General features: G+C 44.4%; 40 protein-coding genes, 3 tRNA genes and 1 CRISPR repeat array (1 of these 44 running past the window's edge). Of the genes, 21 read left to right on the top strand and 22 right to left on the bottom strand.

Going from position 1 to position 57,671, the window contains the following annotated elements:
• Positions 1-441 carry the final stretch of a metallophosphoesterase gene (locus DXC10_RS12675; RefSeq protein WP_233519952.1) on the top strand. Its footprint begins 546 nt before the window's first position, so only the last 441 of its 987 coding nucleotides appear in the window; its start codon lies off the left edge, out of view; its stop codon occupies positions 439-441.
• 145 nt (positions 442-586) lie between these two features.
• Here DXC10_RS12675 and DXC10_RS12670 read toward each other — a convergent pair whose 3' ends face one another.
• The gene (locus tag DXC10_RS12670) at positions 587-2,788 is read right to left on the bottom strand and encodes an alpha-galactosidase (RefSeq protein ID WP_101542472.1); all 2,202 of its coding nucleotides are present in this window, start codon (positions 2,786-2,788) and stop codon (positions 587-589) included.
• Positions 2,789-2,879: 91 nt separating this feature from the next.
• Positions 2,880-3,641: an SDR family oxidoreductase gene (locus DXC10_RS12665; protein ID WP_101542471.1), complete on the bottom strand. Its 762-nt coding sequence runs from the start codon at positions 3,639-3,641 to the stop codon at positions 2,880-2,882.
• Positions 3,642-3,819: 178 nt separating this feature from the next.
• On the opposite strand from DXC10_RS12665, the gene gmd reads away from it, so the two are divergent.
• From gmd to DXC10_RS12635, 6 genes are all read left to right on the top strand, one after another.
• Complete coding sequence (gene gmd / locus DXC10_RS12660; RefSeq protein ID WP_101542470.1) at positions 3,820-4,896, top strand: GDP-mannose 4,6-dehydratase; 1,077 nt, start codon at positions 3,820-3,822, stop codon at positions 4,894-4,896.
• A 21-nt stretch (positions 4,897-4,917) separates the two neighbouring features.
• Positions 4,918-5,994, top strand: coding sequence for a GDP-L-fucose synthase (locus tag DXC10_RS12655; RefSeq protein WP_101542469.1), 1,077 nt, complete (start codon positions 4,918-4,920; stop codon positions 5,992-5,994).
• Entirely contained in the window at positions 5,987-8,389 is a 2,403-nt protein-coding gene (locus DXC10_RS12650; RefSeq protein ID WP_117737971.1) for a TonB-dependent receptor domain-containing protein, read from the top strand. Before DXC10_RS12655 ends, DXC10_RS12650 begins: the two co-directional genes overlap by 8 nt.
• A gap of 91 nt (positions 8,390-8,480) precedes the next feature.
• Positions 8,481-10,139, top strand: coding sequence for a long-chain fatty acid--CoA ligase (locus DXC10_RS12645; RefSeq protein ID WP_117737970.1), 1,659 nt, complete (start codon positions 8,481-8,483; stop codon positions 10,137-10,139).
• Positions 10,136-11,692, top strand: a complete 1,557-nt coding sequence (locus DXC10_RS12640) for a sulfatase (protein ID WP_117737969.1) — start codon at positions 10,136-10,138, stop codon at positions 11,690-11,692. Before DXC10_RS12645 ends, DXC10_RS12640 begins: the two co-directional genes overlap by 4 nt.
• 1 nt (position 11,693) lies before the next feature.
• Positions 11,694-12,914, top strand: coding sequence for an LA_2272 family surface repeat-containing protein (locus DXC10_RS12635; RefSeq protein ID WP_117738077.1), 1,221 nt, complete (start codon positions 11,694-11,696; stop codon positions 12,912-12,914).
• 13 nt (positions 12,915-12,927) lie between these two features.
• On the opposite strand, the gene DXC10_RS12630 is transcribed toward DXC10_RS12635, so the two are convergent.
• The 5 genes from DXC10_RS12630 to DXC10_RS12610 form a co-directional block, all read right to left on the bottom strand.
• Positions 12,928-14,916 (bottom strand): fructose-1,6-bisphosphatase, encoded by a 1,989-nt coding sequence (locus DXC10_RS12630; RefSeq protein ID WP_117737968.1) that lies wholly within the window; start codon positions 14,914-14,916, stop codon positions 12,928-12,930.
• A 112-nt stretch (positions 14,917-15,028) separates the two neighbouring features.
• The gene (locus DXC10_RS12625; protein WP_101542464.1) at positions 15,029-16,693 is read right to left on the bottom strand and encodes a putative transporter; all 1,665 of its coding nucleotides are present in this window, start codon (positions 16,691-16,693) and stop codon (positions 15,029-15,031) included.
• Positions 16,694-16,807: 114 nt separating this feature from the next.
• Positions 16,808-16,879: transfer RNA gene (locus tag DXC10_RS12620), tRNA-Glu, on the bottom strand.
• 15 nt (positions 16,880-16,894) lie between these two features.
• Positions 16,895-16,967, bottom strand: a tRNA-Lys gene (locus tag DXC10_RS12615).
• A 6-nt stretch (positions 16,968-16,973) separates the two neighbouring features.
• Positions 16,974-17,060, bottom strand: a tRNA-Ser gene (locus tag DXC10_RS12610).
• 260 nt (positions 17,061-17,320) lie between these two features.
• On the opposite strand from DXC10_RS12610, the gene DXC10_RS12605 reads away from it, so the two are divergent.
• Entirely contained in the window at positions 17,321-18,664 is a 1,344-nt protein-coding gene (locus DXC10_RS12605) for an MATE family efflux transporter (RefSeq protein ID WP_117737967.1), read from the top strand.
• Between the two features lie 164 nt (positions 18,665-18,828).
• Positions 18,829-19,413, top strand: a complete 585-nt coding sequence (locus DXC10_RS12600) for a Crp/Fnr family transcriptional regulator (RefSeq protein WP_101542462.1) — start codon at positions 18,829-18,831, stop codon at positions 19,411-19,413.
• A gap of 317 nt (positions 19,414-19,730) precedes the next feature.
• A CRISPR array of direct repeats spans positions 19,731-20,605; the repeat unit is 30 nt; unit sequence TTTTAGTATCTTTGAACCATTGGAAACAAC.
• Positions 20,606-20,712: 107 nt separating this feature from the next.
• On the opposite strand, the gene cas2 is transcribed toward DXC10_RS12600, so the two are convergent.
• Genes cas2 through cas9 form a run of 3 tightly spaced genes read right to left on the bottom strand, consistent with a single transcriptional unit; the run spans position 20,713 to position 26,359 of the window.
• The gene (gene cas2, locus DXC10_RS12595) at positions 20,713-21,045 is read right to left on the bottom strand and encodes a CRISPR-associated endonuclease Cas2 (RefSeq protein ID WP_101546180.1); all 333 of its coding nucleotides are present in this window, start codon (positions 21,043-21,045) and stop codon (positions 20,713-20,715) included.
• Positions 21,045-21,974 (bottom strand): type II CRISPR-associated endonuclease Cas1, encoded by a 930-nt coding sequence (gene cas1 / locus DXC10_RS12590; protein ID WP_101546182.1) that lies wholly within the window; start codon positions 21,972-21,974, stop codon positions 21,045-21,047. The genes cas2 and cas1 overlap by 1 nt, the downstream gene beginning before the upstream one ends.
• A 50-nt stretch (positions 21,975-22,024) precedes the next feature.
• On the bottom strand, positions 22,025-26,359 hold the full coding sequence (cas9, locus tag DXC10_RS12585) for a type II CRISPR RNA-guided endonuclease Cas9 (protein WP_117737966.1): 4,335 nt from the start codon (positions 26,357-26,359) through the stop codon (positions 22,025-22,027).
• Positions 26,360-26,847: 488 nt separating this feature from the next.
• On the opposite strand from cas9, the gene DXC10_RS12580 reads away from it, so the two are divergent.
• A complete protein-coding gene (locus DXC10_RS12580) occupies positions 26,848-27,477 on the top strand; it encodes an HU family DNA-binding protein (protein ID WP_101546102.1) in 630 nt (209 codons plus the stop codon).
• An 87-nt stretch (positions 27,478-27,564) separates the two neighbouring features.
• Positions 27,565-28,398, top strand: coding sequence for an NAD(+) diphosphatase (gene nudC, locus DXC10_RS12575; protein ID WP_117737965.1), 834 nt, complete (start codon positions 27,565-27,567; stop codon positions 28,396-28,398).
• 307 nt (positions 28,399-28,705) lie between these two features.
• Here the strand turns inward: nudC and DXC10_RS12570 are convergent, their stop codons facing one another.
• From DXC10_RS12570 to DXC10_RS12560, 3 genes are all read right to left on the bottom strand, one after another.
• Positions 28,706-30,448, bottom strand: coding sequence for a phospho-sugar mutase (locus tag DXC10_RS12570; RefSeq protein ID WP_117737964.1), 1,743 nt, complete (start codon positions 30,446-30,448; stop codon positions 28,706-28,708).
• Positions 30,449-30,606: 158 nt separating this feature from the next.
• On the bottom strand, positions 30,607-32,250 hold the full coding sequence (locus tag DXC10_RS12565; RefSeq protein ID WP_187120683.1) for a C69 family dipeptidase: 1,644 nt from the start codon (positions 32,248-32,250) through the stop codon (positions 30,607-30,609).
• Between the two features lie 61 nt (positions 32,251-32,311).
• Positions 32,312-33,967, bottom strand: coding sequence for a M23 family metallopeptidase (locus tag DXC10_RS12560; RefSeq protein WP_101546108.1), 1,656 nt, complete (start codon positions 33,965-33,967; stop codon positions 32,312-32,314).
• 77 nt (positions 33,968-34,044) lie between these two features.
• Between DXC10_RS12560 and DXC10_RS12555 the strand changes: the two genes are divergently transcribed.
• The 5 genes from DXC10_RS12555 to ald all read left to right on the top strand — a co-directional run bounded on the left by DXC10_RS12555 (position 34,045) and on the right by ald (position 43,459).
• On the top strand, positions 34,045-35,754 hold the full coding sequence (locus DXC10_RS12555; protein WP_117737963.1) for an AraC family transcriptional regulator: 1,710 nt from the start codon (positions 34,045-34,047) through the stop codon (positions 35,752-35,754).
• Positions 35,755-36,020: 266 nt separating this feature from the next.
• Complete coding sequence (locus DXC10_RS12550; RefSeq protein ID WP_147331308.1) at positions 36,021-39,230, top strand: leucine-rich repeat protein; 3,210 nt, start codon at positions 36,021-36,023, stop codon at positions 39,228-39,230.
• 19 nt (positions 39,231-39,249) lie between these two features.
• Complete coding sequence (locus DXC10_RS12545) at positions 39,250-41,055, top strand: fimbrillin family protein (RefSeq protein ID WP_147331307.1); 1,806 nt, start codon at positions 39,250-39,252, stop codon at positions 41,053-41,055.
• Positions 41,056-41,167: 112 nt separating this feature from the next.
• Entirely contained in the window at positions 41,168-42,244 is a 1,077-nt protein-coding gene (locus tag DXC10_RS12540; RefSeq protein ID WP_145998998.1) for a fimbrillin family protein, read from the top strand.
• A gap of 108 nt (positions 42,245-42,352) precedes the next feature.
• Positions 42,353-43,459, top strand: coding sequence for an alanine dehydrogenase (gene ald / locus DXC10_RS12535; protein WP_117737960.1), 1,107 nt, complete (start codon positions 42,353-42,355; stop codon positions 43,457-43,459).
• A 38-nt stretch (positions 43,460-43,497) separates the two neighbouring features.
• Here ald and DXC10_RS12530 read toward each other — a convergent pair whose 3' ends face one another.
• Positions 43,498-44,724 (bottom strand): MFS transporter, encoded by a 1,227-nt coding sequence (locus DXC10_RS12530; RefSeq protein WP_101546122.1) that lies wholly within the window; start codon positions 44,722-44,724, stop codon positions 43,498-43,500.
• Between the two features lie 212 nt (positions 44,725-44,936).
• On the opposite strand from DXC10_RS12530, the gene DXC10_RS12525 reads away from it, so the two are divergent.
• The 4 genes from DXC10_RS12525 to gadC all read left to right on the top strand — a co-directional run bounded on the left by DXC10_RS12525 (position 44,937) and on the right by gadC (position 49,866).
• Entirely contained in the window at positions 44,937-46,376 is a 1,440-nt protein-coding gene (locus tag DXC10_RS12525; RefSeq protein WP_117737959.1) for a glutamate decarboxylase, read from the top strand.
• A 12-nt stretch (positions 46,377-46,388) separates the two neighbouring features.
• Positions 46,389-47,354: a glutaminase A gene (gene glsA / locus DXC10_RS12520; RefSeq protein ID WP_101546126.1), complete on the top strand. Its 966-nt coding sequence runs from the start codon at positions 46,389-46,391 to the stop codon at positions 47,352-47,354.
• Positions 47,355-47,439: 85 nt separating this feature from the next.
• On the top strand, positions 47,440-48,189 hold the full coding sequence (locus tag DXC10_RS12515) for a potassium channel family protein (RefSeq protein WP_101546128.1): 750 nt from the start codon (positions 47,440-47,442) through the stop codon (positions 48,187-48,189).
• Between the two features lie 117 nt (positions 48,190-48,306).
• Positions 48,307-49,866 (top strand): putative glutamine/gamma-aminobutyrate antiporter GadC, encoded by a 1,560-nt coding sequence (gene gadC / locus DXC10_RS12510; protein WP_101546130.1) that lies wholly within the window; start codon positions 48,307-48,309, stop codon positions 49,864-49,866.
• An 87-nt stretch (positions 49,867-49,953) separates the two neighbouring features.
• Here the strand turns inward: gadC and DXC10_RS12505 are convergent, their stop codons facing one another.
• The 7 genes from DXC10_RS12505 to DXC10_RS12475 all read right to left on the bottom strand — a co-directional run bounded on the left by DXC10_RS12505 (position 49,954) and on the right by DXC10_RS12475 (position 55,375).
• Complete coding sequence (locus DXC10_RS12505) at positions 49,954-50,919, bottom strand: nitronate monooxygenase family protein (RefSeq protein WP_117737958.1); 966 nt, start codon at positions 50,917-50,919, stop codon at positions 49,954-49,956.
• 62 nt (positions 50,920-50,981) lie between these two features.
• Positions 50,982-51,659, bottom strand: coding sequence for a DUF4858 domain-containing protein (locus tag DXC10_RS12500; protein WP_117737957.1), 678 nt, complete (start codon positions 51,657-51,659; stop codon positions 50,982-50,984).
• A gap of 57 nt (positions 51,660-51,716) precedes the next feature.
• Positions 51,717-52,265: a DUF4943 family protein gene (locus DXC10_RS12495; RefSeq protein ID WP_101546138.1), complete on the bottom strand. Its 549-nt coding sequence runs from the start codon at positions 52,263-52,265 to the stop codon at positions 51,717-51,719.
• Positions 52,266-52,284: 19 nt separating this feature from the next.
• Positions 52,285-53,388: a porin family protein gene (locus DXC10_RS12490; RefSeq protein ID WP_117737956.1), complete on the bottom strand. Its 1,104-nt coding sequence runs from the start codon at positions 53,386-53,388 to the stop codon at positions 52,285-52,287.
• Complete coding sequence (locus tag DXC10_RS12485; RefSeq protein WP_101546142.1) at positions 53,378-53,926, bottom strand: RNA polymerase sigma factor; 549 nt, start codon at positions 53,924-53,926, stop codon at positions 53,378-53,380. The genes DXC10_RS12490 and DXC10_RS12485 overlap by 11 nt, the downstream gene beginning before the upstream one ends.
• Before the next feature lie 215 nt (positions 53,927-54,141).
• The gene (nadC, locus tag DXC10_RS12480) at positions 54,142-54,990 is read right to left on the bottom strand and encodes a carboxylating nicotinate-nucleotide diphosphorylase (protein ID WP_101546143.1); all 849 of its coding nucleotides are present in this window, start codon (positions 54,988-54,990) and stop codon (positions 54,142-54,144) included.
• Entirely contained in the window at positions 54,983-55,375 is a 393-nt protein-coding gene (locus tag DXC10_RS12475) for a DUF4783 domain-containing protein (protein WP_117738075.1), read from the bottom strand. Before DXC10_RS12475 ends, nadC begins: the two co-directional genes overlap by 8 nt.
• A gap of 156 nt (positions 55,376-55,531) precedes the next feature.
• Between DXC10_RS12475 and DXC10_RS12470 the strand changes: the two genes are divergently transcribed.
• Positions 55,532-56,740: a hexokinase gene (locus DXC10_RS12470; RefSeq protein ID WP_117737955.1), complete on the top strand. Its 1,209-nt coding sequence runs from the start codon at positions 55,532-55,534 to the stop codon at positions 56,738-56,740.
• A 154-nt stretch (positions 56,741-56,894) separates the two neighbouring features.
• Here DXC10_RS12470 and DXC10_RS12465 read toward each other — a convergent pair whose 3' ends face one another.
• Positions 56,895-57,398 (bottom strand): HU family DNA-binding protein, encoded by a 504-nt coding sequence (locus DXC10_RS12465; protein ID WP_117737954.1) that lies wholly within the window; start codon positions 57,396-57,398, stop codon positions 56,895-56,897.
• Positions 57,399-57,671 lie beyond the last annotated feature (273 nt).

The raw sequence follows: 57,671 nt of genomic DNA, 5'->3' as shown, positions 1-57,671 counted from the left end.
TTCTCTCATCAGAGTATTGATACTTTTCTGAAAAATGGAGCAGAAGTACGGACTGTCCTGGAAAATGAGAATCAACATGCGGGTTTTAAAAAAGTGGTTCTGGCATTCAGCGGGCATAATCATAGTAATTATACTAAAGAGATAAACGGAATAACATACATGCAAATAAACAGTGCATCGTATGTATGGATAAATCGCTTTTCACAAACAGAAAAACGTTATTCAGAAGAAGTCAATCGGAAATACCCGCTTTTGAAACATTCTATTACTTATGACCAACCATTATATGCTATCGTTACCCTAAACAATAAAAGAGCAAAAATAAAAGGAAGTGAGGCCCATTTCATACCTCCTACCCCAAAAGATTTGAACATGAAAGATTCTATAGGTGTTTTCCCTTTAGTTTCAGTGATAGAAAATAAGGTTATTGATATAGAATAATTAATACCACTTTGCCACAAAGTCCCTTCGTGGCAAAGTGGTATGTTTATATCCATTTCAACATCTATCCTACTTTTTCAAAAGCTGTTACGATTTTATTTCATGCTTTCCATAGTTTTTCACTCTTATTAAACGGAAGTAAAATTTACTCCACCTCCAAATACAACACCCTGCTTGAATAATCATTCTGTTTATGATAGTCCACCCTATGGCTATAAGGTATCTCCAGTCCGTTCGCCATAAGGTAGGCACCACTGAATGTTTTTCCCTCATAGCTCAGGGGAACATTATCAATGCGATTCAATTCATGTATCCGGTACTGCTTTTCAGGACTAAGCCCCGCCATCTTGACACGAGGTAAATGTTGGTTGACGAAATGCTCGGTTTTCCACCAATAAAACACCGCCTTGTCCTTTTCGGAGCTGACGTACATCAAAGATGCCACACCTTGCCGGTCATATGGAGACATCAACCTATAAATATCACCCAGTTGCACTACCGGACGAATTGTTTTATATTCAGCAATAGCTTTCTTACAAAGATCCTTTTCCTCGCCGGTCATGTTCTTGGGTTGAATTTCCATACCGAGACGGCCGCTCATTGCCACATCGATGCGGTATTTTAACGGAATGGTACGGAAAGTCTGGTGATTGGGAGCGGCACTGATATGCGACCCCATCGCAATGGCAGGAAAGAAATAAGATGTCCCCCACTGCATATACACACGTTGTAAGGCATCGGTATTGTCACTTACCCAAAACTCATCGAAATACGGCAAAATACCGTAATTAGCACGACCACCACCGCTGGCACATGCCTGAATGGTTATGTCGGGATATTTGGCACGAATACGTTGGCATACTTTCTCAAAACCACGATGAAACTCGATATACAGATGGCTTTGATTATCTTTCGTCAGATATTGGGAACCATGATTCAAGATGGACATATTGGCGTCCCACTTAATATAGTCTATTTCCGGATAGGAAGTCATCAGACCGTCTACCACACCGAAAATAAAATCCTGTACAGCAGGATTGGCAAGGTCGAGCACGACTTGTGTACCCCCACGTCCTAGTACAAGGTCACGTTCCGGCGCTTTAAGTACCCAGTCGGGATGTTGTTCGTACAATTCACTGGCAGTGTTCGCCATTTCGGGTTCAATCCAAATACCAAACTTGATACCATGTTTCTTCGCGTCACTCAATAACCCTTCAATACCCTCAGGAAGTTTGTTCTTATCCACTACCCAATCGCCCAAAGAAGAAGAATCATTCTTACGCGGATACTTATCGCCAAACCAACCATCATCCATCACGAAAAGCTCACCACCCATGGAAGCGATATCGTTCATCATCTGCCCCATCCCCTGCTGATTGATGTCGAAATAAACACCCTCCCAGCTGTTCAGAAGGATTTTCCGGGGTGTAGTACCATGCGCCAGTTTATGTAACCGTGCCCAACGGTGAAAATTACGGCTGCTTCCGCTCAAACCTTCGTCACTGTAAGTCAACGCAAGTTCAGGCGTACGGAACAACTCGTCCTTTTTCAATGTATAAGCAGAATTTTCCTCATTGATACCGGCAAAAAAATGATGGAATTCATCGTCGTGAGTATCGATACGGAGCTTATAGTTACCGCTATAGCAAAGAGCCGCACCAATAACGGTACCTTCGTTTTCCTGTGGCTTGCCGTCCAGTGAAAACATCACTTCGGCATGAGCAGTATGAGAGTTACGCACACCGTCTTTATTCTTAATCACTTTCATGCCGGGTTCCAAAGGTTCCTGAATCAACCTGCCTTCGTTTGCCCATGAACCATAAAGATGGGACATCCAAACGTCTCCCCGGCGTATCGGTAGGTAAGCGGATGCAAACTGACTGAGTACTACCGGCTTCTTCTCCTGATGAGAAATCTCCGTCCAAGTTTCAATGACATCGGCATCCTGCCAAGCTCTGTAGCATACATTGACGAAGAAAGAATAAACCTTGTCTTTCAGTTCAATGATGGTTTTTACGGCATTATTTTCATTTCCGGTAGTCACTTTCACTACTTCCAGTTGCAAAGTCATGTTACCATCCGGATGCTTCACGGCGAGCGCCACTTCCGTAGGACAATTCAGGCCATAAACCGGATAAGCCGTTTTCGTTGCTTCAACGGCTTCGATGTTCTGCAAATCAGTTTCAGAAAGTCTATTCCCATAATAAAGGTATTTCAGTTCGCCTCCGACAGGCGCCGATAATACCAGTGAGGTCTTGGGAGTAGATACACATACATTCTGAGCAGGCAAACTGCCCACGAGCAACAACGCTCCCAGAAGTAAATTCATTCTTTTCTTGAGGTTCATGTTTTTCTTGTTTTAGATTATTCATTACGATTGCCGCAAAGATAGGCGGTTCCCCCAAAAAATATTAGTATTGTTTTATCATATCCTTATATTATTTTCTACTGACTACCGTACCCGTAGCTTGATTAGTAGGCATCACCAGTACTTCAGCAATCTGTATATGTTCGGGCACAGCGGCAGCAAAATATACCACTTCTGCTATATCATCCCCGTCGAGAGGGCGTATTCCCTTGTATACATTGTCGGCAGTTTCCTTATCCCCACGGAAACGAACGACGGAAAAATTTGTCTCCACCAATCCAGGTTTGATGTTCGTGACACGTACAGGCGTATCTACCAAATCTATTCGAAGTCCATCGGATAATGCCTTGACGGCAGCCTTACAAGCGCAGTACACACTTCCACCCGGATAAGCATAATCTCCGGCGATAGACCCCATATTGATAACATGCCCACGACCACGTTCCACCATCCCGGGAACCACCAAGCGTGTCATGGCAAGCAGGGCTTTTACATCGGTATCAATCACGATATCCCATTCATCAAGATTGCCTTCGTACTCTTTATCTACCCCGATAACAAGACCGGCATTGTTTATCAGTATATCAATCTCCTTCCATCCGGCAGGCAGGGTATTCAAGGCAGTCTTGGCAGCTTGACGGTCGCGCACATCAAAAGGAAGCAGATAAACATCTGCATGATATTTTTCTTCCAAATCTTTCTTTACGGCATTCAGTTTCTCAACGTTCCGTGCGTTCAGGATCAACCGATAACCATTCATGGCAAACTTACGTGCACACCCCTCTCCTATTCCCGAGGAAGCACCCGTGATGAATACAATCTTCTTTTCCATTTTTATAGTGTTGTTTAATATCAATATTATCTACAAAAGTAAAAGTTTTGTAGTTCAAAACAAAAGAAATACAAAATCAAAATATTATCATTTTGATTTTTCCTATTTATTTTGCCGTCTCGTAAAAAATGTCGAATTTTGTAACATTAAAAATAACTATAACAAAAACTAATCATAAATGAAGAAAGCTCTTATCTCCGGCATTACCGGTCAGGACGGTTCGTTTCTGGCAGAATTCTTATTACAAAAAGGATACGAAGTACACGGTATCATGCGTCGTTCATCCTCTTTCAATACAGGACGTATAGAACATCTATACTTCGATGAGTGGGTGCGTGATATGAAGCAACAACGCACTGTAAACCTGCACTATGGTGACATGACAGACAGCAGTTCACTTATCCGTATCATCCAGCAAGTACAGCCGGACGAGATATATAACCTTGCGGCACAAAGCCACGTAAAGGTATCTTTCGATGTACCTGAATATACTGCTGAAACAGATGCGGTAGGAACACTGCGCATGCTCGAAGCAGTACGTATCCTCGGCATGGAGAAAAAGACAAAAATCTATCAAGCTTCCACCTCGGAACTGTTCGGAAAGGTGCAGGAAGTGCCGCAGAAGGAAACAACCCCATTCTATCCGCGTAGTCCGTACGGCGTGGCAAAACAATATGGTTTTTGGATCACCAAAAATTATCGCGAAAGTTATGGTATGTATGCCGTGAATGGTATTCTCTTTAACCATGAGAGTGAACGTCGGGGTGAAACTTTCGTGACCCGTAAGATTACGCTGGCTGCTGCACGTATCGCACAGGGAATGCAAGACAAGTTATATTTGGGTAATCTCGACGCCCGTCGCGACTGGGGATATGCCAAAGATTATGTAGAATGTATGTGGCTCATCCTACAACACGACACTCCGGAAGATTTTGTGATTGCCACGGGAGAAATGCATACCGTACGTGAATTTGCCACGCTGGCATTCCGTGAGGTAGGCATCGAACTTCGCTGGGAAGGTGAAGGAGTCAATGAAAAAGGTGTCGACGTAAAAACCGGCAATGTACTGATAGAGGTAGATCCGAAATATTTCCGCCCGTCGGAAGTGGAACAACTCTTGGGCGATCCGACCAAAGCAAAGACCCTGTTGGGTTGGAATCCTCGCCAAACAAGTTTCGAAGAATTAGTAAAAATCATGGCGCAGCATGACATGAAGTTCGTGAAGAAACTGTATCTGCGTTCAAAGGAAGAATGAATTTGACCGAATTAAACATCAATCATGGAAAAAAATGCCAAAATATATGTTGCAGGACATCGCGGATTGGTAGGTTCTGCCATCTGGAAAAACCTGCAAGAAAAAGGGTATACCAATCTTGTCGGCAAAACCCATAAAGAACTTGACTTGCTGGATGGCGTTGCTGTACGTCAATTCTTCGACAAAGAGCAACCGGAGTACGTTTTCCTAGCCGCCGCCTTTGTAGGAGGTATCATGGCTAATAGCATTTATCGTGCCGACTTCATCTATAAGAACTTGCAAATCCAACAGAATATCATCGGTGAAAGTTTTCGCCACAACGTGAAGAAATTGCTCTTCCTGGGTAGCACTTGTATCTATCCGCGTGATGCCGAACAACCAATGAAAGAGGACGTGCTCCTTACCTCTCCGCTGGAATATACCAACGAACCGTACGCCATCGCCAAGATTGCCGGACTGAAAATGTGCGAAAGCTTTAATCTGCAATATGGTACCAACTACATTGCCGTGATGCCCACCAATCTCTACGGTCCCAATGATAACTTTGACTTGGAACGTAGTCATGTGCTCCCTGCCATGATCCGCAAAGTGCATCTGGCACATTGCCTGAAGCAAGGCGACTGGGATGCCGTGCGCAAGGATATGAACAAGCGTCCGGTAGAAGGGGTAGACGGAAACAGCAATAAAGAAGAGATATTGAATATCCTTGGTAAATATGGCATCAACGAAGAAGAGGTAAAACTCTGGGGTACGGGAACTCCTCTCCGCGAATTCCTTTGGAGTGAAGAAATGGCGGATGCCAGCGTTTTCGTCATGGAGCACGTGGATTTCAAAGATACCTACAAACCGGGTGACAAAGATATCCGTAACTGCCATATCAATATCGGTACAGGCAAGGAAATCACTATCCGCCAACTGGCTGAACTAATCGTTGCCACTGTGCGTTATCAAGGCAAGCTCACCTTTGACAGCAGCAAACCTGACGGAACCATGCGTAAGCTGACCGACCCTGGAAAACTGCATGCACTGGGATGGCATCATAAAATTGATATTGAAGAAGGCGTACAACGCATGTACGACTGGTATATGAATGAATAAACTCAAGTATATTCCGGTATTACCGGTACTCATACTCCTATTGTGCGGCAGCCATGTAACTGCAACAGCTGCCGCCCCTGTTACCTATTCAGTCCACGGGAAAGTGATAGACAAACGCTCACGACAACCCGTCTCTTATGCAAACGTGGTTGTTGCGGGCATACCGGGAAAAGGTGCTTCCGCCGACTCGCTCGGCATATTCCGCATCGAACAAATACCACCGGGGATATACCGTTTCGAAGCTTCGAGTTTGGGTTACACCACGGTGCAGACTCCCGAATACATCGTTTCCGCTTCAACTCCATCTATCGAAATAGAAATGGAAGAGAACGAAAATCTGTTGTCAGCAGTTGTCGTCACGCCTTCTCCTTTCCGGCGGAGCATAGAAAGTCCGGTCAGCATGCAGGTCATCGGACTGCAAGAAATAGAGAAAAGCCCCGGAGCCAATCGTGACGTATCCCGTATTGTGCGCGCTTATCCGGGTGTATCCTTTTCCCCTATCGGTTATCGTAACGACTTGATTGTACGGGGTGGCTCTCCCTCCGAAAACCGTTTTTACATGGACGGGATAGAAATTCCCAATATCAACCACTTTACCACGCAAGGTGCTTCGGGTGGTCCAGTGAGTATCGTCAATTCCGACCTGATACGCGAAATTACATTCTACACCGGAGCATTCCCCGTCAACCGTTCCGGTGCGTTGAGTTCCGTTCTCGATTTCCGGCTGAGAGACGGCAATCCGGACAAACAGACGTTCAAGGCGACTATCGGTGCTTCCGAGGTTTCACTAAGCGGAGCGGGCCATCTGGGGAAACGTAGCACGTATCTATTCTCCGCACGCCAATCGTACCTTCAGCTCTTATTCAAGGTATTGGGACTTCCTTTCTTGCCCAACTTCATCGACGGGCAGTTCAAGCTGAAAACCAAGTTTTCCGAAAACAATGAACTTACCGTACTTGGTCTGGCAGGAATTGACAAGATGAAACTGAATACCGACGAGAAGGGTGAGGATGCGGAATATCTGCTCAGTTACCTCCCTACCATCTATCAAGAAACGTTCACTGTAGGAGCGGTATACAAGCATTATGCAGGGAAACATGTGCAAGCATTTACACTGAGCCATAATTATCTGAATAACCGTAACCTGAAGTATCGCAACAATGATAATTCTTCGGAAGACAACCTGACCTTACGCCTGCGTTCCATAGAACAGAAGACTACTTTACGTTTTGAAAACCAGACCCGCTTGGGACAGTGGACTTTAAAAGAAGGTGGTGAACTGACCAATTCCATTTATACCAACAACACCCGGCAACTGCTCTACAGAAATTCCGGCGAACTGTCGGTCTACCATACTTCACTCAATATCTTCGGATGGGGAGCATTCTTTGCTACGGACTATACTACAAAGGACAATCGCCTGTCTGCTTCCATCGGTATCCGTATGGATGGCAACACTTACAACCGGGAAATGCAGCAGTCGTGGAGACACCTCTCTCCCCGCCTGTCCGCTTCATATAAACTTTCGGAGCAGTGGACACTGAGCGGTAACGCAGGACTCTACCATCAACTGCCACCATACACAGCCCTGGGATTTAAGAACAATGAGGGTATCTATATAAATAAGGGCTTGAAATACATGCAGGTATTGGAAAGCAGTGTCGGACTGGACTGGCATCTGCATGACCGCATTATGGTTTCGGTAGAAGGTTTCGTCAAGCGATACAGCCGTATTCCGCTTGCGCTGAGAGACAATATTCCACTGACATGTCAAGGTAATGACTATGGCGTAGTGGGTAATGAAGCTCTTGCATCCACCGCCAACGGTAGAGCCTACGGTGTGGAAACCATGTTCCGGTGGCAAGTATCCGGTAAGTTTAATCTCGTTTCTTCTTTTACGTTCTACAAAAGTGAATATCGCAGCCACGCAGGAGCCGATTATATCCCATCGGCTTGGGATAACCGATTTATACTCAATATGAGCGGTACGTACAACCTGCCAAAGCGTTGGAGCATAGGCAGTAAATTGAGTTACATCGGCGGTGCTCCCTACACGCCTTACGATGAAGAGAAGTCATCGCTTGTAGAGGCATGGAATGTTCAAGGAAAACCTTATTACGACTACTCCCGCTACAATAAAGAACGGTTTCCCAACTTTACCCAGATAGATGTGCGGGTAGACAAATCTTTCTATTTCCGTCGTTATATGGTAGGCTTATATCTGGATTTACAGAACGTTACGGGCAATAGGCTAAAACAGCCAGATGTAATTATGAGTACGGAGATCATTGAAAATCCTTCGGCACCCATCAGTGAACAACGCTACAAAATGAAATATCTGAAACAGGAAAGTGGTACAATACTCCCCACGCTAGGAGTAACAGTAGAGTTTTAGCAAATTAAAGCTATTTTCCTTATAAAAGTTTGCATTCTATATATAAACCTTTATATTTGCACAAATTTCAACTAAATGTGCAATTAATATCATGAAACAAAGTTTTATTGCCTATATAGAAAACAGTATAAAAGAAAATTGGGACTTGGACGCTCTGACAGATTATAAAGGAGCTACCCTACAATATAAAGATGTAGCCCGCAAGATAGAAAAGTTACATATAATCTTTGAATCAAGCGGCATCAAGAAAGGTGACAAGATAGCTGTCTGCGGCCGCAACAGTTCACATTGGGGAGTGACATTCCTTGCCACACTGACATATGGCGCAGTAATCGTCCCTATCCTTCACGAATTTAAAGCGGATAACGTTCATAACATCGTCAACCACTCCGAAGCTAAGCTTCTGTTTGTAGGTGACCAGGTATGGGAAAACCTGAACGAAAGTGCCATGCCATTGTTGGAAGGTATTATGCTGATGACGGACTTCTCCATCCTCGTTTCACGCAGTGAAAAATTGGACTACGCGCGTGAACACCTGAATGAAATGTTCGGTAAGAAATATCCCAAGAACTTCCGTAAGGAACATATCGCTTATCATAGAGACCAACCGGAAGAATTGGCGGTTATCAACTATACATCCGGTACTACCAGTTACTCCAAAGGTGTTATGCTGCCTTACCGCAGTTTATGGTCGAACACAGCCTTTGCCTTCGAAGTGCTCCCGCTGAAAGCCGGAGACAAATTGGTATGTATGTTGCCGATGGCACACATGTACGGACTCGCATTCGAGTTCCTGTACGAGTTCGCCGTGGGGTGCCACATTTACTACCTGACCCGCATGCCGAGTCCGAAGATTATTTTCCAGGCATTCGCCGAGGTGAAACCGAACTTGATTGTAGCAGTGCCGCTCATCATCGAAAAGATCATCAAAAAGAACGTACTGCCGAAACTGGAAACACCAGCGATGAAGTTGTTGCTAAAAGTGCCTATCATCAATGATAAGATAAAAGCTACCGTACGTGAGCAGATGATACAGGCCTTCGGAGGTAATTTTGCCGCTGTCATCGTAGGAGGTGCCGCTTTCAACCAAGAGGTGGAACAGTTCTTGCGCATGATAGACTTCCCATACACCGTGGGCTACGGTATGACGGAATGTGGTCCTATCATCTGTTACGAAGACTGGACTCGCTTCAAACCGGGATCTTGTGGTAAAGCTGCTCCCCGCATGGAGGTGAAAATATTATCTCCCGATCCGGAAAACATCCCGGGCGAAATTGTTTGTCGCGGACCTAACGTAATGTTGGGTTATTACAAAAACGAAGAGGCTACCGAACAGGTACTCGATAAGGACGGTTGGTTACGTACCGGTGACCTCGCCTTGATGGATACTGAAGGTAATGTGACCATCAAAGGCCGTAGTAAGAATATGCTTCTCGGTCCGAGTGGTCAGAACATCTACCCCGAAGAAATTGAAGATAAGTTGAATAACATGCCATATGTTGCCGAAAGTATCATCGTACAACAAAACGAGAAGCTTGTCGGATTGGTTTATCCGGACTTTGATGACGCCTTTGCACACGGACTTCACAACGAAGATATAGAACGTGTGATGGAAGAAAACCGTGTGGCACTGAATGCGGAACTACCTGCATACAGCCAAATTTTCAAAATGAAAATCTATCCCGAAGAGTTTGAGAAAACCCCAAAGAAATCAATCAAACGCTTTTTATATCAGGAAGCTAAAGGATGAGAAACAAACTATTATTATCCGCCGCCTTGTTTCCATTGTACGGAATGGCAGAAGAAGTATGCGATATGCCACAAGGCAGTGTAACGCATGCTGACAAGACACGTCCCAATATCATTTTATTCCTGGTGGACGACATGGGATGGCAAGACACTTCCCTACCTTTTTGGACACAACGTACCAAGTATAATGATACGTATCACACTCCCAATATGGAGAAGTTGGCAGCTCAGGGAAGAATGTTTACACAAGCATACGCATGTAGCATCAGTTCTCCAACCCGCGTCAGCCTCTTTTCGGGGATGAATGCAGCCCGTCATCGTGTCACCAGTTGGACATTGCGTAAAAATACTACCCATGAACAACCGGATTCCATTATGATTTATCCAGAATGGAATGTAAATGGTATTTGTCAGGAACCGGGAGTGGAACGCACCACGCAAGTCACCTCGCTTGCACAATTGCTTAAAAATAATGGGTATCACACTATACATTGTGGAAAAGCTCACTTCGGTGCCGAAGATACTCCGGGTGCCGACCCATTGAAGATGGGATTTGATGTGAATATCGCGGGACACGCTGCTGGTTCACCTGCCAGTTATTATGGTACGGAAAACTTCGGTAATAAGCCGGACGGTAAAAGTCCATTGGCTGCCGTACCCGGTTTGGAAGAGTACCACGGAAAAGATATATTCCTTTCCGAAGCTCTCACTATAGAAGCGGAAAAAGCATTGGACACCGCGCAGAAGATTGACAAGCCGTTCTTCCTCTATATGGCGCATTATGCCATACATACGCCCATACAGCCGGATATGCGTTTCTATCAGAAATACATCGATGCCGGATTGCCTCCGGTGGAAGCGGCATACGCCACGCTTATCGAAGGAATGGACAAGAGCCTGGGAGATATCATGGACTATCTGGACAAAAATAACTTGACGGAGAATACAGTCCTGATTTTCATGTCGGACAATGGAGGACTTGCCGCCCACACACGTGCTGGACAACTGCATATACAAAACTATCCCCTGAACAGTGGGAAAGGTTCTGCCTACGAAGGTGGCGTACGTGAACCGATGATCATACGCTGGCCTGGTGTGGTTACTCCCGAAACAAAGTGTAACCACTATCTGATGATAGAAGACTTCTTCCCTACTATTCTCGAAATAGCAGAAGTAGAACATTATAATACCATCCAGCAGCGTGACGGTATCAGCTTTTTGCCTCTGCTCACCGGTAAAGGTAAAATGAAAGACCGTGACATCTATTGGCATTATCCTCATAGTTGGGGTCCTTCGGGACCAGGTATCGGCGCTACTTGTTCCATCCGTTCGGGCGACTGGAAGTTGGTGTATTATTTCGACAGTGGTAAACATGAGTTATTCAATATACCTGCCGATATCAGTGAAAAAAATGATGTGGCCGGAAAAAATCCGACGCTCGTCAAGAAATTATCACAGAAATTAAGTAACTATCTTCGGTCTGTGGATGCACAACGTCCCATATTACGTGCCACTCAACAGTTGGCGCCTTGGCCAGATGAAACTTTTAAATAACATGAAACGTATCTTTCTGCTCATTCTGCTTTCCTTGTTGTTTGCAGGGGAAATTTATAGTCAGAACAACATTCAGAGTTCCATAAAAGAGAGACACAACCACCCTCCTAAACAGCGTGTTCCACAAACAGATCATGGTCCTGTGGGTATCAATATTTCTCTTTGGAAAAATATCTCAACCCAACGTACAGATACCATAGGCAGTACTTGCTTCAATCTCGGTATTTTTTCATCCATGAACCGTTTGAATGGTTTAGGAATGAATGTTTTGAGTGGTGTGGTAGGCAGAGATATGAACGGCATGCAGATGGCGGGAATATCCAATATGGTGGGCGGTAGTATGCGAGGAGTTCAGATTGCCGGTATTACCAATGTCAACGGTAACAGTTTGAGCGGTGTATCCATATCCGGTCTGGTAGGTATTACAGGAAATTATGCACGGGGAGTCGTATTGTCCGGATTAGCTAACATCACGGGAGATAACAGCCGTGGTGTCATTATCGGTGGCTTACTGAATATCACAGGAGAAGAATCTGCAGGGGTCCAACTCTCAGGACTTGCCAATATTTCGGGAGGTAGTTTCAAAGGGATCAATATTTCCGGATTGTTGAGCGTAGTGGGTGATGATATGAAAGGGCTTCAAATAGCAGGTATAGGCAATGTAGTAGGCGGTACAGCTACCGGAATACAACTTGCTCCACTCAACGTTGCCCTCCATGCAAAAGGTCTGCAAATCGGACTTCTGAATTACTATAAAGAGAGTTTGAATGGTTTCCAATTAGGTTTAGTCAATGCCAACCCACAAACTAAAGTGCAACTTATGGTATTCGGCGGTAATACCACTAAACTGAATGCGGCCGCCCGCTTCAAGAACAAACTATTTTACACCATTCTAGGTGCCGGTTCTCCCTATCTGGATTTCAGTGATAAGTTCTCTGCCGCTTTATTCTATCGTGCCGGATTAGAATTACCTCTTTATGAAAGATTGCACATCAGCGGAGATTTAGGCTACCAACACATCGAAACCTTCAAGAATAAGAACCACGGTTATCCCGCCCGTCTCTACTCATTGCAATCACGCATTAATCTTGAGTACCGATTGACGGATTATTTGGGTATATTCGTTACCGGCGGTTATGGATGGGACAGGTATTACAACAGAAGTTCCAACTATGACAAAGGAGTGATTGTAGAAGGTGGAGTGATATTGTTTAAATACTAAATAGCCATTTATCTCATTGTTTCTCTTTTATAAATCCCGTTCTATACGCTACTAGTAATTTTTTCAAGTCCTGGATTTGTGTCACAAGTACTTTGCCTTTATCCGTATCTTTCACCATCATACGCTGTGAATTGAACTCGATAACAAATGTGGTAGACTTAATATCCTGCCCTTCCTCTATTGCCTTCTGGCGACTTTGGAAAGGTTCGTGCTGTACCAGCTGCAAACCATGGGAATGATACACCAATGTATAACCCGCAATACCGGTTTCAGGCTGATAAGCTTTAGAGAAACCGCCATCAATCACCAGCAACTTACCATCGGCTTTGATAGGTTTCTCACCCTTAATGGTTTTTACAGGCACATGACCGTTAATGATATGTGAATGGGGTCCTGGTTCTACACCAAACTCAGTCAATATATTATCGCAGATATCCGCACGATTACGCAAAGTATAATAATACCCTTTAGTCTCTTTATGCAGCTCCTTATCGGCAACAAAGTAACGTTCAAAGGTAGCCATCTTATCCTTGTCGAATGATGGTGCATTAGGGCCACACCACATATACCAGACATAGTCCAAGGCAAACAGTTTTTCTTTAGAACCATCCTCATCGAAATAGGCTGTACGTATCAATTGATCAGTTTTTTGCAACAATTTATACCCCCAATATTCCTTCTTTCCGATACGTACATGCTTAAAACTACCATCCTCATTCAGAGGTACGGAAGCATGATATAGCAGGTTACTGTTACAAACCAGATACATACCACCGTATGTAAACAGGCACCGCATATGTTTTTTCAACTTCTCACTATTCATGAACGAGGCATGGATCTTATCTACCAATTCCTTTTCCTCATCCGACAAGCGGTAAGGATCCGCAGGATCAACCGTCGGGAAGTTGGTATCACGCAACTCATATTCCTTACCTTCGTACATAAATACTCCACGCTCAAAATCAATCCTATGCAATAACTTCCGGCTTTCCATATTGAACTCAGAACGACGGCTGATGATATCCGCCTCCAGTTTCAGTTGAATAACCGTAATTGCCTTATGCATCTGAGTAATCAGACGCAACGTCTTTTCATTGTATTCCGAGTCGGCAAAATTCATCTTCGGAGCAAAGATTGTACAAGGATCATCACCGTATGTATCCATAGCAAACGTAGCAAGGGGTAACAGATTGATACCATAGCCATCTTCTAACGTTGCCAGATTGGCATAACGCATGGACATGCGGATAACATTGGCAATGCAGGCATTATTACCCGATGCAGCTCCCATCCACAAAATATCATGATTTCCCCACTGAATATCGAAGTTATGATAATCGCAAAGCGTATCCATAATGATATGAGCGCCCGGTCCACGGTCATAAATGTCACCAACAATGTGCAAAGAATCAATCGTCAGACGTTGTATCAAATTACACATGGCAATGATAAAATCATCGGAACGTTTTGTAGTAATAATGGTACTGATAATTACATTGATGTAAGCGTGTTTGTTCGGTTCTATACTCGATTCGTGCAACAACTCCTGAATAATATACGAAAATTCTGCCGGAAGTGCCTTACGTACTTTAGAACGTGTATATTTAGAAGAAACATTCTGGCAGACTTTCACTAATTGGTTCAAAGTAATCAGATACCAATCATCCAAATCTGTTTCATGCTCTTTTATCAATTGTAACTTCTCCTCCGGATAATAAATCAAAGTACACAGCTCTTTCTTCTCGCTTTCACGCAAGGTATGACCAAAAATCTCATTCACTTTCCGTTTCACAGCTCCCGAAGCATTCTTCAATACATGCTGGAAAGCCTCATATTCACCATGAATATCAGTGAGAAAATGTTCTGTACCTTTCGGCAAATTCAGAATAGCTTCCAAATTTATGATTTCCGTACTGGCATCAGCGATAGTAGGAAAACTACGTGACAACAGTTGCAAATAGCGCAGGTCACTGACAATACTTTCAGGAGTAATGGTTCCCATGATATTATTTACGATTTAACGATTTACAAATTACGATGAAAGTTACTTTATTTAAAATCACTCTGAAACTTTAATTCTCAACTTCCAATTATCAATCTCTTACTATCAATTATCAACCAAGCAAGAACATCAACAACACTTGCGCAATAATCACACGCAAAAACATACACAATGGATAAACCGTGGCATATGCCACAGACGGATTATCACCGGGTATCGTATCATTGGCATAGTTCAATGCCATCGGGTTTGCCATACTTCCACACAACATCCCCGCCATCGAACCGAAATCAATTTTCATTATCTTAAATGCGATGACACCCATAATCAACACCGGAATTACCGTCAGTCCGAAACCTATGGCAATCCACAGCAAACCTTCCGGACGGAATACCGTATCGAAGAAATGAGCACCTGCATCAAGTCCCAAACAAGCCAGATAAAGAGATAACCCCAGTGCACGTAACATCAAATTGGCGCTCCGTGTAGTATAAGTTACCATATGCATTCGCGGACCAAACGTACCGATAAGAATGCCTACAATGATAGGACCACCTGCCAGACCGAGTTTCACCGGAGCACTGATGCCCGGAATAGAAAATGGAATAGCCCCCAAAGCCAACCCCAATATGATACCCACAAACACTGCTACCAAATTCGGTTCTTTCAAGCTCTTGATGGCATTTCCTAATACTTTCTCCACATTTTGAATGGCAGCAGCCTCACCCACCACAGTCAAGCGGTCACCCAATTGCAAAGTTAATTCTGCCGTAGCCAGCAATTGTACACCACTACGGTATACACGACTGATATTAATGCCATAATGATTACGTAAATGCAATGAGCCCAACTTCTTACCATTTAACTCAGGACGCGTCACAACAATACGCTGCGAAATCAATTGGCTGTCAATAGCATTCCAGTCGATATCCTCCTTATTCCAATCTGTATGTTCCTGTTCACCAAAAAGTACAGTCAGCGCAGGCGCATATTTTTCGGAAGTGATAACCAGCAAACGATCACCCTCCTTTATCACTTTTTCGGAAGTCGGGATACTTACATTACCATCCCTCCACAAGCGGGAAATCACAAATTTCTGATAACTTAAACTTGCTATCTCTTTGACACTTTTATCAAAAATAGCCGGATTGTGCACCTGAAAGGCAGCAATATAGGTTTTATTCTCGTCATCTTTCTCTTTGAGTTCCAAATCTTCCTTACGTGCCAAAGCCTTACGGATAGCCAACACAGCAAGAATAACCCCTACCACACCCAACGGATAAGCCACTGCACATCCCAATGCCGGAGTACTGGCTTCCAACCCCATTTGCTTCAACGTTTGCTGAGCCGCACCTAACGCCGGCGTATTAGTCGTAGCTCCACAAAGTATACCAACCATATTGGGCAAAGAAATGCCAAATCCGTAACTACCCAGTACTGTGAGCAATGTACCTATCAGCACCACGCCCAACGCCAACATATTCAGTTGTACTCCTCCTTGACGGAAAGAACTGAAAAAGCCCGGACCAACTTGCAGTCCCAACGCATATACAAATATTACCAATCCGAAACTTTCCGCATAGTTCAACATCTGTGGATTAATGGACAACCCAAAATGCCCGGCAAGGATACCTGCAAAAAAAACAAACGTCACACCGAGAGATATACCACAGATATGCACTTTACCCAGTCCCAATCCGATAGCGGAAATTAATGAGAGTACCACCACCGCCTGTAAAGCGGAATGTTCGACAAACAAACTATATAGCCAATCCAATGTTTTACAGTTTTACCGTTTATGCCTACAAAGATAGGAAGTATCCTTGTAGGTTGAAAATAAAAGCATAAAAAAAGCGGTCACCCCATTAGGTAACCGCATTAATATCGTTTGTAGTGGATACGAGAATCGAACTCGTATTGCATGCGTGAGAGGCATGTGTCCTAACCGTTAGACGAATCCACCGGCTTTCCGGTTTAGTACACCCTCAGGGATTCGAACCCTGGACCCACTGATTAAGAGTCAGTTGCTCTACCAACTGAGCTAAGAGTGCAAAGAGCGGAAGCTGGGGGATTCGAACCCCCGGTACGGTTACCCGTACGTCAGTTTAGCAAACTGGTGGTTTCAGCCACTCACCCAAACTTCCTTTTTATTAACCAACATTCTTCTCAAATGCGGTGCAAATGTATGGCAAACTTTTGGACTTTGCAAATCTTTCTCACATATTTTTTTAAGCATTTTCCGATAAAAAGAGGTAACACATTAACAGTCAAATTCTAATAGGAAGAAAAAAAATGAGAATTTACAAATCATAAATCTACAAATTCCTATTTCTTGATTTGTATCAATCCTTCTTCTTTCCTCTTTCTGTACCTTTGCGCGATTTTTCATCACAGCACGTTCCAAATGATACAACAGGAAAGTTTAAAGAAACGGCTTGCTAAACTGGCAGCCCCCATCTTTATAGAAACACTTCTCATCATGATGCTCGGTGCAGTCGATACCATCATGCTGAACCGACACTCAGACAACAGTGTTGCCGCCGTAGGTGTCGTCAACCAGATTATCATGCTTACATTCCTAGTATTCGAAGTCATAAACCTCGGCACTTCCGTACTTTGTTCCCAATACTTGGGTGCTAAACTACAAAAGAAGGTAGTACAAGTTGTAGGTGTCTCTATCATCGTCAATCTGGTGGTCGGAATCATTGTCAGTCTGCTCCTGTTTTCCTGTGCCAATCCCATTCTCCGTCTGATGGGGCTCACTCCCGAACTGATGCAAGACGGTCTTGACTATATGCGTATTGTAGGTGCCTTTGCTTTTTTCCAGGCACTTTCACTCACTCTCTCCGCCTCTTTACGTAGCGCCAACAAAGCTGTATATCCCATGTTAGTAACTGTTGTTATCAATATCCTTAATATAATAGGTAACTATTCACTTATTTTCGGGCGATTCGGTTTTCCTGAAATGGGTGTGGAAGGTGCTGCCATTTCCACAGCTTTCAGTCGTGGTGTATCGATGTTGCTCCTATTTATCATCCTGTTCCGCAAACATATTCACCGTTTTCCGCTTGCCTACTTTCGCCCGTTTCCATGGATGGAATTGAAAAACTTGATGAAAGTCGGATTACCTTCCGCCGGAGAACAATTATCGTACAGTTCATCTCAGGTTGTCATCACCTTCTTTATCAATATGCTGGGAGTAGAAGCACTCGCCACCCGTACCTATTGCGTCAATATCATTATGTTTGCCTACCTGTTCAGCATCTCGATGGCACAGGGCGGTGCCATCTGCATCGGACATCTGATAGGCGAAAAGAAACCGCATGCAGCCTTTCTGATGGGTAAATACGTCATGAAAAAATCTGTGATGATAACCGTTATACTCTCATGCATCCTCGCATTTTTCGGTCATATCATCTTTAGTTGGCTCACTTCCAATCCCGAAATCATACACATGGGCGTCACTATTCTATTCATCGATATAGTTCTTGAAATAGGCCGCCCTATCAATATTTTCGCCACCAACGCCCTGCGTGCGGCAGGCGACGTCAACTATCCGTTCTATGTCGGGTTGGTTGTGATGTGGAGTATAGCGGTCGGCCTCGGTTATCTTTTCGGTATTCCTTTCGGATGGGGTATCTGTGGCATGTGGGTGGCTTTCTTACTGGACGAAAATATCCGGGGGATCATCTTTGTACATCGATGGTACAGTATGAAGTGGGTACATAAAGGCTTCATTAATTACTAATACAAAAAACATCTTTTTTTGCACCGGAAACTAAAAAATAGTATACTTGCGTCATCATACGCAATATACTTCAATATGGCAAGCTTTAATTCACAATTAGTAATCAGTAATTAAACAAAACCTCTATCTTTGCAGGTAAAACGAACTTTAACCGATTTGGCTGTATGGATACACTATTAAAGGAAACTGTAGATGCTGCCGTTAATTCCCGTTATCCTGGGATGGCTCCCGAAGGTAGAAAACAGATAGAAGAAATTCTTATCCGTAAAGAGGTACAAAAAGGCGAGATCCTGCTGAAAGAAGGGCAAGTCAGCCACAATATGGTTCTCGTCGGTAAAGGTATGTTGCGACAGTTCTATTACAAAAATGGAAAAGACGTTACCGAACACTTCTCTTACGAAGGTTGTATCATCATCTGTATTGAAAGCACGCTGAAGAAAGAGCCAACCCACCTCATGATCGAAGCCCTTGAAGACAGTGTAGTCTATCTGTTGCCTTACGACAAGCTGATGCTCCTCACCGAAGTTTCCTGGGAAATCAACATGTTCTATCGCAAAATACTCGAATATTCACTCATTGTCTCACAAATAAAGGCTGACTCCTGGCGGTTCGAAACGGCACGCGAACGCTACACCCAACTGATGCAGCACCAGCCGGAAGTCATCAAACGAGCGCCTTTATCCCATATCGCATCCTATCTGCTGATGACGCCCGAAACACTGAGCCGGGTACGTTCGGGCATACTGTAGGCCACCCATCCCTGTCTAAAACTCCGGATACCGGTAACACAACCTGTATTTCCATGAAAAACAGAAAAAAACGGTTATCTCTACGGGCAAAATATAGGGTTCTTTGCATGGTGAGCGGTAAAACCGTAGGTGGTCAAGCGTTATTTTGCCGGATTATCCGGGGCTAAAAAGGGCAACGGATAAGTAGCAAATCTTTCTCTTAGCCCTTCATTATCCTACATTTTAACGATTTGGAAAGGTATATAAGAATTTGGCTTAACTCTCCTCAATACCAAACACTTACTTTATTTATCCAAATTTTGCCGTTTTTTTGCGAGTTTTAGTATCTTTGAACCATTGGAAACAACTCATAAAAATAATTATCAAGCTTGGAAAGAGTTGTGATTTGCTTTCATTTTAGTATCTTTGAACCATTGGAAACAACACCATATTGTTTGTGGCCAAACGGTCAAACGTTGTGATTTGCTTTCATTTTAGTATCTTTGAACCATTGGAAACAACTTCTTTCCACCGGATAAGGCTTCGGCACTTGTTGTGATTTGCTTTCATTTTAGTATCTTTGAACCATTGGAAACAACATCTCATTAGCACAAAGCCAACCACCATTAGTTGTGATTTGCTTTCATTTTAGTATCTTTGAACCATTGGAAACAACAAGCTTTCAAGGCCTGCGAAAGAGTATATGTTGTGATTTGCTTTCATTTTAGTATCTTTGAACCATTGGAAACAACTATTGTTGACGTGGTAATACTCCATGGAATGTTGTGATTTGCTTTCATTTTAGTATCTTTGAACCATTGGAAACAACGAAATGACATGGGCTAATATTGTAGCGATGGTTGTGATTTGCTTTCATTTTAGTATCTTTGAACCATTGGAAACAACCTTCATTCTATTTTGAAAAACAAGTTACCAGTTGTGATTTGCTTTCATTTTAGTATCTTTGAACCATTGGAAACAACAAAAAATCCTTCATGAAGGCAACTATTCAGGTTGTGATTTGCTTTCATTTTAGTATCTTTGAACCATTGGAAACAACACAATGGAAATACAGGACAATTGTGATTTGTTGTGATTTGCTTTCATTTTAGTATCTTTGAACCATTGGAAACAACGCTCCAGTATATTTTAGTGGCCGAACTGGAGTTGTGATTTGCTTTCATTTTAGTATCTTTGAACCATTGGAAACAACTGAATATTCATTACATTATAATATTCAACTAGTTACTACACCATTTAGAATTAAAAAAAGAAGTATGTTTCCCAGAAAAAATCCCGCCTAATAGCGGGATTTTCTTTTTAGAACAGCTCCAGTTGCTGTCCCGGAGTATTTACTTCCATAGTCTTCTTTCCATAAAAAAGTTCAATACTTCCGAATTGTTTATCCGTAATACACATAATTCCTACGTTTCCATGTTCAGGCAAGAAAGATTTAACTCTTTTTATATGTACCTCCGCATTCTCACTACTCGCACAATGACGAACATATATAGAAAACTGAAACATCGTGAATCCATCTTTTTGCAGTTTTTTTTTAAAATCCACATACGCCTTTTTATCTATCTTCGTCTCGGTAGGCAAATCAAACAATACAAGTACCCACATAATACGATATTCACTAAATCTGTCCATTACATCTCCGGATAAGATATCTTACGCAGTTCACCACTAAAACATTTATAGAGTGAAGCCGTTGTCTGCCCAACAGCCACCATTAACGGACTACGCTTTCCCGAAATATTAGTTTCTAATGTAGGAATAGCCAGCAACTGCGCTTTCAATTCTTTAGTCAGCTCAGTATAAGTATCATTATTCTTGCCTATGCCGTACACCAATCTATCCACATACGGACGATAAGGTTCCATTATATCATCTGCCAGACAATAAGCATTGTAACGATTATGATGGTGTATCCCCAACGTTGGCAAGAGTCCACTTGCAACCAGCCCACGAGCAACCACTGCTCGTAAAATAGCATATCCATAATTCAACAGATTATTAGGCGGAACCCCGTCCCTGTCTCTGGTAAATCCCTCTATCCTAAACAGATTCTTCCAATAATATGCTGCCGCACGAGCCTCTAAATTATCCGAATCCCCACTTTTCACATCAGCAGCCCAAACTTTCATACACCTTATTTCTTCCCCAGCACACTCCTTCAATACCACTGCCTGATTTTCTATCTTTGCCTTAATCGTCTGCTGCCAAAGTTGTTTCATCAACGGCAGAGAAGCATCAATTTGCTGTCTAAATCTCTCGTTCTGCGTAGTATTTCCATACAATGGAAGCATCAACCCAACCGGCATACTTTTTGTATCACAAGTGATGACTGCACAATTATTTTCAAGCAAAGCTTCCAGCACTCCCGAAGTAACGGTTATCTGTTTATTATCCAATACCACAATCCCAATGTCCTCTATTGGCTTAGTCACTTCAGCCCACTGTTTAAATCCTTCGGGCAAAACATCACTCTTGACTACCTCAGGAAGTTTAATTACCAATTGAGCATTCTTCAAAGACAAATAAACGGGATTACCAAAATAAAGTGTTTTCTTAATCATAGCACTCCGATTTATAGATTATTTATTCACCATTTTCTTATACTTTCATATTAATACTCCCCTATTGATACTATTTGTCCGATATGATTTACCCGGACTTTAACTACACCATTAACCCCATTTTTTCCACATCTTATCCAAGTAATGAATTTTAAATCATTTGAACTATTTTGTATGCTTGTCTCCAGATGATGTCTGAAGGTATAATCATTTGCACCAATCTTTTGTACCCTAAACAAATTAGGACTTATTAGTGCATAATTCTCAGGATCTAATAAATCAATCTCTTCAGGATTAAATCCTGTTTTCTCATTGGGAAATACAAAATACTCATTTTGCTTCATACTGAACAGGAACTTCCACCCTTCACTGTGCTTATATTCCTTATCAATAACAGGCTGGTCACATTTTATACGCGCCACCGCTTCAAAGAAGGACACCACCTTTTCCTCAAGTTCATATTTCGGGTTGCCTTGCTCATCCAACATAATCTGTCCGATTTTATCCACAACAGGTTTTCTATAAATAGCCACATGATGATTGTTACCCGTGTTTACGAAATCGACAGGAATTTTTCTACCTCCTTCATCAAAGATCAGATTACCATCCTTGTCTCGTTTCTCATGTAAAGCCTGAGCCTTGTTGATACCTCTAATGGTAACGCGCTTTATCGATATTCCTTTTTCTTTATTCAGCCATATCGGATTCTCTTCTATATTAGAAAAGGCTTTTTGAGCATCTCCTCCATATTCTTCAAGGCGTTTTTTCAGAAGTGTACGTATCTTAGCATCTACAACTTTATCTATACTCAATTGAGGATCAATCGGTTTACGTATAGTATAAACAGTTTCAAACTCTACAATAGCCACTTTTTCCGGTACTTTTTCTATCTGTTTTTCATCAAGATAGACAGGATTCTTATCCAAGGAGTTTTTAAGCGTGAATGCTTTCTTCGGGTCATTGCCAAAAGCCTCCAAACGTTTTAATAAAGCAATCCGATAAGCCGGTTTGCTTACACGACTAATTTTATCGGCAGTAAAAGAAGCGTTCACTTTTTCTTCTTTTACAACATATCGTCGATGACTTCCATAGATAGTATCCAAATGCAACTGTCCACGGGGAGTTTGTTGCAGTTTTCTATTTTCTCCATCTTTTTTCTTCGTACGATTAATATTATTAGTCACTATTTTATTCTTGACTTTGATAGAAACCAGAATATTTTCCAAATGGTACTTTACCTCCATACGAAATGTCCTTAATGGTATAGGTGCAACAGCTTTCCCATTCCCGAAATATTTATTCCTTATTGCCGTTATATTTGCATGCTCTTTAGAGCCAGACATCCAAAAAGCATTTTTATTATTAAAGTACTGGATAAACACATCTTTAGTAAAAGCAACAGTCAACGCATCCATGGCATGATGCCGATGGTCATTTCTTTTACTCCAATCTTTGATTTTTTTAATTTGTCTGCCATCTTTATCTTCAAACATCTCTACCAAACCCAGTTTTTCATATTTTGGCAGATTCAGTTCTTTCATTATATCCACCAATTGCCAATCCTCGCGCAGCCTGTCGGTAATAGAACCGGTTGTAGCAACAACACGACGAGATATTTCACTCAACATCGACAACGCTTTCTTAGCAATATATTGGGTTTCCCGCAAATCACGTTCAATGAAGCCTTCAGGAATATCCCGACTCTCCATTTTAAGTTTTTTCAACTTCGTTTTCTTATCCTTGAATAGCGCTTCGCAACGATTGAGATACTGCTGCAAACCCTCATCACCATATTTTTCTTTTACAAAGTCATAAGCCGTTTTATTACCTTTTTCTATGTTGATTGCCTTATACTCCAATGTCTTATTGGACAAAGAATCATCAAAAAGACGAGCTTGCGGAATAATATGTTCTATATCAATCTCTTTACTGAAAATCATTTCTTTGGGAATGTATTGATTTGAATAGAGCGTATGATATCCATTATCTTTCAATTCCTCATAAAGTTTATAACGGATAATGTCATTACGAGTAACGTTCATCATACCAAATTCTGTTTGTAGCAACTTGCGAATTGCCTCATGCTCCCGAGTATTTTGAGCAATGGATTTTGACAATTCTTCTCTCTCTTTACGACTCTTTTTCAATTCTCGAGCCAATTCTACCCGAATTTCATCGGGTTTGCCGTATGTATCAATTATCGTATTGATAACATTGACCATCTGATTCAAGATTTTCTCAACGACCGGACTGCGCAAACTATTCTTGGGAAGCAGTTCCAATTTATCTTTCAATACCTTATTCTTTATTTCTTCTTTAGTCAATGAAGATTGCGAATGTCGGTATCCTGCATACCCACAAGCAACATCATATTGATTTCCCTCTTTCAGATTAGGCAAAATTTTCTTTATCGCTTTTGCGCTCAAGCTTCCATAGTCATCTTGAAAGGATACGTTTGCCAGGATTTTGGCATATTCTTTCTGCACACCGCAAAGTTGCATCAATTTTTCAATCAACTTACCGTTTCCCGTCTCCGTATTATCCCCTTCAAAAGAATACAGTAAATGCCAAAGTCTGAAATAAGGCTGCTTTTCCAGTTCTTTATCATCTTTACTCAAATCAATAGAGAGCAATCCGGTATTCCATCCTAAATCAGCAAATATGATTTCAAGCCTTTCGATTATATCATCTGCAGAAGCTTTAAAACTCACCGGTTCATAGCCATATCTTTCAATCATCTTGCTATATACCGAGAAAAGTGCAAACCCCGTATGGTTGCCATCAATCTGCTTAAAATTCATATCCAACTCTTTCGGATTTTCAAACAGCAACTTCAGAACTTCCGCTTTACTCATACTTTCTCTGACAAAGAGTTCTTTAGCCAGCAGTTCCTTTTCTTCCTGGTACAAATATCGTTTCCCTTCTGCCAATAAAGCATCTTCTGTCTCGCTAAACAACGTGGATGATTGATTTGCCTTCTTGCCTTTACCCTTATTTCCTGTTACGAACACCTTTATGTCATTCAATGTCTGCCATATCTTGAACTCCTGAAACAATGGATGCGAACGAGGTATTACCTTGCAACCGATAGTTTTGGTTTTCTTCACACCATCTTTCTCCACTACAATGTCCCGTCTCTCGAACTCACATAGACTGATGAGTCCTTTTTGGCTTTTCAATCGGCGCTGGTAGAAGATGATGATATCACGAATTTCTTTCTTCAGTTCAGGAGTCAGTTCCGTGTGATATAAACGCTGTCTCTCCCATATCGCATCAAACTCGTCCATATAATCTTGCCGGTAGAAGACTTTATTACGCAAACTATAGTGAGGATTTTTATCCAGCTCGGCCATCAGATACTGGCCCACCGTCTGCTTATTGAAATAGAGTTCTTTACTACGGTCACTGATAGCGCCCAAATGCCCACTGGATGCAGTAATCTGTCCGTTAATTTCTTGCAGTACAATGGCCATCATTTCAAGATTCATCGGTTCGGAAAGAGCCTGCACACGCCAGCGATAATTTTCCAACTTCTGTTCATGTCCCTTGGTAGTCCGTTTGAGACCGACAAGTTTATATTCTTTCATTCTTACCTCTGTTCTCGCCTCCTCTTCATTCCAAAAAGAATCATTTCTTGTCCAGACGAAATACTTCGCTAATATAGCCCACGTCTGATTTTTATTCTTTCCCTTTACTTCCTCCTTCGCTGCGTCACAGAAAGCTTCCGGACTAAATTGTTTTTGAAAGTTCCATATCTTATCAAATTCATTTTGTAAGTCCGAGCGGTAAAATTCAGGTAAATTCTTCTTTCCAGCTTCAAGCAATTGCAAACACAATTCTCCCGGAGTTAGGTTCTCTACATACAATTTTTTCGCTACTTCCCTTCCGTCTATCAGCGCACCATCCTCACTCCCTTTAATTTTCCGGTTACTTTTATATCCGCGTTTTTTATTAATCATTAATAACACGCGCACCAATTCTTCCAAAGATATCTCTTCCTCCACCGCTTTTGCTCTTAAGCGATATGTTTCGAAAGTAGTTCTGTTTCCTTGTTCCGAGAGTAAAGTTTCATCATTAATAAAACCACATTCCTTTAATTTATCTATCAGAGCTTTGCGTCTCAACTTATATCGTTGCAAATTAATACGCATAGCATGTGCTTTAGTCCGACCAGCATTGGGTGATATTCCTTTCCCTCTTTTAAAATATTCGGCAGCATCTCCTTTTAATTCTGTCGCAGTTTCTGTACTAACAAAATTATCATATTGTATAACTCGCACACCCAATCTAATAATGGATGATGTTTCATTATCGCTTTCAGCTTCATATACTAATGCCCATCCTATGCTACTGGAACCTAAATCTAAACCTAAAACTTTCTTCATAGTATATTATTAAAAAAATATTTTCAAATGTAATTATTTTATTTCTAAAATCCTTTGTTCATAAGGAATTTATTTCATATATTTGCAAAACTAAAATGAAGCAAATCACAATAAGGATTATTCCGTTGTGAAAACATTAGGTTCCCTCGTCCTTAACGGGGGATTTTTTATATGTTATCCCGAATAATTATATATTTCTGCCTGTCTGCCTGGATGAAGAACCTTTCCTATAAACTATAAGTTTCATCCCCCTAAACTATCTTCGTATCACTAAAAACTATATCTTTGTATGCCAATACGTTTTCGTCCGATAGACGTTTCTATTTCGTCCGATATATGTCGGACGATATTTCAAAAAATGTCGGACGAAATAGAAACAGTTGTCGAACGATTAGTATTTAATAAGCAACAAATAGTTTATTGAAGAGACAGGAATTATTTATCGAAGAAACCGCATTTATTCATTTAGAAACAGAAAGATATAGTCTATGAGTGCATATTATGACCTTTACGAAACACCTTCGCCCAAGGGGAAGGAAGACAAGAAATCCCTACACGCACGTATCTGTCCGCAAAAGACCTACACGCAGAAAGAGTTTGTGGAGCATGTGGCCATGTATCAGCATCTGCCCAAAAACCTTATAGGTGCGGCACTGGATGCTTGCATTGAGGAACTTTGCGAACTGCTGGCTGACGGGAACATCGTGGAACTGGGCGAACTGGGATTTTTCAGCACTTCACTGAAATGCCTGCGTCCGACGGATGATGACAAGACAAAAATCAGGGCAGAATCGGTGCAGTTCCAAAACGTACACTTACGTATCAGCAGCACATTCCGCCGGAAAATCAGACACGCCATGAGACTGGAACGAATTCACTCGAAAACCAAGAAATCGAAACAGATAATATCTACCGAAGAATCAAGGAAAGAAAAGCTGAAAGCGTTCCTCCAAAAGAATGTTTGCATCACCAAAAGCGAATACATCAGGCTCACGGGACTGACGAGGCATGCCGCCATTGACGAATTGAACAAATTCATTCTGCAAGGATTTCTGCGCCGCCGCGGATTGGGCAGGTCAACGGTTTATATCAGGCAGCAGGAGGAAGCGAATGGATAATTATTTATAGGTCGATTATTTTTCATTCTGTACCCGAAAAGTAATCTGAAAAAATCGAATAACGGAAATCTTATAAAACAAAACGACATGGAAGCAACAGAAACCAAACCTGACACCCAATGGTTCGTCTTTTTCAAAGACCAACTGCTGCTGAGAAAAGGATATACCGAGAAAGGGGAAATAAGATATAGCATACCTGTCAGCACCGAACCGCCTGTGAAACCGGCACAGGAAGCACATATTCACAATGTATTTCCACCCAACGGTAAACAGGTGCGAGCATTTGCCATAGAACAACCGATAACCGAAACAGACGAATGGGTGATGATCGGATTGCGGGCTTCATATGAATACATCACAACAGACGAATATCGTTCTGCAGGAAAAGCATTCCAGATACTCTATTGGGATGAGCATAGCCGCTTCTGCCCTGTATGTGGTACGGCTATGGAACAGCAAACTCCTATCATGAAAAAATGCCCCAATTGCGGAAATGAAATGTATCCTCCTGTTTCCACTGCTATCATTGTACTGATAAGGAAAGGTAAAGAAATTCTGTTGGTACATGCCCGTAACTTCCGTGGCACATTCTACGGATTAGTAGCCGGATTTTTGGAAGCCGGAGAAACTTTGGAAGAATGTGTGCACAGGGAGGTGCTGGAGGAAACCGGATTAAAAGTAAAGAACATCCAATATTTCGGTAATCAGCCCTGGCCCTACCCCAGTGGATTGATGGTAGGATTTGTCGCTGATTATGAAAGTGGAGAAATCAAACTGCAAGATGAAGAACTGAGTGCCGCAGGTTTCTATTCAAAAGATAATCTGCCGGAGATACCTCGCAAACTCAGTATTGCGAGAAAACTGATTGACTGGTGGCTGGAAAATGGAGATGATGGGAGAGGTGATAAAATGGTAAAGTAACAGGATGACGAGGTGACATTACAATAAAAACAGATTGCGGAAAACACGCTCTCACAAACGAACAACTACGAATGAAACGACTCTCATTCACATCAACCAATCGGCGTGCAACCGCAATCTGTAGTACTATCTGTTAACTGTTGACCTCTGTCGCATATAAAAACAGCATTTAACGCAGAATGATTACGAAGACTGGCTTAAAGAAAATGAAAGAAGCTTAATACAATCGGAATGATCACGATAGAAAAGAAAAGGGTGCAAACATCAAAACTGTTTACACCCTTCCTGTTTTAGGTCTGATTACCTTTTAAATTCCCAATGACTTGCGTACAGCTTCAACTTTCTTTTCAGCTTCAGCATCAGCACTCTTATAGCATTTCGGACAACCCATTTCACCCTTCACTTCGATATAGAACTTAATCTTCGGTTCGGTACCTGAAGGACGAACAGAAATCTTCGTACCGTCTTCCGTGAAATATTGCAGTACATTGGATGTTTCAGGCATATCCAGTTCGTTTACATCGCCCTGAACATCGGTAACTTTCAAAGTCTTGTAGTCCTTAATCAGTTTAACGGCAGAACCACCGATTTCTTTCGGAGGATTGGCACGGAAATTATCCATCATAGCCTTAATCTCATCGGCGCCACTCTTACCCGGTTTAACTACGTTTACGGTAGTTTCCTTGGAGAAACCATATTCTACGTAGATATCCATCAGTACATCATACAGCGTCTTACCCTGATCTTTCGCCCAAGCGCAGATCTCAGCCAACAGTGAACAAGCTGAAACGGCATCTTTGTCGCGTACAAAATCTTCTGCCAAGAATCCATAACTTTCTTCACCGCCACCGATATATTGTTGCTTGCCTTCACTCAAACGTATTTCACGAGCAATCCACTTGAAACCGGTATAGCAGTCGCGCATCTCAATCTTATTCTTATCGGCCACAGCTTTGATGAGTTCAGTAGTCACAATGGTCTTTACAATGAAATCATTCGGTTTCATCTTACCCATAGCTATGCGGTTCTTGATGATATAATACAAGAAGATCAAACAAGTCTGATTACCGTTAATCAATACCCATTCGCCTTTATCATCCTTGCAAGCCATACCTACACGGTCGGCATCAGGGTCACTTGCCATTACGATGTCAGCATCAATCTTCTTAGCCAATGCTATCGCCATGGAAAGTGCTTCGGCATTTTCCGGGTTCGGAGATACAACAGTCGGGAAGTTACCATCTTTCACCATCTGCTCGGATACGCAATTTACATTCTCAAATCCCCATTCTTTCAGAGAAGCAGGGATAAGCACTCTACCTGCACCATGAAGCGGAGTATAAACAATACTGAGATCCTTCTGACGCTTGATGACTTCAGGATCGATGGAAATGGAATGTACTTTATCCAAATACACTTTATCGACATCCTCACCGATTACCTGAATTAAATCTTTGTTGCCTTTGAACTTAATATCGGCAACAGTCACCTTATTTACCTCATCAATGATACCTGTATCATGTGGAGCCAGTACTTGTGCACCATCATCCCAATAAGCTTTATAACCGTTATACTCTCTCGGATTGTGACTTGCAGTGATATTGATGCCACTTTGGCAACCGAAGTGACGGATCGCAAACGAAACTTCCGGAGTAGGGCGTAAATCTTCAAAAAGATATACCTTGATACCGTTGGCAGAGAAGATATCAGCAGAGATCTCAGCAAAAAGGCGGCTGTTGTTACGGCAGTCATGACCCACCACGACAGAAATCTGCTTCATATCCTTGAAATTCTTGTTCAGATAGTTGGACAAGCCCTGGGTAGCTGCACCTACCGTATAGATATTCATACGGTTGGTACCCACTCCCATGATGCCGCGCAAACCACCTGTGCCAAATTCCAGGTCTTTATAAAAACACTCAATCAGTTCGGTTTTATCTGGATTTTCTAACATACGTTTTACTTCAGCCTGAGTTTCGGCATCGTATGCCGGGGTAAGCCATTTTTCCGCTTTCTCAGTCACCTGCTTGATCAGTTCTTGATTTTCCATAAGAATATTTTTAATATTAAAGGTTAATACTCCAATTATTTGTTAAGACACAAATGTAGAAGATTAAGTTCAATTATCCTAATTTTTTTTACTACAGATTCACAGATTTGTACAGTATTTACAAAGAACATGAACAAGCTGTAAACCAACCCAGACCATCATTCTGGTATTTTATATCTATCTCCGGTCTGTTTCACATATTCTTCCAGAAATTCCTTGGGATAACCCGGACGAACCACCCCGGCAGGCTGACCGATAGAATTACGCTCAAACTTACCGTCTTTCATACGGCGCACTACACCATCGTTGTACTTCACGATGATAAACTCACCAAGACGTTTCCAAGTATCGAAAGTGCTTTGGGCAGTCATATTGGTATAATTGGTAAGGAACGACCTTGCCTGAGCCGGGTCTTTCTCCAGAAGTTTGGCTGCGGCAGCTTCAATGCCTTCCTGAGCCTCATTGAAAGTGTTTTCAAGCTCTGTCTGAGTAGCACGGATGTCACCAATCATCAAGTCGTAACGGGGATAAACCATGTTGGCAACCCAGTTGAAAATCCAGAAGGATGAGTTCCAGGAGAAAGTGATATAATCGGCGCCATCCACGCGGGAGTAGCAAACGGGAACTTTATCCGTGCAGCAATATACGGGAGTAAACACCGTCATATTAGCGTCGTCCGTGCCGAACCAAAGTACTCCACCGATGGCATCGGGCAAATTGGAGCGCATCTGTGCAACAAAGACAAAACCGCTCTGCTGGGTAGAGATGGGACGTTCATTGAAATACTCCTTGTCGCCTACCTTGAATGAAAGCGGAGAAAGACGGTAGGGAGTGTGATAAGGACCTGCACCGAAATCTTTGCTGATATCAAGAGGAGTCCCTTCGTAGTGATCGCGCATGGCGTTTTTTACGTCTTGTACCGAGATTTTGCGGTTAGGGCGTACAAACAACGGCATAGGAGTTTGGGTCTTACCTTCGATATAGGGAAGAAACTCGTTGCCACGGTCGGTAAACATATTGAAGTAGCTCCATACACGTGCTTCGCAATAACGAAGGGCACCAAAATCGAGCGGCGCATAAGCGTTGGCAAAGCTGAAATCCTTGTTTACACCCTCAAAATAACCTTTCTCACGGGCAAAGGAAATAACATCCGAAGAATACATGCAGTTGTTCTTGTCGTTCATATCGAACTGATGGATACGGCTTTGGTTGGCATGTGCAGAGATGCAATCATCGGGTACACGAACAGCTACCCACACAGCACCACGCACACCGGGACCTTTGCCAATCATTTCCATAATCCAGATTTCGTTAGGGTCGGCAATGGTAAACGACTCACCGCTACTGTAATAGCCATATTCCTGTACCAATCCGGTCATTATCTTGATGGCCTCACGGGCTGTGCGCGAACGTTGCAGCCCCAAGTAAATCAAACTGCCGTAATCAATGATACCTGTTGTATCGACTAATTCCGGACGCCCTCCAAAAGTAGTTTCACCGATAGTAACCTGAAATTCGTTCATGTTACCGATGACATTATAAGTCTGGCGCGCCTGTTCTATTTGACCGAGATACTTGCCGGTATCCCACTCGTGTACATCAATCAGCGTACCTTTCTTGTGCATACCTGCGGGATAATGATATAACTCGCCGAACAACCCGTAAGAGTCGGCAGAATAAGAAACGATGGTAGAACCGTCCGTCGAGGCATTTTTACCAACAATCAGGTTGGTACAGGCAAGTGCGTTCACCACTGCCACAGCCACAAACAAGACGGAAAGAGTCAGTCTTTTGGTTTTCATACTTTAGCTATTTATAATGTTATTAATTCAGTTTACCACAGATTAGGCAGATATTTGCATCTTACCACGTAAAATGAAACTGTTTCGTAGTCTCATTTCCGCAGCCATCCGTCACAGTCATTTCCACAATATGCTTACCGCCTTTCCTGACATGCTTCGGGTCGAGTTCACACACCAGATTGCCACTTATAGAATTGGGTTTGCCGAACAAGGCATATTCCCCGTCAATCGTACCACGGTACTTGTTGACGCCTGTTTCTTTATCTTTCGCTCTCAAAACGATACGTCCCGTGCGCCCCCACTGTTGAGGATTTACCGGAATTATTTCAGGAGGAATGGTATCGATGGCTACGGTATAAGTTCCCAGTTCGCGAATACGGGCTTTCATAAAACCGTCTTCATATTTACCGCCTACACTATATTTTCCTCCACGGGGAGTAACAGAAGCTACATAATATTTTGATACATCCTCCAGAAACAGGCGGCGGAGCCCGATACGCATCTCGCAATAATCATGCAGGGGGATACGGGTATCATTCAATTGATAAGTAAATGCGATGTCTCCGCTATCGGCACGTACCTCATAGTTCAGCCAGGCATCATCATAGAGCATGCCACGCGGAATAACCAGTTCCATACCCGGTTCCTGTAGATAATTTGTCCGGTTCCATTTAAAGGCATACTTCTCCCGATGTTCCACCGGACGAATATCCGTCTTCTTGCCCTGCACTGTGAAACGTACCTTCGAGGTATTTCCAAGCGCGTCCTTCAATGTATAGACAAACTGATAAGGGCGTTCCTCATTGATATCTACCAGCCCGCGATTTCCATTGGATGCCCGAAGCATACGCAGGCGGTTTCCCGGTTCAATGAACGACTTCATAAACTCACCTTGAGTCCACGAATTGATATAACGGTTTTCATTGTACGAAAAACGGTCTACTACACTTCGGAACACTTCTTTTCCATCCACTTCAAGGATGACGGTGTGCACTCCATAACGGTTACCTACTCCATCCATACGGTCGTAAGCACGAATACCCACTCCTATTACCCCCCAAGCTGTTATAGGTTTCACAGGATGTGCAGGAAATACCCGGCGATCTTGCTTCCCCTCCACAACACCCTTGCCCGGTTGCGGAAAGAACATAAGTCCCTCGGCTCGTGGCGCAGTCTTATCCTTCACTTTCGCCTTGAAGAAAGGGAGCGGGTCTACATAGTCTCCCGTCTCTGCCTCAATCATATCCAGATGCAGATGCGGACCGAACGAATACCCGGTGTTCCCGCTCAAGGCAATCACCTGCCCTGCCTTTACAGGATATTCATCCGGTTCGGGAGTAATCTCTACCTCCCAACTCTCCTTTTCGTATTGCAACGCTTCCACCCTCTCGGCTATCGGCGACACAAAAGCGCTGAGGTGGCGGTTGATGGTGGAATAGCCATTATCGTATGCCACATCGAGCACATAGCCCGAACCATGCGTCACCCGTATGCGCGAGATATGTCCGTCTGCCAAAGCATGTACCTGTTTTCCGATAGTTCCGCCGGTCTTGAAATCCAGTCCGCCGTGAAAGTGGTTGGCGCGTATCTCGCCGAAGTTGCCGGAGAAAGTAATGGGAAAATCAAAAGGAGGAGTAAAAGTTGCTTCTTGCGCTTGCGCCCCTGTTGTTGTCAATAGCAAGAAAGAATATAAGATAGGTTTGATAGATATTTTCATTCTAATAAGTCATTTCAAAACAAGGGCAAAGATAAAAATAATCCCTATCTTTGCCACATAAATACAGGAAATAAACAATGAGAAACTTTTGCATCTGGTGCGTCATCTGCCTGACATTCCTGCCGATATCCGGTACTATTCTTGCCGCAAACACTCCGAAGTCCGCCCAAACTACCGACAGCCTACTCACCGAAAAGCACATCCGCAGCATCTATTTGTCAATGCCCGACAGTGCCCTGCACCTGCTCAATGAAGCCGAAGCATCCCACCGGATGCAACCTTTCCGCATCGACATTCTGCGTTGCATGGTCTACGAAAGCCTGGGCATGTATGCCCTGAAAGAGCGCTACCTCCGGCGTGTCCTCACTACCGACTCCGTACAAACGGTTCCTGCCCGCAAGCTGAAAATGCTGACACAGCTTGCCGCTGTTCTTGAGCGTCAGAACAAGTACGAGGAAGGCATACGCATCTGTTCCGAAGCTATCGGCTTGGCGCAGGCACAGGAGCAGAAAGCGATGGAAAGCGAACTGCTATTCACCATCGGACGGATATACGGCGGCATGCAGCGCAGGGACGAAGCCCTGCAATACATGTACCGTTCCATCGACCTGCTGAAAGGCAGCGACAACGTACGCGAACTGGCATACCTGTCCACATACTACGGCGACCTGTCCTCCTACCTCAACGACAGCCACCGCAACGGTGAGGCAATCAAGATATGCCGGCAGCGCCTCGACGTCATCCATCGCATGAGTGGCATGTCCGGCCCGCCTCCCGGCTATATCGACCAGCAATATGGATACCTGTATTCCAAGCTCGCCTGGTATTATCAGCAAGAGGGAGAAACCCGGAAAGCCGCCGAGGCGTGCCGCAACTACCTTGCCACCGCCTTCTCTTCCTCCCAAGTGGGACAAGTTGAAATCGTTCCTTACCTGCTGCACAACCACCAGTACCATGAAGCATTGCAGCGCCTGGACAATTACGCCGCCATTTTCCAGGGAGCCGATACCATCAGCTATAACTATACCACGTTATTGAGTTATTATGCCCAAGCCTATCGCGGACTGGGCAATCAGCAACCGGCAAACAGCTACCTGCAACGTATCATCCATGTAAACGACCATATCTATCAGCGTGAAAAGGCAAGCCAGGCACACGAATTCGCCATCTTGTACCAAACGCAGGAGAAAGACATGCAGATACGTGAGACTCAGGCTGAGCTCAAACGCCAATACATCCTTTTCGCCGCCGCCAGCCTCGTAGCCTTGCTGCTGGTAATCTTGCTGTGGGAAAAGCACCTCAACCTGCGCCGCACCCGCGAGCGCAACCGCATCGCCGTCTGCCAGATAGACGAGTTGCTGGCACAGAAGGAGGAACTGCGCAAGGCATACGCGGAAATAGAAAAGGAAGAGGCCGAAGAAAAGCAGGCAGCCGTCCAGGAGGTAAAAGACGAAGAGAACCGGCTCCGTTTCATGCAAATGGAAGCCTCGCTGATATCCGGCAAGCTTTTCCTGAACCCCAATATGACCCGTGAAGACCTGATGAAAATAGCCGGTCTCAGCAAGAACCGCCTCAGCGCTCTCTTGCAGGAGCAAGCCAACGATAACCTCAGCGGCTACCTCAACCGTCTCCGTGTGGAGTACTCCGTAGCATTGCTGAAGGAGAAAGACAAATTCACGATAGACGCCATAGCCACCCTGTCGGGCTTCAACAGCCGTAGCGCCTACTACACAGCCTTCAATAAGGTTTTCCATCTGTCGCCGGCACAATATCGGGATAGTCTTTAAGGGAGTTTCCGGGTCACATCCTCTTCCCTTTCCATCCCTCACCCCCGCCAGATACCCTTCTGAGCGGGGGTGAGACATTTCAGGACATCAAAGCGACAAATCAGGACAAGGAGAAGACTACAAAAAATGGCGGTCTTATAGTTTGTTTATACATTCGCTGCCAATTCAGCATCCGGTGATACCCGGTATCCCACGGGACAGGCTGAAAACGATAAAGGCAAACAAAAAACCTATATGGAATGCGAAACTATAAACAAGTAAACATCATGAGAGTACTAAAGGAAGAAAGATGGGCACTGGTACGAACCGTTACCGCCATCTGCATCACCGCCCTGACACTGGTATGCCTGATATTGGCGGCAGGATGCACCAACGACCTGACTGCCATCACCGAGAACCGGGGAACCGGCGAAACGCTGGCACTGGGCACACTGACTACCCGACCTGCCACTACCCCCGCCACCCGCGCCGATGCCGCAGTTCCCGATGCCACCGACTGGCAAGGCTTCCGCACCGCCGACCAACTGCACGTCACCATCGCCGCCGGAGAGGGCGCCACGTCCACCCGCTCCTCGGGACTCTACGAATACACCGCCACCGGAAACGTACCGGGCAGCGGCACCTGGACAGCCTCCGCACCCGCCTACTGGCAAAGAGCCGCAGGCAACACGCTCACCCTGTGGCGAGGTCCCGACACCGACGCCACTACCCCCGGCGCCTACGACATGCCGTTGACCTACGAAACCGATGCCACCCAAGGCCATGCCCTCAATGCCTGGGATGGAAACGCCTACACCGTCGATGCCGATAAATGGCGCATCATGGACTTGCTGCGCTACTGTTCCGCCGATGCCGACCTTCCCACCGCCGCTACCGGGATACCCGCCACCGGCTCTCCCCTCGACCTCATCCTGAAACACAGCATGGCGCAACTATGTGTAGAGCTGCTGCCGGGTGAAGGCATGACCACCCAAGAGCTGCAAGCCCAAGTCACCGTACATCTGAAATCCGCCGCCTCCACCTTCACCATGCAGACCGACGGACGCCCCGCTATCTACAACTTCGAGAACGAGCAGAACCGCCAGGACGTGCGCCTGCTGAAGAACGGCGCCACCTCCCTGAAGTTCTACGCCCTGATGCTGCCGGGACAAACCTTTGGCACAGACCGGGCGATGATGAGCCTGCATATAGGCGACACGCACTTCAGCTACACCCCCGGCACTCCCCTCACCACCACCGAAAACACCTGCCACAAACTGGTGCTGCAAGTGAACCGTACCGGAGTGAGCGCCCTCAGCGTCACCTCCACCGGATGGCAAGACCCGACGGTGATTACGCAGCCCGATGAAGCGGAAGCGGAAGGGATACTGGTTATCAACGAGACGCCGGGCACCCTAAAGGATAACGCCACCCTGCTGAACGCCTTGAAAAACGCTACCCAAGAAAGCCCTGTCGGTCTGATAATCACCGGAAAGATAAATAACACGGATCTTGCAGATTTGAGCACACTCATGAAATATACGGATGGCGGCACCAAGAAGTTCAAAGTAAGTTCACTTGCCATTTATGCAACCGGCGGAACAACTCTTCCTAATTATTTCGCCAGTAACAGTCCTAATCCGAACCCCGCATTGAAAAAAGTAATACTCCCGGAAGGGATAACAGATACCGGACAAATATCATTCTATAATTGTACGGCACTGACAGACGTCACCCTGCCCGACGGATTGACGATTATAAATAACAACGCATTCCGGGCATGTAAGGCATTGAAAAGTATCAAACTGCCCGAGACGGTGACATACATAGGAACTTTAGCTTTCTACCAATGCTATGTATTAGAGAGCATCGACATCCCCGAGAAGGTGAAGAAAATAGGAGAGCAAGCATTCCATAATTGCCAGAAACTGAAAAGTATCAAACTGCCCGATAACTTGGAAAGTATAGAGAAACAAGCATTCAAGGATTGCCTTGTATTAGAGAGCATCGACATCCCCGAGAAGGTGAAGAAAATAGGAGAGCAAGCATTCTATAATTGCTCGAAACTGAAAAGTATCAAACTGCCCGAAGACTTGGAAAGTATTGAGAAACAAGCATTCGATTACTGCGCTGTATTAGAGAGCATCGACCTCCCCGACAAAACAAAAGATATAGGAGAGCAAGCATTTGCCAATTGTACCGGTCTGACAAGCCTAACGACAGGAGACGGAATGATAAACATTGGAAAGGAAGCATTCTTAAATGATACCCGGTTGCAAAGTGCTACTATAAAATCGGCCCAAACTATAGGAGAAGCCGCTTTCTACAATTGCACAGGTCTGAGTAGTGTAACCATAAACTCAGTCATAAACATAGGCTTCGAAGCATTCAGAAAATGCACAGGTCTGAAAAGCATCACCCTGCCACAGACGATAACCGGCATAGGAACTTTCGCGTTCGCCGGTTCGGGACTGACAAGCATCACCATCCCGGGATCGGTGAAGCAACTATCAGACGACACTTTCAATGGATGCACCCTATTAAAAACCGCCACCCTGGAGGAGGGAGTGGAAACCATTGGAAGCAACGCGTTCACCGGCTGTGAGAAACTAATAAGCATCAATATCGCATCGACCGTAACAAGCATAGGAAGATACGCATTCAATATATGCCCAAAGTTGGCAACCGTTACCTTCGCAGGAGCGGCTCCACAATTGAACAGTCTTGGGCAAAGTGCATTCCAATCATGCGAAGCGTTGACAAGCATCAACATCCCCGACAACGTAACTACACTGGCCACACGTACATTCAATGGTTGCGCCAAACTGGCAAGCGTAAAGCTCCCTAAACGCCTGGAGAGTATAGGACAATACGCGTTTCAGGAATGCGCGGAACTGTCAGAACTCGACATACCCGAAAGCGTGACGAAAATTGATGATTACGCATTCAATATGTGTACGAAACTGGCAACCGTTACCTTCTCAGGGCAGACACCACTATTGAGCAACATAGGAGCAAATGCATTCTACGGATGCCAGAAGTTGGCGAACATCACCCTGCCCAATAAGGTGGAAACGATAGGACAATCCGCCTTCTATGGTTGCACAAGCCTGACAAGCATCAGAATTCCCGACAACGTGCCCCAAATAGCCACAAAAACATTCCAAAGCTGTAGCGGACTAGTCACCGTTGTCCTTCCCAAAAATCTGACAAGTATAGGTGACTATGCCTTCAACGCTTGTGGCGTATTGGCAAACTTTGTTTATACAGGTTCCACATTACCAACTCCAACCGTGAGTACAACTGCCTACTCTGCAATCTATAAACTCAAGTACCTGTTCCTCCCCAACTATACATCCACCATAACAGGAACAGAGCTCACTTGGGCAGGCAAAACCTGGAAGAACATCCATTACAATGCAAATACCGGTACAGACCTGAGCACCATCGACGCCCTGACGAATACCGGCAATTATCAGAATCATATAACACAATAACCCATATTAATACAAACTTATGGTAGCAACAATCATCCGAATATTCAATGTCCTGCGCACATTCGCTCTAAAGCGTTCCTTTGTCCAGAGACACCTTTTTGCCCCAACGCTCATGCTCGTTTCGGCATTCCTTCTCGCCGCATGCACCGGGCAACTGGCGCTCCCCGGTGAAGACGAAAGCGGAAAAACCTCTCCCGAAGCCCTCGTGGGGCAACCGATACAGATAGGCAATGCACTCTCCGCCAGTGCAGTGACCCGTGCGGATGGAGCCGTAGCGACGGACAGCGACTTCCCCCGGGTGGGCAGCACAATGACCGTCTTCCTCACCATTCCCGCCGCAGATACCCCCGGCCACAAGCCCCGGCGCTTGCAGTCCAACTATACCTGCACCCATCGAAATTACGATGACGCCGCACATACCGTGACCTCCGCCACTTGGACGGCAGACGATGCCGACGGAAACAGCCCCCTATGCTGGCAGTATGCCGACGCGCGGCATATATTCGCCGCCATTTCTCCCGCCATCCCCCTTACGGAATACCCCGTGAGCGATGCCGACGGCACGGAAAGCCCGTTGCCGGCAGCCACCTTCACCCTGCCCGACACCTTCGACGAGCAAAGTTACGAGTATTGGAGAAGCTTACGTACCACGTACCGCGCCTGTATCGTGGAGAAACCCACCGCCACTCCCATCGAACTGAAAATGCGCAAAGCGCTGACAGAGGTGGAAATAGCCAGCGACCTTTCCTATGAGTATAATGAGGTCATGCTCTACCAAGTGCCCCGCACCGCCTTTTTCAACCCCACCACGGGAGAGGTAACCGCCCTGCGCGGGGGCGTCACCGCCACACTCAGCGATGACGGCGACGGCACGGCGGACAGTGACAAATTCATTCCCGATTACACCATCGGAGGAGAACTTGCGGCTACCGGAAATATCACCGCTTACAAAGTCGATGCTTGGGGTATGCTTTATCGTGCCCTCCTCTTGCCCACCGCATACTATGAAAGCGGCGACAACCGATGTGACGGCAGCGGCTCACTCTCTTACTTTTTCACTGATATAGACGGAATAAGCCACCTCTACAAGAATGATATTCACGCGGGAATGGATGCCAATGGTAATCCCGTTGCCGATGGCGGTTTCTGCCCCGGAAGCGTGCTGCAAATAATGAATAGCCTATATATTGACAGTAGCGAGATCAAACTACTCCATTGTGATGGAACCTATGCCGGCGGTACAAAAATCATCCATGAGCTAAACGCTTTGAAGGAGCTGGGTACGGAAACCCACCTCTACTCTATTCTTCTCACCGGTCCGTTAGGAGAACGGGAACAGGAGATAATGCAGGCATTGGCGGATATGGCGCAGGCTACAGAGATAGGAAGTGTATATGTAGAGCAAGTCCACGAGATAACCGATGGGCTGTTTAAGGATTGCAGTAATATAGATGCTTTTATTTTCCCCAAAGCCACCACAATAGGCAGTAAAATCACTGCCGGTTCAGAAAGCGATATGTATATATACTACATCCCGGCGGCTAAGAAAATCGCTTCCGATGCTTTCAGCGGATGCAAAGGTTTCAACCTATGCCTATCCGGCATCGATAAGAACGGCTCGTTCTTCCTGCCCGAGTTCAGTAAAGATGCAGATACCCAAATAAAAAATCTCTACCTCTTTAACCTTCCCGAAAACTATTTTGAAGCAACAGGAGGGGCATTACTGGATGACGAACGCCAAGAACAATTGGAAAAATGTATGAAGTTTATAGGAACTGAAGATAGTGATCATATCGTAACCGGAGAATTGAGTTTGGGCGAATAAGCCGGACAATAACAGATAAGCAACCAACGGCAACCCAACAAGCGATAACAACCCGGCAAGTAATATCTCAAAGAAACTTACTCAGAATAATAACTTATAATATATGATAATAATGAAAACAACATTTCACACCCCGGAGACTCTTCTCCATCATCTGCTCCACGGAGCAACCATCTTCCTGATGGCAACATCAGTAATCATCACCACCGCCTGCGGAAGCAGCGATGACCCGGCAGTGGAGCCCGTGCCGCCCATCTTGAGCACTCCCATCAACCTGACACCGCTACTGACGCCCGCCACCGGCCAAAGCGGAACAGTGACCCGCCTTGCCATCGGTGCCACGGCATTCGACAACGATGATGTATTGGGCATCTACCTGGCACACACGGCCGGCGCCACCGCCGAACAGCCCATCACCGCCGCCATCGCCCCCTTGAACGCCAAGTGGCAGAACGGCACTTACACCGGCGACCAGACCCTCTACTGGCAAAACACGACGGATATGCACACCCTCTACGCCTACTTCCCCCACACAACAAGCGTAGACGCGGGGTTTAAAGCTCCCGCCACCCTCCTTGCCAACCAGAACGCCGCCACCGCCGCAGCCGACTATGAAGCCGCCGACCTGCTGTGGGGCAAGTTATCCACCACCGCCCTGCAAACGGTCAGCGTCCCCATGCAACACTGCATGAGCGAGGTCACCGTCACCATCGCCCCGGGCAGCGGATTTGCCATCGACGAGCCCCTGCCCGCCATCAGCAAGGTAGACTTGCTATGCGCCGACGGCTTCTGCCTGAACGGCACATGGGACCTTGCCGACGGAAGCATCACAGCCGCTGCCGCCACCGCCTCCACCACCGCGCTGACTGCCTACAGCCATGCCACCACCGCACAAGATGGAGACGCCCCCACCCTTGTCTATCGTGCCATCGTGATGCCGGGACAGGTCTTCGTGAAAAGCGCCGACTTTATCCGCGCCACCACCACGGACGGCACCACTTATACCTACAAGCTCGCGATAAAAGACGCTGCCGATGAACCCGCAGACCTCACCGCCACCGCCAACCATACCTATACCTTTGCCCTGAAACTGAACAAAAGCACACTCAACCTGACGCAAAGCACATTCAGCGTAAGCTCCTGGACATCGGGAGAACCGATTGAGGGTGGAGCCGATATGGATTTATAAGACGCGGGAAAACTACGTTTCTGCTCTATAACATGGAGGGTGCGATGACAGTGTACCCTCCTTTTTTGTATCTTGGCAACATGTTTAACCCCTTAAACTCTTAAGGTTATGATTATCGGAGTACCCAAAGAAATCAAGAACAATGAGAACCGCGTAGGAATGACCCCTGCCGGAGTAGCCGAGTTGGTGAAAAAAGGTCATACAGTGTATGTGCAAGCCACGGCAGGCGCAAACAGCGGTTTCTCCGACGATGACTACATCGCCGTAGGTGCGCAAATCCTCCCCACCATCGAAGACACCTATGCCGCCTCCGACATGATTGTCAAGGTAAAGGAACCCATTGCGCCGGAGTACAGACTGATTAAAAAGGGACAAGTGGTATTTACATACTTCCACTTTGCCGCCGATAAAGAACTGACCGAAGCCATGATAGCAAGCGGAGCCATCTGCATTGCTTACGAAACGGTAGAGAAAGAAGACCATTCCCTGCCCCTGCTTACCCCCATGAGCGAGGTTGCCGGACGCATGGCTACCCAAGTGGGCGCCCGTTTCCTGGAAAAGCCCCAAGGTGGAAAAGGAAAACTGATGGGTGGCGTGACAGGTGTACGTCCCGCACGGGTACTAATCCTCGGCGGTGGCATCGTAGGAACCAATGCGGCTCAGATAGCCGCCGGGATGGGTGCCGAGGTACTGATTACAGATATCAACCTTCCCCGCCTGCGTTACCTCAGCGAGGTATTGCCCAAGAATGTAAAGACACTCTATTCTTCGACCCATAACATAAAGATGGAATTACCCACGATAGACCTTGTTATCGGTTCCGTCCTTATCCCCGGCGACAAAGCGCCGCACCTCATCACAAGGGATATGTTGAAGATGATGAAACCAGGCACGGTGCTTGTGGATGTCGCCATCGACCAGGGTGGTTGTTTTGAAACCTCCCATCCAACCACGCACAGCGCCCCAACCTATGTAATAGATGGCATTGTACATTACGCCGTTGCCAATATTCCTGGCGCCGTACCCTTCACTTCGACCATGGCACTGACTAATGCCACGCTTCCCTATACCGTAGCATTGGCATGCAAAGGTTGGGAAAAAGCCTGCCAGGATGACCCGGCACTGGCTTTAGGACTGAATATAGTAGAAGGTAAAGTTACTTATAAAGCGGTAGCAGATGTATTCGGACTGAAGTATGAAAAGGTGGAACTATAAATAGGAATTTAGGGGCGATACCGCCCCTAAATTCCTATTTATCCAATATTTCCGTCATCAAACAAAAATTCCTTCTTCTTTGAATAGGCCCAAAACATGACAAGTATTGTTATACAAAGATTGAAAACGAAAGGAAACTCTTTGGAATTGGTATGAAACAAGGTTTGGAACAAATCTGTAATGAAAGGGGATAAGAGAATAGCCAAGTAATTCATCACCATGACAAAAGCCAATGCCAATGTAGTTTTCTGAGGTATGGCAGTATCTACTGTTTTATCGTAAATAAGGGGTTGAATGACTCCGTAGCCTAGACCAACCAGGATGCATCCCGGTACAATCATCCATTCTGTGGGTGAAATCCATATCAATAGCAAACCAACGGCAATGGACAAAAGACTATAAAATTTCGTCCTCCCTCCCATAAGTTTCACTATGTCATTCAACATAAACCCTGGAGCCATGATGGCTAAGAAGAACAAGGATATCATTATTCCCGAATTACCGCTGGAAAAATGATGTGCTTCCATCAAAAAAGGCAAATTGAAAGTTACCACCAAAACGACATACGTAACCAGACCGTAAAAAAGCATCAATTGTACAAGGTTACGGATATTAATTCCATATCTGCCCGAAATAAGCCCCGGAACTCCTTCCGGAACCGCAATTACTTGTGTTGTAGTTGTTGGAGACTGCCCCTTATCATTCTTCAGATAGGTTGTGAGTAAAAGTGAGACCAATGGTAACAGATACACTATAAAAGGTAAATGCCAGTCGGCTTCCGCCAGATATCCCGTTACAGCCGTCGCCATCACCAAGGTGACATTTGTGATTGCCGAACTATATCCAAACTGCTTCACCCGGTAAGTACCTGTAAAATAACGCGAAATCAGCCCTGTAGAAAGCGGAATAATCAGCCCTGAACCAATTCCCAACAGAGCACTGACAGTCATCAGTTGCCACATCTTATCGGAAAACAAATAAAGTACTCCACTTGCAGCAAACATCCATAAGCCTGTCCGCAGCAAACGGACAAAATCACGTTTCTCCGCCAATTTTCCCGCCAACAGTACAAAAGGAATAATCAATAAAGATGGCAGAGAAGTAAGCATTTGTATATCAAGCTCCGTAGCGTGCGGAAAAATAGTACTGAGCTGTCCCAAGATAGGCGAAACTGCCAAACCGGGCAAAGAAGTCAATGCTGAGATAGACCAAATGCCTATAAGTGTGATTAGAGGAATAGTCCCCCGTCCGGTATTGATTTTCATATTATGTATATTGAGTTGATTATGACGGAAAGAACAAAAGGGGTATGAGGAAAGTTCAAAGAAGATCGAAATGATAATTTAGTTTTCACCATACCCATTAATAAACGCCAAATAATGTAAAACGATGGAACTTTCTTCTATAAGAGCCGTTGATGGGGAACATTCGACGGGGAAAATCCTCGCCGCCTAAACCTTTAAAAACTTATAGTTATATGGAAGATTTGAATTTCAGAAAAGGAGATGCAAAAACCGAAGTATTCGGTTCAAACCGTATGTTGCAGCCCTCACCGGTAGAGAAAATACCTGACGGACCTACAACTCCCGAAATCGCTTATCAAATGGTAAAAGACGAAACCTTCGCTCAGACACAACCCCGCTTGAACTTGGCAACATTCGTAACTACTTATATGGATGACTATGCCACCAAGCTGATGAACGAAGCCATCAATATCAACTACATTGATGAAACCGAATATCCGCGCATCGCCGTAATGAACGGTAAATGTATCAACATTGTTGCCAACTTGTGGAACTCACCGGAAAAAGACACATGGAAAACAGGTGCACTTGCCATCGGTTCTTCAGAAGCATGTATGTTGGGGGGTGTAGCAGCCTGGCTACGCTGGCGCAAGAAACGTCAGGCACAAGGTAAGCCGTTCGACAAACCAAACTTCGTCATCTCAACCGGTTTCCAGGTGGTGTGGGAAAAATTCGCCCAATTGTGGCAGATCGAAATGCGCGAGGTACCCTTGACTCTTGACAAGACCACGCTCGACCCCGAAGAAGCTTTGAAGATGTGTGATGAGAACACTATCTGTATCGTACCTATCCAAGGTGTCACATGGACAGGACTCAATGATGATGTTGAAGCATTGGACAAAGCACTCGACGCTTACAATGCCAAGACCGGCTTCGATATTCCTATCCACGTAGACGCTGCCAGTGGTGGTTTCATCCTTCCGTTCCTCTATCCTGACACAAAATGGGATTTCCGTTTGAAATGGGTTCTCTCCATCAGTGTCAGCGGACATAAATTCGGCTTGGTTTATCCAGGTTTGGGATGGGTATGCTGGAAGGGTAAAGAATATCTGCCCGAAGAAATGGCGTTTAGCGTAAACTATCTGGGTGCCAACATCACTCAGGTCGGTTTGAACTTCTCCCGCCCCGCCGCACAAATTCTGGGGCAGTATTACCAGTTCATCCGTTTAGGATTTCAGGGTTACAAAGAAGTACAGTACAATTCACTGACAATCGCCAAATACATTCACGACGAAATAGGTAAAATGGCCCCATTTGTAAATTACTCTAAAGATGTTGTGAACCCGTTGTTCATCTGGTATATGAAACCGGAATATGCAAAAACTGCAAAATGGACCTTATACGATTTACAGGATAAATTGTCGCAGCACGGTTGGATGGTTCCGGCCTATACTCTACCTGCCAAACTGGAAGATTATGTAGTGATGCGTGTGGTGGTTCGCCAAGGATTTAGCCGTGATATGGCAGATATGTTATTGGGCGACATCAAAAATGCTATCGGTGAACTCGAAAAGCTCGACTACCCGACTCCTACCCGTACGGCTCAAGAGAAGAATTTGCCGGTAGAAGCTAAGATGTTCAATCATGGCGGTCGTCGTAATAAGAAAAAGTAATAACTTGACAATATGGAAAAGAAAATATCAATTTCACAAATCAAGGAAGTTGCCCAGCAAGCTTATAGCGAAGTTAAGGGTAACACCGGTGGTAAGAATGCAGACTACATCCCCTATCTTGCCAACATTGATTCCAAACTGTTTGGCCTCAGTATTTGTCTGATGAACGGTCAGACAATTAATATAGGTGACACGGATTACCGTTTCGGTATCGAGTCTGTTTCAAAAGTACACACAGCCATCCTTATCCTGCGTCAATATGGTGCAAAGAAAGTATTGGATATGATTGGTGCCGATGCAACAGGTCTGCCGTTCAACTCCATCATCGCCATTTTATTGGAAAACGACCATCCCTCTACTCCATTGGTAAACGCAGGTGCTATTTCGGCTTGCTCCATGGTACAACCGGTGGGCAACTCCGACAAGAAATGGGATGCCATCGTACAGAATATCACCGAACTTTGCGGTTCTGCACCGCAGCTCATCGACGAACTGTATAAATCGGAAACGGCTACCAACTTCAATAACCGTTCCATTGCATGGTTACTGAAGAATTACAACCGTATTTACGATGATCCGGATATGGCACTCGACCTCTATACCCGCCAATGTTCATTGGGCATCACTGCCCAGCAACTGGCCGTTGCAGCAGGAACAATCGCCAATAACGGTGTGAACCCAGTCACCAAACAGACTGTATTCGAAGCCAGCCTGGCACCGAAGATTACTTCTATGATTTCAACCGTAGGTTTCTACGAACATTCAGGCGACTGGATGTATACAGCCGGAATACCAGCCAAAAGTGGTGTGGGTGGTGGTGTAATGGCCGTATTACCCGGCGTAATGGGCATTTCCGCTTTCGCACCCCCATTGGACATAGCAGGAAATTCAGTCAAAGCGCAAGAGGCAATCAAATTCATCATGAATAAACTCTCATTAGGAGTATTCAACGGTGACAATGTGACGATTACAGAATAATCTCTCATGCTCTTTTTTCCAAGGTTGCTCCAAACGCGTGATTGCGCATAGGAGCAACCATTTTTATACATAACAGGACATCATTATGAAAATGGCTCTATCAGAATTCGTATTGCGAAAGAAAGGTATCTACGGCATATTGCACATCATCATCCTACTACTTTCGCTATTCTTAGTTATCAGTATTTCTATCGATACATTCAAAGGAATTCCTTTCTATGAACAATCGGTATATATGAAAGTACAGTTATGGATTTGTGCATTATTCCTGGCAGACTTTGTACTGGAATGGGTACTGGCGGAAAACAAAAGACACTATGTAGCTACACATTTCATTTTTTTGTTGGTAGCTATCCCCTACCAGAATATCATTGCTTATATGGGATGGAGTTTTTCACCCGAAATCACCTATATGATACGTTTTATCCCGTTGGTCCGGGGAGGCTATGCCATGGCTATCGTAGTAGGTTGGCTGACATACAACCGTGCATCGAGCTTGTTCGTCTCCTATCTGACGATGTTATTGGCGACAGTTTATTTCGCCAGCCTGGCATTCTACGTTACCGAACATGGAGTTAACTCCCAAGTTACGGATTATGGAGATTCTCTCTGGTGGGCATTTATGGATGTAACCACCATTGGTTCCAATGTCATTGCCGTCACCCCCACCGGACGAGTACTATCCGTACTACTGGCAGCGCTTGGCATGATGATGTTCCCTATTTTTACGGTGTATGTAACGAGTCTGGTGGAACGTCGCAATAAGGAGAAGAAAGAATATTATAAACAGCAGAAGCAACCTGAGACTACTGTAGACAGCTCAGTAAAGGTATAAACGATTTTGCTAAAACTGTTAAAACCTTAACTTTCATTCATCCTTGGGGAACAACTGTTCCATAGTGTTGTTATACACACTGATTTTGAAATTAATTTTCACCTAAAACCTTAACTTATGGCAAATATTAAACAAACAGTGAAGCTGGGAGTATTCACCCTGGCAATCATGAATGTAACGGCTGTAGTTTCACTACGTGGGCTACCGGCCGAGGCCGTTTACGGAATGAGTTCGGCCTTCTACTATTTATTTGCAGCCATTGTCTTCCTTATACCGACATCACTCGTCGCTGCGGAATTGGCTGCCATGTTCCAAGACAAGCAAGGCGGTGTATTCCGCTGGGTGGGTGAAGCCTACGGAAAAAGACTGGGTTTCCTTGCTATCTGGGTACAGTGGATTGAAAGTACAATTTGGTATCCTACAGTTTTGACGTTCGGTGCCGTTTCCATCGCCTTTATCGGCATGAACGACGTACACGACATGTCACTGGCAAATAACAAGTACTATACACTGGTCGTCGTACTCGTCATTTACTGGCTGGCAACTTTCATCTCAATGAAAGGTATGGGCTGGGTAGGAAAAGTCGCTAAAGTCGGCGGTATGGTCGGTACAATTATTCCAGCAGCATTGTTGATTATCCTCGGTATCATTTATCTGGCTACCGGCGGACACTCCAATATGGACTTCCACAGCAGTTTTTTCCCCGATTTGACGAACTTTGATAATGTGGTACTCGCCGCAAGTATCTTCCTCTTCTATGCCGGTATGGAAATGGGTGGTATTCATGTAAAAGACGTAAATAATCCATCCAAAAACTATCCCAAAGCAGTATTCATCGGTGCATTGATTACGGTAATCATCTTCGTACTCGGTACATTCTCTCTGGGTGTCATAATTCCCGCCAAAGACATCAGCTTGACGCAGAGCCTTCTGGTAGGTTTTGACAATTACTTCAGATACATCCATGCTTCCTGGTTATCACCGATTATAGCAATCGCATTGGCATTCGGTGTATTGGCAGGTGTATTGACATGGGTTGCCGGCCCGTCCAAAGGTATCTTTGCCGTAGGTAAAGCCGGTTACATGCCTCCGTTCTTCCAGAAGACCAATAAATTGGGCGTACAGAAAAATATTCTTTACGTACAGGGTATTGCAGTTACGGTATTGAGCCTTTTGTTCGTAGTTATGCCTTCTGTACAGAGCTTCTACCAAATTCTTTCACAGCTGACAGTTATTCTTTACCTCATCATGTATATGTTGATGTTCTCCGGAGCTATCGCATTACGTTATAAAATGAAAAAGTTGAACCGTCCGTTCCGTATCGGTAAGGGAGGTAATGGTTTGATGTGGATCATTGGCGGTCTTGGTTTCTGTGGTTCGTTACTGGCGTTCATATTGAGCTTCATTCCGCCCAGCCAGATTTCTACAGGTAGCAACACGGTATGGTTCTCCGTACTTATCATCGGTGCTCTCATCGTAGTAATTGCTCCGTTCATTATATACGCTGCTAAAAAGCCGTCTTGGGTTGACCCGAACAGCAATTTCGAACCGTTCCATTGGGAAGAGCAACCTGCTGCAAAAGTAACTGACAGCACAGTTACCGCCAAAGTAACAACTACTACTTCAACGGCAAACGGAAGTACTGCAAAAAATTCAGGAAATCCTCCTAAAGGATAAATAGAAACAGACTGAATACAAAAAAGGAATATTCCTCCGTCAGGAATATTCCTTTTTTCTTTTGAATAAATACTAATTATGTAATTGTCACATCAACGAAGTTCTACGCATTTGGGAATTTAAACTCTCCCATGCCTTATGGTAACCATCCTGTAATTCCTGCATTACTTGAGCCACCGTCTGCACTCCTTTTTCATTGAGTAAAGCAGATACCTGCCCTATTTCAAGTTCGCCTTCCTCAAGGTCTCCTTCAAAAATCCCCCGTTTGGCACGTCCTCTTGATAGAAGGATGCGAAGTTCATCTACCGTAGCACCTACAGCCTCAGCAGCTTCTACCGCATCCCGGAAATTATTACGAACCAAACGAACCGGAGACAATTTCTTCAATAATAAACGGGTATCCCCCTCCTTCAAGTGAAGGCAATAATCTTTAAATACCTCGCTGGCAGAACTTTCCTCGGTCAAAGCAAAACGTGTTCCTATCTGAACACCCTCTGCCCCCAACGCATGTACGGCCAAGATAGCTTCACCGGTCGCAATACCTCCGGCTGCAATCAGTGGAAGTGTAGTAGTCGCACGTACGGCAGGTATCAGACACAAAGTAGTCGTTTCTTCCCGTCCGTTATGCCCACCGGCTTCAAATCCCTCGGCAACCACGGCATCCACACCTGCCTCTTCTGCTTTCATAGCAAAAAGTGAGGAAGATACAACATGCGCCACCGTAACTCCCCGTTCTTTCAACCAACCTGTCCACTTCTTCGGACTACCGGCAGACGTAAATACAATACGGACACCTTCATCGACCACAATCTGCATAATTTCTTCTATTTGGGGATACATCAAAGGAATGTTTACTCCAAATGCATGATGCGTAGCGGCACGGCACTTCTGTATATGTTCACGTAGTATTTCAGGATGCATGGAACCGGCCCCCAACAAACCCAAGCCACCGGCATTACTCACTGCCGATGCCAGTCTCCACCCGCTGCACCATACCATGCCGGCTTGAATGATCGGGTATTTTATTCCGAAAAGAGAAGTTATTCTATCCATTGTTTATCGTTTATAATGATTTATCTCATAACAAACAAGGATAGTAAAGAGAAAGTTCACTTTTACTTAGAAGTCGGAGGTTTCCTTTTTACAGTTATCGAATCTCCATAAGTTCGTAATACCTCCAATGTACGCGCACGACGTTTACGACCTTTAAAATTCCAGAACTCACGGGTAAAAGGTGTCATAAGATCCAAGCCACCAATACCTCCACCACCAGCTCCCTGCCAACTCCCCACCGCCATATTGTTAACACGTTCCGTCACTCTATAGCGCAATCCGGTCGCTTCAATCTGCTCTACAGTTTCGCGCGGACCCGGATCCGATGGAGTTTTTGCCCAATTCGTATAAATAAAGCGTGTTGTAAGTTCCCGAAACGGTTCTCCACGCCATGTATCCTTTTTAATCTCTATTTTCTTCTGATAAATCGGATCCCAGTTATATTTGGTATTTGCCGAATAAGGACGCAATGATAATTTAATCGTTTTTTTAGGTTCTCCCGGCAAAGAGACAGGCAAAGTATCGTCAAAATCCAGCCACGGTTTATTCACAGCCGCTTTCGGGGTGCCAAAAGGAGATCCCATGTCAATCTCTTTCAATACGTCCGGATTCAGCTTCACCTCTCCCTCGCCTTTGAGCAACTGTTGTAAACGCAAAGAATCTTGCGTCGTCCAGTTTTGAGCATAACAAGGAAAGGCTACTGCACAAAGCAGCCTCCAAAAAAGAATAAATCGCTTCACCTAATCGTCAGTTTATTTACTAATACCTAATACTTTATACCTCATCCTCCGACAAGTTTACCACCACATATACCCACTTCCGCAAAGTGGCTCGTCATAACAAGGATCGATAGTCCACATAGTACGCGGATATTTACGTCCCTCCCACCAACGGCGATAACGGGTAGCGGCATCCAGCACTTCATCATCAGACAGGAAATAGATACCTTCATAATTTTCTGCATCGGTATGTACCATTTTACACCCCATCGAGGCATTATGCCCAAGACGAATAGTTTCTACCGTCCATAAGATACATTCACCCAAACGCAACTTGCCTCCGGCTGAATAAGATACCGGTGCCAACGGAAAAGAAGGTATCACCGTTAAGTCTTCCGCATACTTCAAGAGACCTTCGATGTCATCTTTGGTAAACTTAGGAACATTATTCAATCCTTCGGGACTCTGAACAGAATATTTTCCTGCCTTCAGTTGCTTTACAAACAAATCTACGTCCGGATGGTTGTAATCCAGCGCTTCATCACCACAAGAAAAAAAGGAGAAACAGACGAACAGCATCAACAGCATACATCCGCACCTATGTAGTTTTTTATAGAGAGTCTTCATTATAATATTATCTTTAAAGTTAATAAGTCATACGTACACCGCATAACAAATTCAAATTTGTAGCACGTTCCGTTCTCAAAGTTTTTGTTTCCGACTCTGTATCGAAATGATGTGAAACGGAAGGCTCGGCAAACAAAGCAAAACGATCGTTCAGTTTATACCGGATACCTATTCCTGCCGCAACAGACAATTGTACAGGCTCTGCACTAAAACTATTATCAACGGCTCCGGCTATGCATTTCTCCGCAGCCCCACCTACTGTTGCATATAAGTCCACTGTCGAAGTACTTGCCAGCATCACATTCAGTTTCACGGGAATACCTAGAGTATGTAATGTACGGTCTGCATGCAACCGGTTATATTGGATACCCGTTTCCAATGCCAAACGATTGTTCAAAACTCGTTCCATTGTTATACCTGCCGTTAAGGGCATGTGATAATTACCTTTGGGTAAGGATGTTCCGATTGCTGTTTTCAAAGCCCATTTATGTAATTTCGTCCGATTTTTTAAGTGTGTCGAGTTTGGATCTTCTTCCATGGAAACCGAAGAAGCACTTTCCGGATTTGTATCTGTCGCGCTACCGACACTTTGATACCCATTGCCAGCCTGAGCAGTCAGTCCGTTATTAAAGAAACCATTACCCGTCTGTTGCTGGTTACCGTAAACCCGTTGACTAATAGTAATAGATACCCTAACGGAAACTGTTTCATCTTCCTCCTGTGCAGTCACACTCGCCGGGATACCTGCAGGTTGTTTCATACCGGGTTTCTGCGCTACCGGCTCAGTCTGATGAATAGATGGAAAAGTTTCCTGTACTACGTCACCATTCAAACTCCCATCAGGAGTCATGGTGGCAACTTGCGTAAAAGCTTCTTTTATTTCTTCTTTCGGAGAAAAATACCAGAATGCTGCTGATGCGACCCCCAATACAAATATTACCGAAGCCGCCGCGGCTATTCTACACAATCTAGGAGAAAGAAGAAGTGTTTTCCGCTGTCCGGCAGCCGCTTCCGTCTGAGACAAGTCTTTCTGTAGCTTCTCCCAAAAACCATCTTGCACCGTCATTTCCGTGTTGGTTAGACGATTTCGGAATAGTCCGGTTATTTCATCATTATCTCTCATGTTTTGTATATTCTTTAATTCTTTTTGCTAACAAACTCTTGGCACGATGCAACTGCGAAGTAGACGAATGCTCCTTAATATGGAGTAACTCCGCTATTTCCTTGTGAGACTTTTCTTCGAACACATATAAGTTGAATACGGTACGGCATCCATCAGGAAGTTCGGCTACAAATCTCATCAATAATGCTTCAGAAAGGCGGTTACCGTTCTCAGCAATGTATGTATCGTCCGGTACATCAGGAAGCTGTTCTTCGTTCACAACCAATTGGCTGAATCGTTGCCGCTTCCGCAGGTAATCTATGGCTTGCGTCACCATCACCCTCGTCACCCAAGTACTTAACGCACATTCTCCACGAAAAGTAAAGTGAGTAAAGATTTTGATGAAACCATCGTGCAATACATCATGCGCCGCATCTATATCGCCCATATAACGATAGCACACCGCCAACATTTGTTTGGAATAGAGAGTGTACAATTCCTTTCGGGCGGAATCTTTTCCTGCCCGGCAGCCCTCTATCAGTTCTGTTTCGTTTTCCAATGTCAGTGCTCGTTTTTACGGACGCCTCTTTGCGTCGTTTGTTAGTTAGACGCAACATTCTTCAAAATGCTGCTAAATAAAGTCTAAAAAGAAGTTAAACAACAGAGATCATTTATAACAGAAAACCTCTCATAAGAATTGCTTCACTAAGGCAAACTCATGAGAGGTTTTCCTGTTTCTCTTATTTATTCTCAGCAATACGGTTTCTGCTTTTATCAACACGCTTTAAAACTCATATCCAATCCTTTCACAGAATGTGTCAAAGCCCCGACCGAGATAAAATCCACACCGCATTCGGCATAGTCACGCAATGTATCAAAAGTAATGCCTCCGGATGATTCCGTTTCATAACGGCCAGCTACCATCTCAACAGCTTTCTTGGTCATATCCGGAGTGAAGTTATCAAACATGATACGGTCTACGCCACCTAAGTCGAGCACTTGCTGCAATTCGTCGAAATTACGTACCTCGATTTCTATCTTAAGGTCTTTACCTTTCTCCTTACAATAATCTTTCGCACGAGTTATCGCTTTATCAATGCCCCCCGCAAAGTCTACATGATTGTCTTTCAACAAAATCATATCGAACAGACCGATACGATGATTTACACCACCACCGATCTTTACCGCCATCTTCTCAAGAATACGCATGCCCGGAGTAGTCTTACGGGTATCGAGTACGCGGGTATTCGTACCTTTCAACTTCTCGGCATATTTATGAGTCATGGTAGCAATACCGCTCATGCGCTGCATGATGTTCAGCATCAAGCGTTCAGTCTGCAACAGCGACTGCACCTTACCTTCCACAACCATAGCTACATCACCCGGTTTTACTTCCGCGCCATCATTCATAAAAACTTCCACCTTCATGGTAGGATCAAAACGACGGAACACCTCTTTAGCCACCTCGATACCGGCAAGAATACCGCTTTCTTTAATCAGAAGCTTAGATTTACCCATTGCAGTAGCAGGAATACACGAAAGTGTGGTATGGTCACCATCTCCGATATCTTCGGCGAAAGCCAGGTCAATCAACCTGTCAATCAATTCTTCTTCCTTATTCATTTGTTTTATCTATTCTTATTTGATGTATAACATATTTGTTGTTCACCTTTCTAAAGAAACAATTCACCCGAAAGTTTCCATTTGCAGTCGTCAGAGTACCGATTATAAAACTGGACTCATCCCGCTTTCCCTGATGGTTTACATTAAAACCGCTGACCTTGTTAGTAGAGAAAAATGCAGACAACTTACCTTCTGCCGTTCGTTTATCAACATTGTTCGAGCTGTTTTGAACGATCAACTCCACCTTATCACTCAGATACCCGTTCAGTTCCTGAGAGCTTCCTTTTTTAAAGGCCGTCACCACTCCTGCCGGAACATCCTGCGCCATCAGCAAAGTTGTCCAAATAAGGAGAACGGTCAACAAGGAAATTCCTCTTTTTTTCATTTTCACAAGTATTAATGATAGGCAAAGGTAAGCAAATATCGTAAATAACAAGAAAAAAGGACTACTTTCTTTAATTTCACCTTCCATAACATATATTCTACAGAGAAGAAAAAACAAGTTGTAGCCATCCTCTGTTACTATACAAATTCAAATATTATGGAGAAGAATATTTTTAAGTTAGATAATAAGCAACTCAAGGAAATCGCCTGTACATTCCGGAAAAAGGTGGAAGAAGGTTTAAGTAGAGAAAATTGTGAGATACAATGTATCCCTACCTTCATCATCCCGCAAGCAACCGGTACTGATGGAAAAGCATTGGTACTGGATTTGGGAGGGACCAATTACAGAGTGGCAATCGTCAATTTCAGTAAAGGAACATCGTCTATCACGCCCCACAACGGTTGGAAGAAAGATATGTCAATTATGAAATCATCCGATTATACCCGTGAAGAGCTATTCAAAGAGTTGGCTGATCTGATTACCGGAATACAACGAGAAGAAGAAATGCCTATTGGCTATTGTTTCTCCTATCCGGCCCAGTCAATACCGGGAGGAGATGCAATGCTATTACGTTGGACAAAGGGAGTCGATATAAAAGAAATGATCGGGGAACTTATAGGGAAGCCCTTACTCGATTATCTCAATAAGAAAAATAAAATCCGTTTTACAGGTATCAAGGTATTGAACGATACGATCGCCAGTTTATTTGCCGGTCTTACTCATAGTAATTACGATGCCTATATTGGCTTGATTGTGGGTACAGGTACGAATATGGCGACTTTCATCCCGGCTGACAAGATTAAGAAATTAAAAACGGAAAATCATGTACAAGGTCTGATACCTATCAATTTGGAATCCGGAAATTTCACTCCTCCCTTCCTTACTCCTGTAGACAATAGTGTCGACGCAACTTCCGACAACTTAGGTAAACAACGTTTTGAGAAAGCGGTATCAGGCATGTATTTGGGAGATATCTTGAAAGCCACTTTCCCATTGGAAGAATTTGAAGAAAAGTTCGATGCACAAAAACTGACCGCCATGATGAATTATCCGGATATTCATAAAGAAGTGTATGTGAACGTGGCACATTGGATATACAACCGATCAGCGCACCTGGTAGCTGCTTCACTCACAGGGCTTATCATATTATTAAAATCTTATAATCGAGACCTGCGAAAGATCTGTCTGGTTGCCGAAGGCAGTCTTTTCTGGAGCGAGAATAAAAACGGTAAAAATTATCATATCCTTGTGATGGAAAAATTACACGAACTTCTTGATGAGTTCGGGCTTAAAGATGTGGAAGTCCATATCGTCAGTATGGATAATGCCAATTTGATAGGAACAGGTATCGCTGCATTATCCTGAACCCACAACAACTCATTGTCTATATAAATGCACTACAAGAAACTAAGTAGTGACTTATATCTTTATTAAAAAATCTTATCCCAAACTGATACTCGTATACTCATGGCATTTCATTTTTAATTGTTTATCGCTAATTCGATGTAAACACATCCCCCTATCCTAACGGATTTTCATTCTGATCCTCACCGGAACCTCCACCAGGATTACCGCCATCACCGGAGTCATCCTTTGAATCGTCCGGTACGGTTCCCCTATATTTCTCAAATTCAACACCCTGCAACAATGCACGGGTAGTACCCATAGCAGCCGGACGGGTATATTCCGGAGTAAACTGGCAACGCAAAGCAGTCACCTGATTAAGGTTCACATCCTCCTCCTTCTCCACACCCTTACCACGTGTACGGGCTTTCATCGTAAAAGTCCCAAGGCCATTCAACCGTACCGTACGGCTGTTCAACAAATGCATCCTCATTGTAGACATCAGGTTACGGATCACATTCTGAACGTCACCCGGAGTCAGCGAGGACTTCTCAGCTATATTCTCAGCCAGCAATTGCGTATCCACCGTTTTTCCCACTTTCTTCAAACTCAAGTGCCAGGTCTTCACACCCGCTTTGGTCGCAATCTGCGACTGTCTTCCATAATAAAATAAAGGCATAATCTTTCTCCTTCACATTTTTAATTAAACTACTTTTTCAATTCTCGTTTCGTTGATCAACGATGCAAAGGTGAGAAGATAGAAGGGCATAAACAAAGAAAACAGCCCAAAGAAGGCTGTTTTCTGAGAATGATTTATAATAAGCTTATAGACTGTAACTTATCAAATAATATAGAAATTTAATGATTGAGTCAATTAGTTATCCCCTCTTTTATCCTCGCCACAATATAGCGTACATCATCTTCTGTCACCATCGGACCACTCGGTAGACAC

The sequence above is a fragment of the Bacteroides sp. OM08-11 genome (assembly GCF_003438665.1).
Taxonomy (GTDB): Bacteria; Bacteroidota; Bacteroidia; order Bacteroidales; family Bacteroidaceae; genus Bacteroides; species Bacteroides cutis.
This window is presented reverse-complemented; position numbering and strand designations above follow the sequence as displayed.

What these genes read in the sequence shown, in the direction of transcription:
- DXC10_RS12670 (WP_101542472.1), bottom strand. Translation starts at nt 2,788, where the DNA reads ATGAACCTCAAGAAAAGAATGAATTTACTTCTGGGAGCGTTGTTGCTC.
- DXC10_RS12665 (WP_101542471.1), bottom strand. Translation starts at nt 3,641, where the DNA reads ATGGAAAAGAAGATTGTATTCATCACGGGTGCTTCCTCGGGAATAGGA.
- gmd (WP_101542470.1), top strand. Translation starts at nt 3,820, where the DNA reads ATGAAGAAAGCTCTTATCTCCGGCATTACCGGTCAGGACGGTTCGTTT.
- DXC10_RS12650 (WP_117737971.1), top strand. Translation starts at nt 5,987, where the DNA reads ATGAATAAACTCAAGTATATTCCGGTATTACCGGTACTCATACTCCTA.
- DXC10_RS12645 (WP_117737970.1), top strand. Translation starts at nt 8,481, where the DNA reads ATGAAACAAAGTTTTATTGCCTATATAGAAAACAGTATAAAAGAAAAT.
- DXC10_RS12640 (WP_117737969.1), top strand. Translation starts at nt 10,136, where the DNA reads ATGAGAAACAAACTATTATTATCCGCCGCCTTGTTTCCATTGTACGGA.
- DXC10_RS12635 (WP_117738077.1), top strand. Translation starts at nt 11,694, where the DNA reads ATGAAACGTATCTTTCTGCTCATTCTGCTTTCCTTGTTGTTTGCAGGG.
- DXC10_RS12630 (WP_117737968.1), bottom strand. Translation starts at nt 14,916, where the DNA reads ATGGGAACCATTACTCCTGAAAGTATTGTCAGTGACCTGCGCTATTTG.
- DXC10_RS12605 (WP_117737967.1), top strand. Translation starts at nt 17,321, where the DNA reads ATGATACAACAGGAAAGTTTAAAGAAACGGCTTGCTAAACTGGCAGCC.
- DXC10_RS12600 (WP_101542462.1), top strand. Translation starts at nt 18,829, where the DNA reads ATGGATACACTATTAAAGGAAACTGTAGATGCTGCCGTTAATTCCCGT.
- cas2 (WP_101546180.1), bottom strand. Translation starts at nt 21,045, where the DNA reads ATGGACAGATTTAGTGAATATCGTATTATGTGGGTACTTGTATTGTTT.
- cas1 (WP_101546182.1), bottom strand. Translation starts at nt 21,974, where the DNA reads ATGATTAAGAAAACACTTTATTTTGGTAATCCCGTTTATTTGTCTTTG.
- cas9 (WP_117737966.1), bottom strand. Translation starts at nt 26,359, where the DNA reads ATGAAGAAAGTTTTAGGTTTAGATTTAGGTTCCAGTAGCATAGGATGG.
- DXC10_RS12580 (WP_101546102.1), top strand. Translation starts at nt 26,848, where the DNA reads ATGAGTGCATATTATGACCTTTACGAAACACCTTCGCCCAAGGGGAAG.
- nudC (WP_117737965.1), top strand. Translation starts at nt 27,565, where the DNA reads ATGGAAGCAACAGAAACCAAACCTGACACCCAATGGTTCGTCTTTTTC.
- DXC10_RS12570 (WP_117737964.1), bottom strand. Translation starts at nt 30,448, where the DNA reads ATGGAAAATCAAGAACTGATCAAGCAGGTGACTGAGAAAGCGGAAAAA.
- DXC10_RS12565 (WP_187120683.1), bottom strand. Translation starts at nt 32,250, where the DNA reads ATGAAAACCAAAAGACTGACTCTTTCCGTCTTGTTTGTGGCTGTGGCA.
- DXC10_RS12560 (WP_101546108.1), bottom strand. Translation starts at nt 33,967, where the DNA reads ATGAAAATATCTATCAAACCTATCTTATATTCTTTCTTGCTATTGACA.
- DXC10_RS12555 (WP_117737963.1), top strand. Translation starts at nt 34,045, where the DNA reads ATGAGAAACTTTTGCATCTGGTGCGTCATCTGCCTGACATTCCTGCCG.
- DXC10_RS12550 (WP_147331308.1), top strand. Translation starts at nt 36,021, where the DNA reads ATGAGAGTACTAAAGGAAGAAAGATGGGCACTGGTACGAACCGTTACC.
- DXC10_RS12545 (WP_147331307.1), top strand. Translation starts at nt 39,250, where the DNA reads ATGGTAGCAACAATCATCCGAATATTCAATGTCCTGCGCACATTCGCT.
- DXC10_RS12540 (WP_145998998.1), top strand. Translation starts at nt 41,168, where the DNA reads ATGAAAACAACATTTCACACCCCGGAGACTCTTCTCCATCATCTGCTC.
- ald (WP_117737960.1), top strand. Translation starts at nt 42,353, where the DNA reads ATGATTATCGGAGTACCCAAAGAAATCAAGAACAATGAGAACCGCGTA.
- DXC10_RS12530 (WP_101546122.1), bottom strand. Translation starts at nt 44,724, where the DNA reads ATGAAAATCAATACCGGACGGGGGACTATTCCTCTAATCACACTTATA.
- DXC10_RS12525 (WP_117737959.1), top strand. Translation starts at nt 44,937, where the DNA reads ATGGAAGATTTGAATTTCAGAAAAGGAGATGCAAAAACCGAAGTATTC.
- glsA (WP_101546126.1), top strand. Translation starts at nt 46,389, where the DNA reads ATGGAAAAGAAAATATCAATTTCACAAATCAAGGAAGTTGCCCAGCAA.
- DXC10_RS12515 (WP_101546128.1), top strand. Translation starts at nt 47,440, where the DNA reads ATGAAAATGGCTCTATCAGAATTCGTATTGCGAAAGAAAGGTATCTAC.
- gadC (WP_101546130.1), top strand. Translation starts at nt 48,307, where the DNA reads ATGGCAAATATTAAACAAACAGTGAAGCTGGGAGTATTCACCCTGGCA.
- DXC10_RS12505 (WP_117737958.1), bottom strand. Translation starts at nt 50,919, where the DNA reads ATGGATAGAATAACTTCTCTTTTCGGAATAAAATACCCGATCATTCAA.
- DXC10_RS12495 (WP_101546138.1), bottom strand. Translation starts at nt 52,265, where the DNA reads ATGAAGACTCTCTATAAAAAACTACATAGGTGCGGATGTATGCTGTTG.
- DXC10_RS12490 (WP_117737956.1), bottom strand. Translation starts at nt 53,388, where the DNA reads ATGAGAGATAATGATGAAATAACCGGACTATTCCGAAATCGTCTAACC.
- nadC (WP_101546143.1), bottom strand. Translation starts at nt 54,990, where the DNA reads ATGAATAAGGAAGAAGAATTGATTGACAGGTTGATTGACCTGGCTTTC.
- DXC10_RS12475 (WP_117738075.1), bottom strand. Translation starts at nt 55,375, where the DNA reads ATGAAAAAAAGAGGAATTTCCTTGTTGACCGTTCTCCTTATTTGGACA.
- DXC10_RS12470 (WP_117737955.1), top strand. Translation starts at nt 55,532, where the DNA reads ATGGAGAAGAATATTTTTAAGTTAGATAATAAGCAACTCAAGGAAATC.
- DXC10_RS12465 (WP_117737954.1), bottom strand. Translation starts at nt 57,398, where the DNA reads ATGCCTTTATTTTATTATGGAAGACAGTCGCAGATTGCGACCAAAGCG.